Below are 55560 nucleotides of genomic sequence, written 5' to 3'. Positions count from 1 at the left end.
TCCCGGCCTCGCCGAACTGGCGGCGCTGGGTGTGCGCCGGGTCAGCCTCGGCTCGCTGCTGTACCGCCGGGCCCTGGCGGCGGCGGTGGCCGCCGCGACGGCGGTCCGGGACGGCCGGCCGGTGGACGTGGGCGCTCCGTCCTACGCCGAGGTGCAGCGGCTGGCGGTGCCCGGTGCGGCGCCCCGGCACCCGCGGTGACCGGCCGGGCCCGGTCACCGCGCCGGCCCGGCGCCGCTCCGGCCCCCGTCAGCCGCCGCCCGGTCCCGGGGCGGGAGCGGCCGCCGGGTGGCGAGGCACGGCGGGGCGCCCGCCTGGTCCCGCCCCGGGGCCGAACCGCTGCCGGTAGGCCGAGGGGGTGAGCCCGGTCTCCCGCCGCATCAGCGCACGCAGATGGGCCGCCGTCCCGAGGCCGCTGCGCCGCGCGACCACCTCGAAGCGCGTCTCGCCCCGTTCGATCAGCCGGCACGCCAGGGCCAGCCGCTCCCCGGTGAGCCATGCCAGCGGCGTGGTGCCCAGTTGCGCCTGGAAGCGCCGGTGCAGGGTGGCCGGGCTGACCGCGGCACGCGCCGCCAGGTCCGGCACGGTGAGCGGTGCGCCGAGCCGCTCCTGCGCCCAGGCCAGGACCGGCGCCAGGGACTCGTCCGGCACCTCGGGCACCGGCCGTTCGATGAACTGCCGCTGCCCGCCGTCCCGGTGTGCCGCGAAGACCAGGCGCCGGCTGACCGAGTTGGCGACCTCCGCGCCGTGGTCCCGGCGGACGATGTACAGGCCCAGGTCGAGCGCCGCCGCGCTGCCCGCGGCGGTGAGGATGTCGCCGTCGTCCACGAAGAGCACGTCCTCTTCCAGCCGGACCGCGGGGAAGCGGGACCGGAAGGAGTCCGCCCACTGCCAGTGCGCGGTGGCCCGGCGCCCGTCCAGCACCCCGGCCTCGGCCAGGGTGAACGCGCCGCTGCAGAAGCCCACCAGGCGCGCGCCGCGTGCGTGCGCCCGCCGCACCGCGTCCAGCACGGCCGGCCGGCGGGGCACCTCCACGTCGGGCCGGTTGGGCACGATCAGGGTGTCCGCCGCGTCGGCCGCCTCCAGCCCGGCGACCCCGGTGAGGGTGAAGAACCCGTCCCGCATCAGGGTGCGCGACGCGGCGGAGCAGATGCGGAAGTCGTAGAGGCGGCGGCCGATCTCGGGTCTGCGCAGACCGAAGACCTCGGTGGCGCAGCCCAGCTCGAAGGGGTTGGAGTTCTCGTCCACGATCACGACGACCCGGTGCGGGGCGGCCGCACGGCCGCCCTGCGAGGAATCTTGCGGCATATGCGATTCCTAGCACTCACACCGGCCGGGCTCAAGCGGCGAGAGTCTGGCCCATGAGCAACGAACCCATCGCCCTCACCGCAGCCCTGGCCACCTTCGACGCCCTGTGGAGCCCCCGCATCGTCACGCGCGTCAACGACTACGACGTCCGCGTCGCCAAGGTCGGCGGCGAACACGTCTGGCACGTCCACGACGACACCGACGAGTTCTTCCTGGTGCTCGACGGTGAGCTGCGCATCGCCCTGCGGGACGGCGACGGGGAGCGCGTCGTCACCCTCCCCCAGGGGTCGGTCTTCACCGTGCCGCGCGGCGTGGAGCACAGGCCGAGCGCCCCCGGCGGTGCGGCGATCCTCCTCTTCGAACCCACCGGCACCCCGACGGTCGGCGACCGCCACGACGAGGTCCCCGGCCATGTGGACGTGACCACCGGGCATCCGCTGGGCTCCTGACACCGCGGGACCGGCCCCCGGCCGAGCTGGCCTGGTGGCGGATCGCCGCGCTGACCCCCCGTCCGGTGCTGGTGGGCGCCTGCGCGCCGGTGCTGGTCTGCGGCTACCTCCTCGGCCTGCACATGCCGGTGGGGCTCACCAGGGGGCTGGCCATCGGCTTCAGCACCGTCCTGACCCTCGGCATGCTGCGCGACGGCGGCGCCCGGCGTCCGCCCCGCCGCCCCCGGAGTTCGCGGCGGTCGCCCGGCCGCCGGACCGGTGACCGCCTCCCGGGGGCCGGATGCGGCCGACGGGTGTCCGGGCCGTCGCGCCGCGCGGGCTGCTCCGGCGGAGCCATGGTGCGCGGTGGCCGGGGTAGGCGCGGCGTCGTGGCACCAAGCCCGGGGCCCGCAGCGGCGGGTCACCGTACCGACCGAAAGGAATGTGGGCATGTCGCAGGTCGAGGAGTCGATCGAGGTCGCCGTTCCGGTGGGCACCGCCTATGACCAGTGGACCCAGTTCGAGTCGTTCCCCGAGTTCATGGACGGGGTCGAGCGGGTCGAGCAGCGCACCGACGCGCTCACCCACTGGGTGACCTCGATCGGTGGTGTGAAGCGGGAGTTCGAGGCACGGATCACCGAGCAGATCCCGGACGAGCGCGTCGCCTGGACCACCGTGGAGGGCGAGGCCAGGCAGGCCGGCGTGGTCACCTTCCACCGGCTGGACGACACCAGGACCAAGGTGATGCTGCAGATGGACTTCGCTCCGGAGGGCCTGGCCGAGACGGTCGGCGACAAGCTCGGCTTCGTCAAGCGGAAGGTCACCGGCGACCTCGAGCGGTTCAAGCGGTTCATCGAATCCCGCGGGACGGCGACCGGCTCCTGGCGCGGCCAGGTGTGAGCGCCGGCCCGGACGGGGGTGCCCGGGCGAGACCCTCCGCGGCGGAGCGGCCGTCCGCCGCCGGGCGGAGACGGGGGCCGCGGCGGCTCCGGCCGCCGTGGCCCGCCGCGGGTCCGGCCGGCCGGACCCGCGGCGGGCGGGACGGGCCGGTCGTCCGTTCGCCCGCCCGGAGGTGTGCGGAAACCCGCTGGCCAGGTGAGCCGGTCCTCGGTGAGGATCGGCCGTATGGCGCAACGGGAGCAGTGGGTCGAGCAGCACACCATCCTGTCGGTCGTGGTGGGTTCGCGGGCCTTCGGGCTCGCCACCGCGGCCTCGGACGTGGACCGGCGAGGGGTGTACGTCGCACCCACCGAGGACTTCTGGCGCATCGGCAAACCGCCCACCCACCTGGACGGTCCCCTCCCCGAGCAGTTCAGCTGGGAGGTCGAGCGGTTCTGCGCACTCGCCCTGTCCGCCAACCCCAACCTCCTCGAAGTCCTCCACAGCCCCCTGGTGGAACGCGTCACGCCGCTCGGCCGCGAACTGCGGGAGCTCTCCCCCGCCTTCCTCTCCCGCCGCGCCCACCAGACCTACGCGCGCTACGCGCAGTCCCGGTTCGCCAAGGCGCAGGCGCGACGGGCTGACGCGGGCGAGCCCCGCTGGAAACACGTCATGCACCTGCTCCGCCTGCTGATCAGCGGCGCCGAACTGCTGGAGAGCGGCACCGTGCGGACCGACGTGGGGTCCCACCGCGACCGGCTGCTGGCCGTGCGCCGGGGCGAACTGCCGTGGCGGGAGGTCTGCGCCTGGCGCGACCGGCTCACCACCCGCCTGGACGAAGCGCTGGCGCACAGCCCGCTGCCCGCGGAACCGGACACCGCACGGGTGGAGGAGTGGCTGGTCTCGGTCCGCCGCCGGTCGCTGTGCCCGGCCACCGGCTGACCCGCCGCGACCGGTGCCGCGGGACCGGCTGATCCGTGGCCGGCCGCGGGGCACCGCGCGGGGTGGCACCGGCACTCCCGTGTTTACGCCGTGAGCGCCGGGTAACGCTGGGTTCCACCAAGCCTCGCGTGAGGGACCTCTTCCCGGAAGGCGGAAGCATGCCGGTAGTCGTCATCGTCATCCTGGCCGTGGCCGCGGCCATCATCGTGGCGCTCATCCTCGCCCCGCCCGTTCTCCAGAGCAGCGCGAGCGGCCTGCGCAGACGCTTCGGCCCGGAGTACGACCGGGCCGTCCGGGAGCACCGCGGCGACACCCGGGCGGCGCTGCGGGAACTCAGTGAACGGGTCCGCCGGTACGGCGATGTGCAGCCCCGTCCGCTGCCGCCGCAGGAGCGGGAGCAGTACGTCGCCCGGTGGGCCGGGTTGCAGGAGCGTTTCGTGGACGCTCCCGCCGCCACCGTCACGGAGGCCGCCGACCTGCTGGACCGGCTGGCCACCGAGCGCGGCTTCCCGGAAGGCGCGGAGCACCGGGCCGACGCGCTGTCCCTGCACTACGCCCCCCAGGTCGAGGGCTACCGGGAACTGCGCCGGGTGGCCGGGCGCGCCGACGCGGCGGAGACCGGGACGGAGGAGCTGCGGAAGGCCCTGGTGGCGGCCCGCCCCCTGTTCACGGAGCTGGTCGTGGCCCAGCCCGCCGACCGGCCGGCGCAGCGCCGGCTCAGCCGGGTGCCGCGGCAGAGCGGCGGCCGCTACAGCCGACGGCACCGGAACGCCTGACCCACTGCCATGACCGCGCCCCGGAGCGAGGGTTCCGGGGCGCACCGATGTCCGCGGACCCCGCCCGGCCGCGCCGGAGCGGGCGGCGTCCCGGGGCGGGCGGCGGCGTCGCGGCAGGGCGCGGCATCCGGTGACGGGCGCGGGCCGGCCGCTGGCTACAGTCCCGCCATGGACTGGATCGAGCGGGTGCGAGGGCTTCGCCAGTGGTCGCAGAACGGGCGGCGGGCCCCGCACAAACCGCTGCTCCTGCTGTACGCGCTGGCGCGGTTCCAGCGGGACGCCGGCACGGCGCTGCGCTTCACCGACGTCGAGGAGGACCTGCGCCGGCTGCTGGCCGAGTACGGCCCCAACCACCGGACCTCGCCGGCGTACCCCTTCCACCATCTGGTCGGTGACGGGGTGTGGGAGGTGCGCACCACTGCCGGGCCCGGCAGTCCCGGCACCACGCTCACCGCGTTGCGGAACAGCGGCGCGGAGGGACGGCTGGCACCGGGGCTGCGGGAGCAGCTGCGCCGCGACCCGGCACTGCTGGGGCGGCTGGCCCAGCTGCTGCTCGACACGCACTTCCCACCGGGCCTGCACCCGGACATCGCCGAGGCGGTGGGACTGGACCTGGCCGCGGCCGACGGGGCGGTGCGGGCGATACCGGGGCGGGACGCGTCCGGGGAGGCGCGGCGGCGCGGGGCACGGCTGCGCGAGCAGGTGCTGATCGCCTACGAGCACCGGTGCGCCTTCTGCGGGTTCGACGGAGCGCTCGGGCGCGCCCCGGTGGGTCTGGAGGCGGCGCATGTGCGCTGGTGGGCGTACGCCGGCCCGGACGAGCTGGGCAACGGGCTGTGTCTGTGCTCGCTGCATCACAAGCTGTTCGACAAGGGGGTGCTGGGGCTGGACGGCACGCGGCGCATTCTGGTGTCCCGGGAGTTCACCGGGCGCGGCCGGGCCGCCCGCGCCTGGGTGCTGGACCTGGCCGGGCGGCCCCTGCTCGGCCCGCAGCCCGGCAGCGAACAGGTGGCCGCGGAGCACATCGACTGGCACACCCGGCAGGTCTTCCGCGGTGAGCCGCGCGTTCCGGCCCAGGCCGGGGCCGGGGACCGGGCGGGCTGACGGACCACCGGCGCCCGCGGCGCCGCGGATGTCGGACCGCCGGCGCCGCCAGCCCGGCCCGGAGCCGCCGGCCCGCGGCCGCCTTCCGGTGCGCAGAGGGGCGCGGCGGGGCTCCGGGCGCGGCCGGTCAGCGCAGCAGCAACTGGACGATGGCCACCGTGCCGACGGCCACCACCAGCGCCCGCAGCACGGCGGGGCTCACCCGGCGGCCCGCTCTCGCCCCGATCTGGCCGCCGACGGCGGAGCCGGCCGCGAGCAGCGACACGGCCGTCCAGTCGAAGTCGGCGACGGCGAGGAAGAACCCGGCGGCGACCGTGTTGACCACCGCGACGAGGACGTTCTTCACGGCGTTGAGGCGTTGCATGCCGTCGTCCAGCAGCATGCCCATCAAGGCCAGGTAGACGATGCCCTGGGCGGCCGCGAAGTAGCCGCCGTAGACGCTGGCCAGCATCAGCCCGGTGAACAGCAGCGGCCCGCCGTCCGGTGGAGCGACCGATCCGGTCCGCTCGCGGCGGCGCCGCACCCGCTCGCTGATCCGGGGCTGCAGGACGACGAGCACGAGTGCGAGGCCCACCAGCACCGGCACGATCGTCTCGAACGCGGCGGCGGGCAGGACCAGCAGGAGCGTGGCACCCGCCAGGCCGCCGAGCGCGGCACCGGCGCCCAGCTTCACCACGCGCCCGCGCCGGCCGCGGAGCTCCCGCCGGTAGCCGATGGCTCCGCTGATGGAGCCGGGGATCAGTCCGAGCGCGTTGGAGACCGTGGCGGTGACCGGCGGCAGGCCGACCGCGAGCAGCACCGGAAAGGTGATCAGGGTTCCGGAGCCGACGACGGTGTTGATCGCGCCGGCGCCGACTCCCGCTCCGAGGACCGCGAGCATCTCCCACGGGTTCATACGGCGCCCCGCCGCACCCCGTGGGTGCCGGTGCCCGGCACGGCACGACCGGGGAACCGGCGCCGGTCCCGGCCGTCGTCCGCCGGGGTCCCGCCGGGCGGGCCGCCCGGCGCCATCGCCGTGGGAGCGGGGTCCGGATGCGCGGTGGTGTCCATGGTCCCGACCCTATGAACCCGACGGTTCGGCGGGCGCCGAAGTGTCCGGTCACCGTGCCGGGGCCGGTCCGGACGGTACCGGTGGCCGGGTGCCACGGCCCCCGGCCCGGGCGCGGTCCGCGGCGTGCGGCCGTCGCCCGGCCGGGCCTCGGCTACTCGCCGGGCTGGGGCAGATGGGTCCTGGCCTCCTCGTAGCCGGCCGGGCCGGGCGATTCGGCGGGTGCGTAGCGCAGGTTCAGCACCCCGGACCGGAAGGTTTCGGAGGAGATCAGCCGGAGCGGGACCGGAGTCTCGGCCTCCTGGAACAGCCGCTCGCCCTTCCGGACGGCGATCGGGTGCACCATCAGGTGCAGTTCGTCCAGGAGTCCGGCGGCGAGCAGCTGACGGACCACGGAGACCGAGCCGCTCATGGCGATGGGTCCGGAGCCCGGCCCGTTCTTCAGCGCGGTGACCGCCTCGACGAGGTCGCCGTCGAGGCGCTCGGAGTTCCGCCAGCCGAACTCGGGCCGCTGACGCGTCACCACGATCTTGCGGGCGTCGCCGAGGACCTTGGCGAAGGGCGCGTCCTCCCCGCCGGCCGCCTCCCGCTCCGGCCAGGCGCCGGCGAAGCTGTCATAGGTCCTGCGGCCGAGGAGCAGGGTGTCGGCCTTGCCGAGGGTCGCGTCGACGGCCGCGCCCATCTCGTCGTCGAAGTAGGGGAAGTGCCACTGGTCGGGCGCCTCCACGACGCCGTCGAGCGAGATGAACAGCTGGGCCGTGATCTTTCGCATGCTGGTTCTCCACGGTTGAGTCGCCGGTGATTCCCTGTCCACCGAGGTAGACGACGCGGGCCGGCGGAACTCATCGGTGGTGCGCCCCGGAAGTCTGCGCTCGTCGCGTCCGGGTCCGCCACCCCGGTCCGGCGGCCCGGCCGACGGGGTGCGACCAGTGTCACGCGGCACCCTCCGGATCGCGTCGCGGACACGGCCCCGGGCCCCGGTCACCTGCCGGGGACGGCGAACGGACCGCGAACGGACGGTGGCCGGACGGTGGCCGGACGAGGGACGGACAGCGGGGCGGGGGTGGTCCGGGCGGGCGGGCCGCGGGCGCGGCGGTGGTGACCGCCGCGCCCACCGGGGGCGTCCGGGGCCGGTCGTACGGCCCCGGACGGCGCGTCACACCAGGCCCTGCGCCTGCATCGCCTCGGCCACCCGCTCGAAGCCCGCGATGTTGGCTCCGGTCACGTAGTCGCCCGGGCGGCCGTAGCGCTCCGCCGTCTCCCAGGCGGTGTCGTGGATGTCCCGCATGACCTGCGCCAGCTCCCGCTCGACCTGCTCGAACGGCCAGGTGGCACGGCCCGCGTTCTGCCGCATCTCCAGCGCGCTGGTGGCCACCCCGCCCGCGTTGGCGGCCTTTCCGGGGCCGAACGCGACGCCGGCCTCGTGCAGCACCCGGATCGCCTCGGGGGTGGTGGGCATGTTGGCGCCTTCGGCGACGGCCTTCACCCCGTTGCGCACCAGGGCCGTGGCGGCGTCGGCGTCGAGCTCGTTCTGGGTGGCCGAGGGCAGCGCGACGTCGGCGGGGACGTCCCAGACCCGGCCGCCCGCCACGTAGCGGGCGGAGGGGCCGCGCCGCTGCGCGTAGTCGCTGATCCGGCCGCGTTCGACCTCCTTGATCTCCTTGAGCAGGGCGAGATCGATGCCCTTCTCGTCCACGATGTAGCCCTGGGAGTCGGAGACGGTCAGCACGTGCGCGCCGAGCGCCTGGGCCTTCTCCACGGTGTAGATCGCCACGTTGCCGGACCCGCTGACCACCACCTGCTGGCCGTCGAAGTCCTGCCCGCGCTTGCGGAGCATCTCGGCGGTGAACAGCACACTGCCGTAACCGGTGGCCTCCGTGCGGGTGGCGGAGCCGCCCCATCCCAGGCCCTTGCCGGTGAGCACGCCCGCCTCCCAGCGGTTGGTGATCCGCCGGTACTGGCCGAAGAGGTAGCCGATCTCCCGGCCGCCGACGCCGATGTCACCCGCCGGGACGTCGGTGTGCTCGCCGAGGTGGCGGTGGAGCTCCGTCATGAACGACTGGCAGAAGCGCATCACCTCGGCGTCCGAGCGGCCGCGCGGGTCGAAGTCGCTGCCGCCCTTGCCGCCCCCGATGCCGAGGCCGGTCAGCGCGTTCTTGAAGATCTGCTCGAAACCGAGGAACTTGACGATTCCCAGGTTGAGCGAGGGGTGGAAGCGCAGGCCGCCCTTGTAGGGGCCGAGCGCGCTGTTGAACTCCACCCGGAAACCGCGGTTCACCCGGACCGCACCGGAGTCGTCCTGCCACGGGACCCGGAAGATGATCTGCCGTTCCGGCTCGGTGAGCCTCTCGACGAGCCCGGCCTCGGCCAGTTCGGGACGGACGGCCAGGACCGGCGACAAGGAATCCAGTACCTCGCCCACCGCCTGGTGGAACTCCGGCTCCCCGGGGTTGCGGCGCAGTATCTCGTCACGCAAGGACGTCAGCATGGTCAGTTCTCATCCCTTCGCAAGGGGAGCTGTCGCCCCCGTGCACACCACTGTGCCCGAGGCCCTGCCGTTCCGGGAGCGGTCCGCGGGCGCCGCGCGCCGGTGTCACCGCCCTTCCCTGGCGGGTCCGACGGCCGGCGCCCGGGGTCCCGGCACACCGGCGGACGGGCCTCGGAGGCGGCCCCGTCGGGCCGGCGCGGAGCCCGGAGGGGCCGGTTCCACCGGTTCGCCGCGGCGTGCCCGGAGCGCCGCGCTCCACCGGCGGGGAACTCCCCCCGTCAGCGCGTTCCGACGAATCGGTGCATGCCGATCGAGTGCGGTGCGGTGTCGCCGAACCCGAACTTCCGGTAGAGCCGGTGGGCGTCGCCGTCCGCGATCAGGGAGACGTAGGCGTCGGCCGGAGCCCGCCGCTCCAGCCCGTCCATCAAGGCCCGCATGATCCGGTACCCCAGGCCTCGCCCCTGGTGCGACGGCAGCACACAGATGTCCACGACCTGGAACGCGCTCCCGCCGTCGCCGATGATCCGGCCCATGCCGACCGGGGCGCCGGCCCGGGACACCACCACTCCGAACCAGGTTCCGGCCAGCCCGGCGGTCGCGGCCGCCAGGGAGCGGTCGCTGAGACCGGTGGAGGTGCGGAGCATCCGGTAGTCCGCCGCCGACGGCACCCCTTCGGCGAGTTCGTACCCGTCCGCTGCCCGCTCATCGCCCGTGTCGATCATGACAGCACGGTACCCACCGGGCACCGGGCGGCAGTCACGGGGTCCCCGCGGAACACCGGAGCCGGGGCCGCGGCGTCCGGTCCGCCCGGGCGGTCAGGAGAGCAGGTACGTGATCCCCGCCACCAGCGCCGCGAACGCCACCACCACCAGGACGAAGGTGCCCACCAGGGCCCGCTTCACCCGGCCGCGCACACTGCGTGGATCGTCCAGATAGGCCCGCCACGCGGCGTTCCGGGCCGGGCCGCTCAGCACCCGCGCCCACCAGGGGACGCGCAGCAGCCGGAGCGAGGACCGCGCGACCTGCCGCAGTGACCGCCAGGCGGCCGGGTCGGTGTCCCGGACCTTGCGCAGCAGTCCGTTGTCGGTCGGCTCCTTCAACTCCTCCAGGTTGCCCCGCATCCAGTCCACCGCCGAGGGGCTGCCGGCCGGGGCCTCGGCGGCCAGGATCGCCCGGTGCAGCCGGATCTCCCACTGCCGGCGCTCGTCGTCGGACATCGGGAACAGCCGCAGCAGGTGGTGGGCGGCGTCCATGCGCCCCCACGCGAAGTCGGAGCGGCGCCACGGGGAGTGGATGAAGGCGCCGAAGTGCTCGAACCGCAGGCCGTACAGTTTGCGGTCGCCGATGTCGGCGAACCGGTCCTCGTTGAGCAGGGGGCTCATCGCGTCGGGGCCCAGGCGGAGGAAGTGGAAGTCCGGGGTCAGCGGCTCGACGATCTTCGACGGCGGGGCGTAGACCCGGGTCGCGATCTCGACGGCCAGACAGGTCTCGACGACGTCGCGGGGCCGCCACCGCTTCACCCCGGCCCGGCGCAGCGCGGTGGCGTAGGTGCCGGCGGCCTGCTCGACGAGGGACGCGACCCGGGCGGGGACCGCCAGTTCCTCGAAGACCCGCTGCAGCAGGGTGGCGGCGAGGTCGTCGGAGATGCCGCCGCCCACCGGGCGCAGCACCCGCAGTCGGGCGTCGGACGCGTCGAACAGGGCCTGTGCCTTCTCCAGCAGGTCGTGGACGGACACCGCGCCCTCGATCAGGGCGGTGCGCCGCGCCGGGGGCAGTTCGTCGCGGCTGCGGTGCAGCTCGTGCAGGTCGTTGCTGAGGCACTGCAGCACCCGTACGCAGGTCACCAGGCCCCAGCGCCACTCGCCGCGGTGGCAGGCGGTCAGCCTCCTGGCCCGGGCGGGGGGAAGCCAGTTGGGGTCCCGCCCGGCGAGCAGGGCGTCGACCTCGGCGATGCCCGCCTCCGGTGCCGGGACGAGGGCGGTGACCGTCTCGGCCTCCTCCAGGCGCCTGCGCACGTCGAGGAGGACCGCGCGGGCACGGTTGCGGCGGTACTCGGTGAGCAGCCCGAGCGCGGTCCGGTTCAGCCGGCCGGCCAGGGTGCCGGACTCCCGGGCGCGGCTGAAGAGGTCGAGCTGGGTGTCCCGGATGCTGGTGCTCAGCCGGGCGCCGAGCTCCTCGGTGCTGCTCCGGAAGTCGGCCTCGGCCGGATACCGCAGGGCGCTCGCCACCGCGCCGGGCCACGGCTTGTCCTCGCACTCCTGCCGGCCGGCGTCCTCCATCGTGAGCCGCCCGGTGGACGGGACGATGAACACGACCACCCGCCGGCGGACCGGGGCGTCCAGGCGGCGTTTGCTGACGGCCTCCAGGACCGGCATGAAGGGCGCGTTGTTGAGCACACCGCCGTCCATGACACAGCCGGCGCGGTCGTTGTGCACGAGCGCCGGCAGGACCCGGTTGCCCAGCATCGGCTGCTCGCTGACCGGGGCGAAGGCGCCGGGGAAGCTCGCGGTGGCGCGCGCCGCCTCCACCAGGACGGCGGTGTCGGCGGGCTCGAAGTCGTCCGTCTCCCGGTCGGTGAACCGCCAGCCGCCTCCGGTGTACCGGAAGCTCACGGTGTGGCCGCGGCGGAACCGGTAGAGCCGGCGGTGGTCGCGGACGTCGAAGTGGTTCTCGAAGCCGTCGGTGAACGACCGGGCGCGCCCGTCCAGCGCGGTGGCCGTGACGAAGAGGGTGACCGGCTGGGGCGGCCGCAGTCCGGCGCCCTCGGCGCCGATGGCCCGCAGTTCCCGCTGGAGCTTGCCGCGGAACGCGTCGCCGCTGAGCAGGCTGGTGCGCGATACCGGCTCCCGCAGTTCGCTCAGCGCGGCGGACTTGTCCCACAGCTCCCGCAGGTCGGGCAGGGGCGCCCGGCGGGCGAGGGCGGTGGCGAGGACCATGCCGTTGAGTCCTCCGGCGGAGGTGCCGGCCACGATGTCCACCACGACCCGGGTGTCGGCCTCCGCGGCCAGTTCCCGCCAGACGGCGTGGACCTCGGCGTCCCGGTCTCCGGGCGGCAGGTCCTCGGCGCCGTCCTGGAAGGCCCGGCACAGCAGGTCCAGTTCGTGGGTGACCCCGCCCATCCACACCGCGAGGCTCACCCCGCCGTTCATCACCAGGGCGAGGCGGGTCTCGGAGCGCGGCACCGGACGGGTCGCAGCCGGTGGGGGGAACGTCGCCATACCGGCAAAGCTAGGGTGGCCCGGCCGGGTGTACATCTCCGTGCGGGTCGCCGTTGCGCCATCCGGCCCAGCGTCCCGGAACGCCGAGCGCCGGGTGCCCGCCGGACGCCGGGGCGGGGCCCGGAGGCCGGGCCGGATGGTGTGCGGGCCGCCGGACGGCCCGGCGAAATCCCCTCGACCGGACCGTCCGGTGGATGGATCATGACCGGGTGACGGCGGATCACCGGACGACGTGCAGCGGCGGCGGGCGGCACGCCCGGCCCGGCCGCCCCGGCTCCGGGCCGGCCGCACCGACCCGACGTCTGCTGCCCGAGGGGCCCCATGCCGTACGCCACCGCAACCGACGGACACCGGATCGCCTACCAGGTGCGGGGCCGGGGCACTCCCCTGGTCCTGCTCGCCGGGCAGTCCAACGACCATCACTGGTGGGACGCGGTCCGCGGTGACTTCGAGGCGGCGCACCGCACCGTCACCCTCGACTACCGCGGCACCGGGGACAGCGACAAGCCCGACCAGCCCTACAGCACCGAGGGGTTCGCCGGGGACGTCGTCGCCGTACTCGACCACCTCGGCGCCGAGCGCGCCCATGTGTACGGCACCTCGATGGGCGGCCGGGTGGCGCAGTGGGTCGCGGCCCGGCACCCCGACCGCGTCCACCGCCTGGTGCTCGGCTGCACCTCACCCGGCGGCCCGCACGCCGTGGAACGGGACCGGGCCGTCCGGGCGGCCCTGGCCGGGGCGGACCCGGCGGCCGTCCGGGCCGCGCTGCTCGACCTGATGTACACCCCCGAGTGGCTCGCAGCGCATCCCGGACCGCACCGGACCGTCGGCGATCCGGCCATGCCCGCCTACGCCCGGCGGCGGCACCTCCTCGCCAGCAACCGCCACGACGCGTGGGACGCGCTGCCCCGCATCCAGGCGCCCACCCTGGTCGTCCACGGCACCGCCGACCGGTTCAACCCGGTGGCCAACGCGCCGCTGCTGGCGCGCCGTGTCCCGCGGGCCCGGCTGCACCTGCTGGAGGGCGCCCGGCACGCCTACTTCGAGGAGTTCCGCCGGCTGGCGAGCCCCCTGGTACTGGGGTTCCTGGACGGTTCGGCGGGCGTGGCCGGCCCTTCGGCGGGCGGGTGACCGCACGCCCGGCCGCCGGGGTGGCCGGGCGGGGCCGTTCGCGGCCCGGCGGCCTCCCCGGGCAGGAAGGTCACGTGCGGGGCGCCGGTCCGCGGATGCACCGTCACCTCCGCCGCCACCGCGTACACCTCGGACAGCAGCCGCGGGGTGAGCACCTCGACGGGCGGGCCGGAGGCGGTCACCTCGCCGTCGCGCAGTACGTAGAGGCGGTCGCAGTAGTAGGCGGCCAGGTTCAGGTCGTGGAGGGCCACCAGGACGGTGGCGGGCAGGTGCCGCAGGATGCCGAGGACCTCCAGCTGGTGCCGGATGTCGAGGTGGTTGGTCGGTTCGTCGAGCACCAGCAGCGCGGGCTGCTGGGCCAGGGCCCGGGCGATCAGCACCCGCTGCCGCTCGCCGCCGGAGAGGCGGTCGAAGGGCCGGTCCGCCAGCTCCGCGGCGTCCACGGAGGCGAGGGCCGACTCGATCAGCCGGGCGTCCTCCGGGGTGTCGCCCGCGAGGAGCCGCTGGTGCGGGGTGCGGCCCATGGCGACGACCTCCCGGACGGTCAGGTCGAAGTCCGCACCGGATTCCTGCACCACGGCGGAGAGGGTGCGGGCCAGCCGCCGCGCGGGCAGCGACCAGGTGTCGGCCCCGTCCACCCGGACGCGTCCGGTGTCCGGGCGCAGCACCCGGTAGACGGCGCGCAGCAGGCTGGACTTGCCGCTGCCGTTGGGGCCGACCAGTCCGATCACCTCGCCGGGCCGGGCGGCCAGCGAGACGTCCCGCACCAGGTGGCGGGCGCCGGCGGTGAGCGTGACGCCTTCGACGGCGAGTTCGGCCGCGGTCATCCCGGCCCCCGTCGGTCGTCCCGGCGCGCGTCGCGGTACATCAGCCACAGGAAGAACGGCCCGCCGCACAGGGCGGTCAGCACGCCGACGGGTATCTCGGTCGGGGCGGCGACGGTCCGGGCCGCGATGTCCGCCCAGACCAGGAACACCGCTCCGCCGAGCGCGGCGGCCGGCAGCACCCGCCGGTGGTCGCCGCCCACGAACAGGCGCACGATGTGCGGCAGGATGAGGCCGACGAAGCCGATGGGCCCGGCCGCCGCCACCAGGACCCCGGTGACCAGGGAGAGCAGGACGAACATCCGGAGCCGGAACCGGGCCACGTCGAGCCCCATGGTGGCGGCCGACTCCTCACCGGCCAGCAGCAGGTTCAGCGACCTGGCCTGGATCAGCAGCACGCCGATGCCCAGCAGCAGCGCCGCCCCGGGCAGCCAGAGCGTGTCCCAGCGCACTCCGCCGAGACCTCCGAGGGTCCAGGCGAGGACCGCCCGGGCCTCGTTGCCCCGGTCGCTGGTCAGCAGCAGCAGGTCCATCACCGCGGTGAGCACCGCGGCGACCGCCACGCCCGACAGCACCAGCCGTACCGGGGTGATCCGGCCGCCCGCCCGGGCCGTGGTGTACACCACGAGCAGGGTGAGCAGCGCCCCGGCGAACGCGGCGGCCGACAGCGAGGCGGTGCCGAACACACTCAGGCCGTAGACGATCACCGTGACCGCGCCCAGGGACGCGCCGGAGGAGACCCCCAGCAGATAGGGCTCGGCGAGCGGGTTGCGTACCAGCGCCTGCATGGCGGTGCCCACCACCGCGAGCCCGGCCCCGGTCATCGCGCCGAGCAGCACGCGGGGCGCCCGGACCTCCCACACGATCGTCTCGTGCGCCCGGGACCAGGTGGGCTCGGACCAGCCGGCGCCCAGTGCGTGGGTCACGATGCCCCACACCTCGCCCGGCGGCACGTGCACCGATCCGATGGCCATGCCCGCCGTGAGGGAGAGCGGGAGCAGCAGGCCGAGGACCCCGAGGGTCACCGGGTGGCCCCAGCGGCGCGGTCCGGCCGCGCCGGGTGCGGTCCGGGCCCGGGGCACCGTGCGGGGGACGGACTTCGGCGGGGCGGTCACCGGAACCTCCGCGGGTGCAGTCCGCGGGCCAGGTCCTGCACCGCGTGCGGCGGGCGGACGCCGACCAGGGTGGCGGTGAGCGGCAGCACCACGAACCGCTTGTTCTTGATCGCGGGGACGTCGGCGAGTGCGGGCTGGTCGAGCAGGAACTCCTTCTTCCGCTCGGCGCTGCCGGCCCCCGCGTAGTCGTAGACGGCGATGACCTCGGGGTTCCGGGCGACCACCTGCTCCCAGGACACCTCGCCGAAGACCTCGTCCAGGTCGGCGAAGACGTTCCGTCCGCCGGCCAGCCGGATGATCTCCGTGCCGAGGCTCTTGCCACCGGCGGTGAACGCCGCCTTGTCGCCGCTGTCGTAGACGAACACGGGCACCGCGGGCGCGTCCCGGACCGCGTCGGTGGCGGAGCGGACGCGCGCCTGGAGGTCGGTGACCAGCCGGTCGGCCCGCTCCGGGACACCGAAGATCCTGCCGATGGTGCGGATCTCGTCGTAGGTGTCCTTCATGGACACCTGTTTCCGCCCGCAGTACTCGCGGTTGAGGTAGGTGTCGATGCCCACGTCGGCGAACGCGGCGCGGGAGCGGCCCTCGTTCTCGGCGAACGCGCTGCCGTAGCCGCCGTAGACGAAGTCCGGTTCGGCCTCCAGCACGGTCTCGAAGGACGGTTCCCTCTCGGCCAGTTCGGGCACGGCCTCGAAGTCCTCGCGCAGTTCGGGCAGTACGGCGGAGTCCGGGAAGGCGGTGCCCACCATCCGGTCCTTCAGCCCGAGGGCGAGCATCAGTTCCGCCGGGTGCTGGTGGATGGTGACCACCCGGGACGGCGGCTTGTCGTAGGTGGTGCGGGTCCCGCAGTTGTCGATGGTGACCGGGAAGCCCGTCGCGGACGACGCGGCGGGGCGGTCGTCGCGGGTGTCGCCGGAGGTGCCGCAGCCGGCCGACAGGGTCGCGGACAGGGCGAGCGCGAGCGCCGCGGCGCGGGGCGCGCGGCGGCGCCGTGCGGGCGGGGCGGGGGAAGGGGAACGGGTCGTGCCGTCGTACACGTAGAGCCTCCTGGGGAGTCCGCGCTCCTCGGATCGGGCCCGCGACAGGCCAGTGTCCTGACTCCCGGATCGACGTTCCCCCGGGCCTTCCCGCGCCGCGCGCAGTGGCCGTCTCCAAGGGGTGCACTCCCCGGTCACAGTGGCGGGACCGTGCCGGAATCGCACCGGCTTCCTGATCTCCCGTCGCGGTGATGACCGGGTGATATTACGATTCGCCGGACGAACGGCGAAAGAGCGCGCGGTGAAACACCGCGCGCCCCCGGTGGTTTCACTCCCCGCGGGTCGCCCGGAGGATCAGCCGCTCGGCGTCCTGGTCGTAGCGGCGGCCGTCGAACCCGCCGAAGATCTCGATGTTCCGGAACCCCGCCCGCTCGGCCATCTCCCGCAACTCCACGGCGCTGTAGACGAACCACACCAGACTGGCGCGCGTCACGCGGTCCCCCCGCACCAGCACCCAGTCGCTGCGCAGCCGCGCCCAGTCGTCCAGCACCGTGTCGGTCTGCACCAGCAGGTCCGCGCCGCGCCGGACGACCTTGGGGGGCACGACCTTGCGCGCCAGCAGCTCCTTGCCCGCCAGGTCCAGGAGCAGCGTGCCGCCCGGCGCCAGACAGCCGTGCATGGTGCTCAGGACCCGGGCGTTGTCGGCCGGGTCCGCGAAGTAGCCGAAGGACGTGAACATGTTGAGGACCACGTCGAAGGCCCCGGGCTCGCTGTACTCCAGCACGTCGGACCGCACGTACCTGGCCGCCGCGCCGGCGTCGGCGGACAGCTTGCGCGCCCGGTCCAGCATGGCCGGGCTGCGGTCCACGCCGGTCACCTCGAAGCCCCGGCGGGCCAGCGGGACGGTGAACACGCCCGCGCCGCAGCACAGGTCGAGCACCCTCGCCCCGTCCGGGAACGACAGCAGCGGTGAGCTGTCGAGCAGTTCCTCCGCCTGGGTGAAGCGCTGTGCCGGGAAGAGGAAGTCGTAGAACTCGGTCCAGAAGTCGTCGTCCTGGAACCCGCCGGTGTGTGTCATCGAAGGATCGGTGTCCCTTCCGTGTCGTCGTGGTGGACAGCAGGGGCGGCCGCGCCGCGGCGCAGCAGGAGCAGGAGCGGGGGCAGCAGCAGGCACTGCGCGGCGGCCAGCAGCCAGAACCCGCCGGTGTCGCCGGCCCGTTCGGCCAGGTCGTACAGCTGCCCGCCCAGCACACCGCTGGCGCAGGCGCCCAGGCCGGCGGCGAGCCGCTGCTGGCCGAAGACCACGGCGTCCGAGCGCGGGCTGAGCCGCAGGGCCTCCAGGTCGTTCTTGAGGAACAGCACGATGTCGCCCAGGGTGATCAGCGCTCCGCCGGCCAGCAGCGCCGCCCTGCTGCCGCAGCCCAGGACCGCCAGGCCGGCGGCCAGTCCCGCGAACCCGGTCACCAGGGCCGCCGGGTAGCTCATCCGCCGGATCAGGCCGGAGGCCAACGGCTGGACGACGATGACGAGCACGAAGCAGGTCAGCAGCACGACGCTGTAGAACGCGCTGGAGGCCCGCTCCACGGCGTACACCGCCAGGTAGTGCTGGAAGTGGAAGTACAGGTAGAACGCCAGCGCGTTGGCGGCGAACGGCAGCACGGCCACCCCGGTCAGCAGTCCCTGGCCGGTGCCGCTCCCGCGCGGGCGCTCCTCCCCCTGCTCCGGCAGCCGCGCATGGCCCGCCGTGACCACCGCGAACAGCGCCGCGACGGCGAGGAACAGCGGACCGGGCGACGTCAGCACGAACGGTCCGGCGATCAGCGGGCCCACCGCCATGCCCGCGTTGAGCGCCGCGTTGCCCGCCGACAGGAACGCCGGCCGCCGCTCGTCGGCCACGCCGTGGACCAGGTACGCCTTGTTGGCGGGCAGGTACAGCGCCGCGCCGCAGCAGGTCAGGATCAGCGCGCCCACGGCCAGCGGGGGCCACCGCAGCGCCAGCAGGAACGCCACGAACCCCGCGGTGCGCACCACCAGCGCCCAGACCATGGTGCGCCGCAGACCCCACCGGTCGGCGAGCGCACCGCCGACGATCCCGCCCGAGAACTGGACCAGGGACGCCGCGGCCAGCACCACGCCGACCGCGCCCAGTCCCATCCCGAGCCGCTGGTGGAGGAAGACCGACATGAACGGCAGCACCATGAAGCTGCCGAGCGGGATCAGGAAGGAGCTGAGCAGCAGGAAGCGCAGGGGGCCGCTCAGTGTGGACAGCGCGGCCCGCAGTCCCCGGTCCCGTGCCCGGCGGCCGGCGCGCTCAGCCACCGCTGGGCCGGTCGCCGGCCGGTTCCGGGAACGGCTCGGTGAGCACGCGCACCGCGTTGGCGGCGGCGACCGCGCAGTGCGTGGCCAGCTCGGCCGTCTCGCCCTCCGCGTAGACGATGCCCGCGTAGCCGCGGCTGTCGCCCAGGTGCTCCACCGGGTCGCCGACCCGCTTCACCGGGTACCAGGCGGGCGACCCCGGCATGTCCGCCAGCCGCTCCAGGCCGGCGACACCGGTGAACACCCCCGGGTGCCGGGGGTAGCCCAGGACGAAGGCGACGGCCGGCCCGCCGGGCAGCTCGGCGTCCATGAGGGCCGGCCGGCGCCCGAGCGCGGCCTCCACCATCGCCTCGTAGACGTTCACCCCGAGCGCCCGGCACATGCCGTGGCCGACCAGGGCCCCGCCGATCCGCGGGTTGATCTCGACCACTTCCGGACCGGTGGTGGTGAGGGCGAACTCGACATGGGCGAAGCGGTCGGTGTACCCGATCGCCGCCAGGACCCGGTCGAGCCACCGCTCCAGCTCGTCGTGGCGCGTTCCGGGGAACGCCACGGGGAACGCGGTGATCTCCTCGCGGAACCGCGGCTCCGCCGACATCAGCCGGCTGGACACGCCCAGCAGCCGGGTCCGCCCCGCCCAGGTGAGGGTCTCGGCGCTGTACACCGGTCCGGAGAAGTACGGCTCGGCGAACAGCCGGCCGGTCAGCCGCCGGGGGGCGGCCTCGCGCAGCGCGGCGTCCGTCTCCTTCTCGTCCCGGACCAGCCAGACGTTCTGGCTGCCGGTCCCCGCGGTGTCCTTCAGGATCGCCGGCAGGCCCACCTCCTTGACCACCAGCGCGGCGGCGTCGGCGTCCCGGGGGTCGGCCACCACCGCGCGGGCCCGCGTCAGTCCGGCCTCGAACAGCCGGTCGCGGACCGCGGCCTTGTCCCGGGTGAGCCGCAGCACCGCCGCGTCCAGGCCGGGCAGGCCGAAGCGGTCCGTCAGATCGGCGCCGGTCAGCGTCCAGGTGTCGGTGGAGCTGATCAGCCCGCGCAGGTCCGGTGTGCGGCCCAGGCACGCCGCCGCCGTTTCGGGGTCGAGGGTGTCGGCCCGCACCACGTCCAGCGAACCGGCCGGGAGCCGGTCCAGTTCGTGGCCGTACCAGGAGGGGTCGCGGGTCAGCAGGCACAGCCGTTCGCCGGCCCGGTCGGCGGCGCGGACCAGGTGTCCCAGTCCGAAGGTGAGGGATTCCAGGCAGACCAGGGTCACGCCGCCGCTTCCTTCCAGTGCGTCGGGCAGGGGGTGCGGTCCCACGCCATGGTGGACCAGGGCATGGACATGTCCTCGGGGGTGCCGACCTCGACCGGTTTGAGCGCGGCCGGGTCCTGGGCCTCGGCGTGCCGGGCGTGCACCAGGTCGACGTAGCGGTGGCCGGTGTCGGCCCCGATCACCAGGTGGAGCTGCTCGGGTTGGCGGCGCGCCTCGTGCAGGGCGGTGAGGTAGGCGGCGCCGGTGGACAGCCCGGCGAAGACGGCGTGCTCGCGCAGCAGGGCGACGGTGCCGGACATGGCGTGGGTGAAGTCCATCCAGTGCACGGCGTCGTAGAGGTGGTGGCGGACGTTGTCGAAGACGATCGAGGAGCCGATGCCGGCGATGATCGCCTCCGGGTCGTGGTGGTCCTGGCTGCCGAAGGTGACGCTGCCGAACGGCTGGACACCGACCAGCCGGACGGACGGGTCCCGGCGCCTGAGGTGCTCGACGAGCCCGCCCGTCGAGGCGCCGGACCCGACGCCGCCGACCACGGTGAGCGGCCGGTCCGGGACGGTGGCGGCCACCAGGTCGCCGACCTCCTGGTACCCCAGGTAGTGGATGTCGTCGTGGTACTGGCGCATCCAGTGCGTGTCGGGCCGTTCGGCGAGGATCTCCCGCACCCGCCGGACGCGTAACTCCTGGTCCAGTTTGAGGTTTCGGGAGGGCCTCACCTGCTCGACGGTGGCGCCGAGGACCTCCAGCTGGGCGAGGGTGGTGGCGTCCACGGTGGTGGAGGCCACGATGTGGCACCGCATGCCGTACCGGTGGCAGGCCAGGGCCAGCGCGTAGGCGTAGATGCCGCTGGAGCTGTCGATCAGGGTCTGGCCGGGGCGGACCGTGCCCCGGTCCAGCAGGTGGCGGACGGCCGCGAGAGCCGAGTAGATCTTCATCGACTCGAACCGGACCAGGACCATGCGGTCCGTCAGCCGGATCAGGTCGGGAACCTTGAGTGCGTCAGCGATGTGGGTGTGTATCACCCGTAGCCTCCTTGGGCGAAAGAGCACTGGTGGCCGAGCGAGTGGAAGAAGGCGGAGAGTTCGTCCCGGACCGCGGGGGCCGGACGCCGGGAGAAGAGGTAGCCGACCAGCGAGCCGGTGTGGGCGACGAAGACCCCGTCGGCGCCGATGTCCTCACGGTGCGCCAGGACGGCTTCGAACGACCGCTTGGGCAGCACCTCCTGGGACAGCACCGCGCTGGTGGTCGCCGCCCGCGCCACCGCGGCCGGGTCACCGGAGGAGAAGCCCTTGAGCAGGTCGGTCAGGCACCGCTGGTACTCCTCCGCGCGCCGCCGGTAGTGCCGCAGCAGCAGCGGGGTGACGGCGGCCGTGTCCACCGTCCCCGGTTCGGTGACGAAGGCGGTGTGGAAGCCGATGTCGGTGCCCAGGCGCCGTACCACCCGGTGCCGGCCGCTCAGGTAGAGCACGAACTCGTCCAGGAAGACGCTGTCGGCCCGTTCGATCGCGGACAGGACGGCGATCACCACGTCCGGGTCGTACGGCATGGCGAACACCCGGAACAGGCACCGGAGGGTGGCCACGATGTCGGCGGTCGAGCTCGCCATGCCGACCCCGACCCGCAGGTCGGTGTGGGCGCTCCAGCGACCGGGCGGCAGGGTGAGCCCGAAGTGGTCCAGGAACAGGCGCGCCGCCGTGGCGGCCTTCTCCCCGGCGGGCAGCGGATCCGGCGGGCCGTCCCCGGGGGTGAAGTACACCCAGGAGTGGCGGTCCACCGGGAACGACACGAGCGCGATGTCCGGGCGGGCGTCGGGACGCAGCGGCCCCTGGAAGAGTTCGCCGAGGGTGCCGTGGCAGACACCGGCGAAGGTACGGGTCCGCAGGTCCCCGGTGAGCGTCAGCATCGGGCACCCCGCCGGGGCCGCCGTGCGTGCGCGGGTCGGCAGCCGGCCCGGATACGGTGCCCAGTCACCACCACGTCCTCCCTCGTCGTGCGGCCCCAGGGGCCCGCCGGGAGGAGGGGCGGACGCGCCGCGTTCGCGCGCGTCGATCCGCCTGCACCGCCGACCCAGCCCTCGAGGTCACCGTGAACAGCGCGTACGGCACCGCACGCGCGCAGTGGCAGGTCTTCGGACTCGTGGGCACGTCCACCGGATCTCCGGCGGACACCTACCGGCCGTCGCTTCCCGGTCCCCGGTGGAGACCAGTGCTGTTGACGGCGTTCGTTCCCACTCACCGCTGCGGGACAGTCCCGGATTCGCACCGGGTTCCCTCTTACGACGCGCCGCCGTACGGCGGCGCGAACCGACTGCGCACATCAGCGTAGAGGCGTCCGACCGGAAGCGACAGGGGGCCTCCCCTGCGGCCCCGTCGCGCCTGGTGGGCGCGGGCCGGCCCGGGCACGCGGGGGCGCGGGAGACCGCGGCCGCGCCGTCCGGCCCCCGGCGGTGGGACGCGGGAGCCGGTGGAATCGAGGCAGGGCGCGCCGGGGCCGGAGGGGCACACCGGACGCCCGGCTCCGGCGTCCGGGCCCACCGGGGGGACGTGCCCGGGGCGGCGCCGTCCACCGCTCGGTGCCGCCCCGGGCGGGAGGGCGGCCGGCGGGGCGGGAGGGCGGCCGGCGGGCCGGGAGCGCGCCGGCCCTCGCGGGCATACCGCCGGCCGGGCCCCCGCCGAGGCCGCCCACCGCCCCGGCGTTCACCCGTCCGGCCGCCGGCCGGGCGGGCCGCGCCGCCGACCGGGTACCCGTTCCGCCATGAAGGCACTGATCATCAACTGCACGCTCAAGAGGTCCCCGGAACCGTCCAACACGCATGCCCTGGCCCGGGTCGTCGGCGACGAACTGCGCGACCGGGGCGTGGAGGTGGAACACCTCCGGGCGGTGGATCTCGACATCCAGCCCGGCGTCGTCAGCGAGGCGGTGCGCGCCGGTGACGACTGGCCGGCGGTACACGCCAGGCTGCTGGACGCGCGGATCCTCGTCATCGCCTCGCCGACCTGGCTGGGCCGCCCGTCCTCGGTCGCCCAGCGGGTCCTGGAACGGATGGACGCCATGCTCTCCGAAACCGACGACAGCGACCGCCCGGTCGCCTACAACCGGGTCGCGGGCGTCGTGGTCACCGGCAACGAGGACGGGGCGCATCACGTCATCAGCGAGATCAACGGCGCCCTCGGGGACATCGGTTACACCATCCCCGGGCAGTCCTGGACCTACTGGCACCTCGGCCCCGGCCCGGGACCGGACTACCTGGACGAGGAGCGAGGCCACGACTGGTCGCACCGGACGGGGCGGGCCATGGCGGCGAACCTGCACGGGGTGGCCCGCGCCCTGGCCGCCGACCCGCTGGGCGCGCCCCCGGGGTGAGGCCGCCGTCCCGATCCGGTCGGCGTGCACCGCCCGGTCGGCGGAGACGGCGGCCGGGGGCCCGGTGCCGCAGGATGGGGCCATGACGACCATCACTCTCATCCGGGGCGACATCACCGAGCAGCACGTCGACGTCATCGTCAACGCCGCGAACTCCTCCCTGCTCGGCGGAGGCGGGGTGGACGGTGCCATCCACCGCAGGGGTGGACCCGAGATCCTGGACGCCTGCCGGGCGCTGCGCGCCTCCCGGTACGGGAAGGGACTGCCCACCGGGCAGGCGGTGGCCACCGTGGCGGGCCGGCTCGACGCCCGCTGGGTCGTCCACACCGTCGGCCCGGTGTGGTCGGCCGAGGAGGACCGTTCGGCGCTGCTCGCCTCCTGCTACCGCGCGGCGCTGCGGGTCGCGGACGAGCTGGGTGCCACGACGGTCGCATTCCCCGCGATCTCCACGGGCGTCTACGGCTGGCCGCTGGAGGACGGTGCCCGTATCGCGGTGGAGACGGTGCGCGCCACGGACACGGACGTCGGCGAGGTGCGTTTCGTGCTCTTCGACGAACCGGCGTACGCCGCCTTCGCCGGGCAGCGGCACGGCTGAGCGCGGGACGCTCCGGCGCGGGCCGGCCCCCGCCGGGCGGGCCCGTCACTCCTCGCGCAGGACGAGGGCGAGGAGCCCGGGGAAGCGCGCGTCGAACTCCTCGCTCCGCAGCCGGTTGAGGCGTCGGGGGCCGTGGTCGCGCTGTTCGACCAGCCCGGCGCCGCGCAGCACGGTGAAGTGGTGGCTCAGCGCCGCTTTGCCGACCGGTACGTCGAAGCTGCCGCAGCCTCGCGTCCACTCCGGGGACCCGGCCAACTCGCGTACCAGTCGCAGCCGAACGGGGTCGGCGAGGGCGGCGAGGGCCGTCTGGAGCGGGACGTCGTCGGGGTGCGTGTGCACGGGTTCGGCGCGGTGGCCGCTGCGTTCCGCCATGGTGCCCCCTGACCTGATGTTCGATCACGATCATACACTCGCGCCGCCCCACGGCGGCGGTGGCCGGCCGCGGGCAGCGGGCACAGCGGGCACAGCAGGCACAGCAGGCACAGCAGCGATCGAACGCATCCCGGCCCTGCCGGGATCCGGGCCGGCGTCCTCGCTCTCCCGGGACGTCGTCGCCGGGCGGCCCGCCGAGGCCGGGCAGGTCTTCGGTGGCCTCGTCGCGCGGGCCCGCGCCCTGTCCGTCGACACCCCGCGGCCCGACCCGGCCACCCCGCGGCTCCGGGCGCACCGGCCGCCACGCACCCCGGGCGGGCCGACGGCCCGGCGGACCCGGCCCGGCCGCGCCCCCGGCCCCGGGGCGGGCGGCGCGACCGTCAGCGGCCGGGACTATCATCGCCGACCGGACCATGGGGCAGCGATTCTTCGGGGAGTATGTGGTGCGCAGCGACATGCCGGGACCCGCGGGTCCGGCCGGAACCTCGGGGCGGCACGCGGTGAGCGGGCAGGGCCCGTCCGGCCGGCCGCCGGGTCCCCTGGTCGGTACCGACTGGCTCGCGCCCCGGCTGGGAGAGCCGGACCTGGTGGTCCTGGACGCCTCGGTGGGGGCGCACCGCGGGGCCGACCGGCGGATCCCGGGAGCGCGGCCCTTCGACATCGACGGGGCGCTGTCGGACCACACCGCCCCGCTCCCGCACACCATGCCCGGTCCGGACCGGTTCACCGAGGAGATGCGACTCCTCGGCATCGACGACGGCAGCACCGTCGTGGTGTACGACGCGGTGGGGATCTACTCCAGCGCACGCGCCTGGTGGATGCTGCGTGCCATGGGGTTCGACCGGGCCGCGGTGCTCGACGGCGGACTGCCCGCCTGGACCGCGGCGGGGCTGCCGCTGGAGTCCGGGGACCCCGCACCCGCACCGCGGCGCGGTGACTTCACCGCGCGGCCCCGTCCGGGGCTGGTGGTGGGCCGGGCCGATGTCGCGACGGCCCTGGCCGACCCGGACGCGGCCGTCTTCGACGCCCGCTCCCGGCAGCGGTTCTCCGGCACGGCCCCCGAGCCCCGCCCGGGGCTGCGGGGAGGCCATATGCCCGGGGCGGTCAATCTGCCCTTCGGCGAGATCCAGCAGGACGGCAGGATGCTCCCGGCGGCACGGTTGCGTACGGCGTTCTCCGCCCTGGCCGGGGACCGGGAACGATTCGTCTTCAGCTGCGGGTCGGGGGTGACCGCCTGTGTCCTGGCGCTCGGCGCCGAACTGGCCGGCTACCGCGAGCTGTCGGTGTACGACGGCTCGTGGAGCGAGTGGGGACTCCCCTCCGAACTGCCGGTCGTCACCGGGGCGGAGAGCGGCCCGGCCGAGGGGAGCGCCGGCTCCCCGCGGTGACCGGCACCGCCCGCGGGGCGGGCCGGCGGCTCGGGGCGCGCGCCGGCCGCGCGGCCGGTCACAGACCGGCCAGAGCGCTCTCGACGGTCTCGAGCAGCGCCGCCCGGTCGCCGCGGGCCCGGCCGAGCACCCGCAGGCCGTAGTAGGTGCTCTGCACCTGCCGGGCGAGGGTGCGCGGGTCCCCGGTGGAGCGGATCTCGCCCGCGTGCCGCGCGGCGGTCAGCACCGCGCACAACTCGTCCTCCACCCGGTCGAAGTTGCGCCGGACCGCGTCCTTGACGTCCGGGTCCGCGGCGGCCGCCTCGACCGCGGCGTTGATGGCGAAGCACCCTCGGCCGTCGGCTTCGTCGAGGTCGGCGTCGATGGCGTGGACCATCATGGCGCGCAGCCGGTCCTTGGCCGGGCCGGGGCGCCGGAGGAGGGCGAGCTGTTCGGCGGTGCTGGTCTCGTCGTACCGCCGGAGGGCCCGCAGGTAGAGCCGTCGCTTGCCCCCGAAGGTGTTGTACAGGCTCGACGGGCCCAGCCCGGTGGCGTCGCACAGGGCCCGGGTGGAGGTGCCCTCGTAGCCGTGCCGCCAGAACGTCTCCATGGCGGCGGTGACGACGCGGTCCTCGTCGAACTCTCGTGGCCTGGCCATGGCCTCACAGTAGGGGTTCTGGAACGGTCAGACAAAACCCGGGCGGACGGCTCCGGTCCGGTCGGTGGCGGGGCCGGGCGCGGGCCGGGGGCGCGGCGGTCAGCGGTGCGCGGGCGTCGCCCGCCGGGTGGCGGCGGGTCGCGGGGCCGGGGCGGCGTCCGGGTCGGACCAGCCGCCCTGGAGACGGGCGGCCCACAGGACCCCGGCGCAGCCCAGCGCGGCGAGCCCGGCGCCGACCCAGGCGACGGAGGCGTAGCCGTACCCGGCGTCGATGGCCAGCCCGCCCAGCATCGGGGCGAGGGTGTTGCCGACGTTGAAGGCGGCGGTGTTGGTGGCGCCGACGAGCGTCGGCGCGTCCGGCGCCAGGGTGAACACCCGGGACTGCAGCGCCGGATTGGTGACGTAGCCGGCCAGCCCGAGGAGGAGGACCAGGACGAGCACGGGGACGACGGCGTGGGCCACCACGGCCAGCAGCGCGGAGGCGACGGCGAGCCCGCCGAGGCCCCAGCCGAGGGTGGCCAGGGCGTGCTCCCGGGCGGTGCGTCCGCCGAGCAGCAGGCCGGCCATGCCGCCCACGCCGAACAGGGCGAGGACCGCGGGCACCCACCCCTCCGCCAGACCGGTCACCTCGGTGAGCAGGGAGGCCAGATAGCTGAAGGTGACGATGACGGCGCCGAAGGCGAACGCGGTGATGGCGTAGGACAGCCACAGCCGGGGCCGCGCCATGCCGCGCAGTTCGGCACGGACCGACCGGACCGGCTCGGCCGCGTCCCTCCCTCCGGGGACGGCGATCAGGGTGCAGACCAGGCTGACCGTGGTGGCGGCCGCGACCGCCCAGAACGCCGCGCGCCAACCGGAGAACTGGCTCAGTACGGTGCCGGCCGGGACCCCGACGATGGTGGCCAGCGTCAGTCCGCCCGCGACGAGGGCGACCGCCCGGCTCTTGGCGGCCGCCGGGACGGCGGCCACCGCGGTGGCCACGGCCACCCCCCAGAACCCGGCGTAGGCCAGGGCGCTCACCACGCGGGTGGCGAAGAGGACCGGATAGCCCGGGGCGAGGGCGCCGACGACATGGCCCGCGACGAAGACCGCCTGCAGTGCGACCAGTGCGGTCCGGCGGGGCCAGCGCAGGGTGGCGATCGCCAGCAGGGGCGCGCCCACGACCATCCCGATCGCGAAGGCCGAGATGAGCAGACCGGCGTCGGGAATCGACACGTCGAGGTCCGCGGCGATGCCCGGCAGCAGTCCGGAGAGCATGAATTCGGAGGTGCCCTGGGTGAAGATGCCCAGCGCCAACACGTACACCGCGAGCGGCATAGGAGGATCCTTCGGTCGGTCGTGCCAAGGTTTTGAAGCGAACGCTTCACAATGAGCGCGGCATCCGCACCGCCCCCGCAGCGGGACCATAGCAGGTTTTGTAGCGACCGCTCCAAAAAGGTGCGGCCGACCCGCCCGGCCGCACCGGCGTCCTTGTGACCGGGCCGCCGCCCGGGGATGCTGAACGGCCGGCGTCCACCCGCCGCCGTCCGGCGCGGCCCCAGCGTGAGGAGCCAGCCGTGGTCCGGCCAGCCCAGGAACCGCCGCCGGAGGACCGGGAGTTGTCGCCGTACACCGGGTACACCAGGGAGCACTGGCTGGCGGTGGCCGACCGGCTGCTGGTGGCCGCGCACCGGTTCGCCTCCCCGTCCGGAGCCCGTGTCGTCCTGCCGGGCCGGCCCTCCTGTTCGGGGCCGGCGTCCGATCAGCTGGAGGGGTTCGCCCGGACCTTCCTGCTGCTCGCCTACCGGGTGGCGGGGACCGGTGGGGCGGCCCCGGAGGGCTTGCTCGCCGCGTACGCGGACGGGATCGCGGCCGGCACCGACCCGCGCCATCCGGAGGCGTGGCCGGGCATCGGCGAGGGGTGCCGGCAGGCCCTGGTCGAGGCCTGCTCGGTCGCGATCGGCCTGCACCTCACCCGGCCGTGGCTGTGGGACCGGCTGGAGCACCCGGTCCGGGAGCGGGTGCTGGACTGGTTCCAGGGCGTGTGGGGGCTGCCGGTGTGGGACAACAACTGGCATCTGTTCCGGGTGGTCGTCGGGGAGTTCCTGGCCGGCGCCGGGGCCCCGCACGACCGGGCCGCGATCGACGCCGGCCTCGCCCGGATCGAGGACTTCCACGTGGCCGACGGGTGGTACCGGGACGGCGGCGACGCGCGCAGCGGCGACAACTTCGACCACTACGGCGGCTGGGCGCTGCACCACTACCCGGTGATGTGGGCCCGGATGGCCGGTGACCGGGGGGCCGCGGCGCTGCCGGTCCTGCGGCGGCGCCTGCGGCGGTTCCTGGCCGACTTCGCCCTGTTCTTCGGCGCGGACGGGGCGCCGGTGCACCAGGGGCGCTCCCTGATCTACCGGTTCGCCGCGGCGGCGGCTCCGTGGACCGGGGCGCTGGCCGGGGCCACCCCGCTGGCGCCGGGGCAGACCCGACGGCTCGCCAGCGGCGCGCTGAAGCACTTCATGGACCGCGGCTTCCTGGACGCGCACGGCATCCCCACCCCGGGCTGGTACGCGCCCTTCCCGCCGATGGTGCAGGACTACTCCGGCCCCGCCTCCCCCTACTGGCTGTCCAAGGCGTTCGCCGGACTGCTGCTGCCGCCCGGCCATCCGTGCTGGACGGAGGTGGAACGGCCGCTGCCCGTCGAGGGCCCGGACCAGGTCCGGGCGCTGCCCGCACCGGGGTTCGTGGTCTCCACCACCCGCGCCGACGGCATCGTGCGGCTGGTCAACCACGGCAGCGACCACCACGTCCCCGGCCGTACCGTGGCCGACCCGCACTACGCCCGCTTCGCCTACTCCACCGCCACCGGCCCCTGCCTGCCGGCCTCGGTGACCGACCGTCCGCCCGACAACCACGTGGCGTTGGCGCATCCGGTGCTGGGGCTGTCCGGCCGCACCCGGATCCACCGGCTGCGGGTCGTGGACCGGCACGCCGCCTCCTGGCACCGACCGGTGTGGCCGGGCCACGAGGACGCCGGGTACCGGATCGACACGGCGAGCGTGGTGTGGGGCCCGTGGGAGCTGCGCGCCCATCTGGTCGACGCGCCGGCCGGGCTGCCGTTGTACGCCGGCGGCTGGCAGGTCTCGGGAGACCGCCCGCCGCGCCGCCGGCGCGGCCCGGGGTGGGCCGCGGCCACCACCGAAGCCGGCCTCACCAGTACCTTCGTCTCGCTGCACGGCCATGACGCGGTGACCGTCGCCCCGACCGAGGGGACCAGCGCCTTCGGCCACTGGTCCGCCGTCCCCGGCGCGACCGCCGAGCGCACGGCGGAGCGGACCGTGCATGTCGCGCTGATCGGCCTCGAAGGCGGCGGGACGGCTCCGCCCCGTCCCGCGGTGCGGTGCGCGGTCGACGGCCACACCGTCACCGCCCGCTTCCCCGACGGCACCTGGGTACTGGTGGCCCTGGGCGAGGAGGCCGCCCGGGGCGCCCTGCCGGACGGCCGGCGGCCCGCCGGGCCGGTCCGCTACGCCCGGCTGTCCCCCGGCGAGGCGCCGGTGTTCGTCTCCGGTCCGGCCGGCTGAACCGGGGGCCGGACCCGCGGCGGGCCCGTCCGCGGGCGCGGGACCGCGTCCCGGCGCCCCGGGTTCCGTCCGGGGCGCCGGGCCCGGACGGCGCGGAACGCGCCGCAGACGGCGGCCAGCGCCACCGGGAGCAGCAGCAGCGGGCCGCAGAAGACCAGCAGCACGACGATCAGCCCGCTGCCGGCGATCGCACCGCGCCGCAGCAGACCGCGCCGGGGCAGCAGGACGACGGCGGCGAGCAGTCCGGCCAGGGTGACGGCGGCCAGACAGGCCGACGTGGCCTGCAGCAGCGTGTCCAGTTCCACCGCGCCCACCGCGGCGGCCAGGGTGACGGCCGTACAGGCGGCGGTGAGGAGGGCGAGGCTGCGCCGTGCGCCCGCGCCACCGCGGGGATCGGCCAGCCGGCGGGGCAGCAGCTCGTCGCGGCCGAGCGCCGCCCCCAGCCGGGCACCTCCGGCGAGGTAGGCGTTGACCGCGCCGAAGGTGAGCAGCAGCGCGGCGGTGGCGGCCACGGCGTGCGCGGGGGCGCCGACACCCCGTTCCAGGACATCGGTGAGCGGTGTGGACGTCGTCCCGGCCCGCCGGCCGAGCACCCCCAGCGTGACGACGGCCAGCCCCAGGTAGAGCAGGGCCACGACGGCCCACGCCAGCAGGGTGACGCGGGGCAGGTCGCGCCGGGGCGCGGCGAAGTCCGAGGACAGGTGGCTGACCGCCTCCCAGCCGGCGAACGCGAAGAACAGCACGCTCGCGGCGCTGCCGACCGAAGCCCAGCCGTGCGGTGCGAAGGGGGCGAAGCCGGCCGCCCTGACGTGCGTCCCGGCCACCGCGATGGTGACGAGCAGCAGCGTCACCAGCAGTGCCACGAGCAGCAGTTGCACGCGCCCGGACAGGTGCAGGCCGACGGCGTTGGCGCCGGCGGCGGCCGCGATGACCAGCAGCGCGATCACCGGCGCGGCGCGGCCGCCCCACCCGGCCGCGGCGGCCACGTACTCGCCGCCGATCAGGGCCGCGGCGGGCACGCCGAGCGGGACGGCCCAGTAGAACCACCAGCCGACCGGTGCCGCGGCGGCCGGCCCGAAGGCCCGGCGGACGAACATGGCCACCCCCTGGCCGTCCGGGTACCGGGCGCCGAGCGCGGCGAACGCCATGGCCACCGGGAGGCTGAGCGCCACCAGGCCGAGCCACGCCAGGATCGACGCCGGCCCGGCCGCCGCCGCGGCGGCCGCGGGCAGGGCCAGCACACCGGGCCCGAGAACCGCCCCCAGGCACAGGGCCGTTCCGGCGGCGGCGCCGAGCCGTCCGCCGGGCGCGCGGCTCGGCGCCCGGGCCGGGGCGGACATGGCCCCCGGTTCGGATTCCGGCGCCCGGGCCGGGGGCGGCGGGGCCGCCCCGGGAGAGGGAGTCGCCATGGCCTTCTCCGTTCTTCGTTCGGTCGACTCCGAGGAACGTAGGGCAGAGAACGGCTCATCAGCGCAGCAGACGAATTGAGTTCGGCAGGTGCGACAGAATGGCGGTCATGGACGAACTTGATTCGGCGATCGTGGAGCATCTGCAGCGCGATGCGCGGCAGACCAACCGGGAGCTGGCCCGCATCCTGGGCATCGCGCCTTCCACCTGCCTGGAGCGAGTGCGGGCGCTGCGGCAGCGCGGGGTGATCACGGGCTACCACGCCGCGGTCGATCTGCGGGCGCTCAACCGCGGCCTGCAGGCCCTGCTCTCGGTCCAGGTGCGCCCGCTCAGCCGGGAGGTGATCGAGGGCTTCAAGAGCTATGTCACCGAGCTGCCCGAGGTCCTGTCGGTGTTCGTGGTGGCGGGCAGCGACGACTTCCTGGTGCACGTGGCCGTGCAGGACGTGGACCAGCTGCACGCCTTCCTCATGGACCGGTTCAGCAAGCGGCGGGAGATCGTCAACTTCCGCAGCTCGGTGATCTACCAGCACGTCAGCAGTCCGGTGGCCCGCCCGCTTCCCCCGGCCTGAGGCGGCACACCGGAGCCGGCCGGGCGCCGGGGGCTACTCGCCCCCGTCGGGCGGGGTCCGCTCCCGCCCGACGGTGAACCGGAAGTCCCGTACCGCGCCGGCGAGCAGCGGACGGCGGCGGCCGAGGAAGGCGAGCGGGCCGGCCGGGTCGGCGAGCAGCCGGGCGCGCCCCATCGAGACGGCCCCGGTCAACCGCAGCGGGACCTCGCGCGGCGTCCCGTCCGGCCGCCGCTGGACGAGCAGGGAACGCACCGGCCACCGGCCGGGCAGGCGCACCAGGTCCTGGTACCGGCCCTCGGCCGCGCCGGGCCCGCCGGCGAGCAGGCGGGTGCGCACCGCGGCGCGCCGCGAGCGCCTCCGGCCGGCCGGCGCCGGGGCGCCGAAGGCGAAGGTGCCGAGCCGTTTGGGGATGCCCCACAGCGCCCGCCCGCCGGCCATCGACCGCTCGTCGTCGACCCACGCCGCCACCGCGGTGACGGCGGCGCGGCGGCGGTGCCGGACCGGCAAGGCCACCAGCAGCTCCCGGTAGGCGAGGTCACCGCCCTCCCGGTAGTCGACCCAGAAGGTGACCACCGCGCACCGGCCGCCCACCACCAGCGGCCGGACCCCGGCGGGCAGCCGCCGGCGCGGCAGTTCCCTGACGGGTACGGCCCACACCGCGGCGTACATGTCGCCGCGCAGCCGCCAGGGCTCGGCGGGAAACCGAACGGGACGGGCGGGTTCGGACACGGCACCTCCGATGGGCTCGGGAGGACTCGCGGCGCGCGCGGCGGGGCACCGGCGGTTGCCCTGCCAGGATACGGACCGGAACCGCACATCCCCGGATCCCGCCCCGCCGGGCGGGATCCGGGGTGCCGGGCAGGGCGCGGCGCGGCGGGCGCCGTCAGGCGGGGGTGACGGGCACCGGCCCGGCCGGCCCGTCCGGCCGGGGCCGGTGCCCGCGCCGGTCAGGGCCGGTGGAACCGCAGCTCCGGGTAGTCCGGCAGCGGGCCCTCCAGCAGGGGTTGCGGCAGCTGCCGCAGGTGTCGGTCGAAGTAGGCGGCGACGAGGTCGCGGGTGAGGTCGACCATCCGCGGACCGGGGGCCTGCGCCGCCGGCCGGCCGGCGGCCGCCCGGGGGAAGTACGGGGCGAGCACGGGCTGGTCGGAGAAGCTGTAGTGGTCGGCCCCGGCCACGGTGATCCACCGCTTCCAGCCGTCGAGCCGCTGCCAGGTGGCGTCCCAGGTGGTGTCCCGGCCTCCGGGGCGGTGGATCGCGTCGTCGGCGCCCAGCAGCATGAACGGGCGGCCGCCGAGCCCGCCGGCCGGCACCTGGGCGTGGACGGCGCCGTCCATGTCGAGGCCCGCCCGGATGCGGCCGTCCCTCGCCATCGCCGGGACCGCGCTCGCGCCCCCGAGCGAGTGCCCGGCCATCCCGATCCGCTCCTTGTCGATGAGGTGGGCGTGCCGCCAGCGCGGGTGGTCGCCGGTCAGCTGGTCCAGCACGAACGAGACGTCCTCGCCCCGGCCCTCGGCGGCCGCTCGCATGTCGTCGTCGCTCTGCGCCTTCTCGCAGGCGACGCAGGTGAGCACGCGGCCGCCGGGGAAGGACGTGCCGAAGGACTCGTAGGCGTGGTCCACCGCGGCGACGAGGTAGCCGCGTGCGGCGAGTTCCTCGGCGAGGCTGGTGAGGGAGTAGCGTCCGGCGGCGAAGCCCGGGGACAGCACGATCAGCGGGCGGGTCCCGGCGACCGGCCGGGCCCCGGCGCGGCTGTGGGTGACGGTGCCGCTCAGCGTCCCGGCCGCGGTGTCGTCCGTCGCCCCCCACCCCTTCAGGAGCAGCCGCATCTCGTCGGCGGTGGCGTACCGCGCGGGCTTCCCGGTGTTCCGGTGCGCCGGGTAGTACATCGTCACCATCAGTTCGCGGGCGCCGGCTTCGGGGACCCAGGGGTCGGGACGGGAGTGGTCGACCAGATGCAGCGTGGAGCGGCCGACCGCGAACGGGCCCGTGGTGGGCGGCAGTCGCGGCCGCTCGTCCGGGGCGGTGGCCGGGCCGGCGGCGGACGGAGCCGGCGCGGGCGCCGCCGCGTTGGCGGCCGTGGTGGCCGGAAGGGAGAGGGCGCACACGGACATCAGGACCGCGGCGCCGCGGGAGAGTCTGCTCATGGCCCGACGCTAGGCCGCGCCGCCCTCCGGGCACATCACACTGCGGTCTGGCCCCGGTCCTGGCGGGTACCTCCGCGTGCCTACGCCCCAAGGTGGACACGGACCGGTCGACCGGTGGTGACCTGCGGCTGCTCCGGGCCACTTGCCGAGTGTTCGATCACGATCTTACACTCGCAGTGTTCGCATTTCATTGAACACTTGTCGAAGGGTGGCTGCTGCCATGCGTGCGGTCGAGTTCCAGGAGTACGGCGGTCCCGAGGTGCTGCGCGTCGCGCGGCACGCCACCCCCGAGCCGGGGCCGGGCCAGGTCACCGTCGACGTGGCGTACGCGGGCGTGAACTTCGCGGACCTCAAGTCCCGGGCCGAGGGCTACCGGGTGGACACCCTGCCCTACGTCCCGGGCCTGGAGGTGTCGGGGCGGATCCGCGCCGTCGGCCCCGGCGTCGCGGGGCTGACGCCAGGTCAGGAGGTGGCCGCGTTCACCAGCCGCGGCGGCTACGCGGAGGTGGTGGTCGCCGAGGCCGCCACCGTCTTCCCGCTGCCGGCCGGCACCGACCCGCGGACCGCCGCGGCGCTCCCCACCGTGCTGCCCACCGCCCACGCCCTGCTGCACGAAGTGGGACGGCTGCGCGCCGGGGAGAGCGTGCTGGTACACGGCGCGGCGGGCGGTGTCGGCACGGTGGCCGGGCAGCTGGCCCGGGCGGCCGGCGCCGGTGCGGTGTTCGGTGTCGTCTCCTCCGAGGACAAGGCGCGGTACGCCCTCGCCCACGGCTACCACGAGGTGTTCGTCGGCGACTCGTTCCCCGGCGCGGTCCGGCGTGCCACCGGCGGCCGGGGCGTCGACCTGGTGCTCGACCCGGTGGGCGGCGACACCCTCCGCCGCGGGCTGGAAACGCTGGCCCCCTTCGGCCGTCTGGTCTCCTACGGCAACGCCGGCGGCGCCGGACCGTGGCGGGTGAGTCAGGCCGACCTGGCCACGTCCGCCGGTTCGGTGGCGGGCTTCTCCATCCTCACCCTCGCGCAGACGGCGCCCGAGGTGCTGCGGTCGCTCGCCGAGCGGGCGTTCCGCACCGTCACCGACGGGCTGGTGGAGCTGCCGGTCACCGCCGAGTTCCCGCTGTCGGAGGCCGCCGCCGCGCACACCCTGATGGGCGGGCGCACCTCGACCGGCAAGTTGCTGCTGCGGGTCGCCGGTTGAGCCGGCGCTCCGTCCCGGGCCCGGCCGGAGCCACCGCGGCGCGGCGCCCCGCCGGTCCCCCGGTCCCCCGGTCCGGTGGGCCGGCGGGCGCCGCCGCGGCAGCGGCGCGCGGCCCGCGGACCCCGTGCGAACGCTGGTGGAAGTGCCCGCCCCGGTGCCAGGATGAGAAGCACCGGCGGGGGACGAGGGGGACGTTGTGGTGGGCGGGCTCGGCGGGTGTCACGACCCCTGGGACGCGGAGCCGATCGCCTTCGGCCCGTACCGGGTGATCAGGCGGCTCGGCGCCGGGGGGATGGGCGAGGTGTACCTGGCGCGCTCGCCGGGTGGCCGCCTCGTGGCCGTGAAGACCCTGGCGGTGGACGGACCGGCCGGCGGCGAGGGCCGCCGCCGCTTCGCCCGTGAGGTGGCGCTGGCCCGGCGGATCGGTGCGGCGCACACCGCGGTCGTGATCGACGCCGCGCCGGACGCCGATGTGCCGTGGATGGCCACCCGGTACATCCCCGCCCCCTCGCTGGGCGAACTCGTGCGCTTCTGCGGCCCGTTGCCCGCGGACGCGGTGCGCTGGGTCGCGGCGGGAGCGGCGGAGGCGCTCGCCGCCCTGCATACCGCGGGCATCGTGCACCGGGATCTCAAACCGTCCAACATCCTGCTGCCGACCGACGGCCCACGACTGATCGACTTCGGCATCTCGCACGCGGCCGACATCACCCGCACCACCGTCACCCTGGGCACCGTCGCCTTCGCCGCGCCGGAACAGGCCAGGGGCGAACGCAGCTCCCCCGCCGCGGACGTGTACGCGCTGGGCGCCACGCTCTTCCACCTGGCGGTAGGCCGCCCGCCGTACGCCGAGGGGGACCCGTTCCAGCTGCTCGCCCGGGTCTCCCGGGCGGAACTCGACACCACGGGGCTGCCCGCGGAGCTGACCGGGGTGGTCCTGCCGTGCCTGCGGCCGGACCCCCGGGAGCGGCCCGCGGCCGGGCAGCTGGTGGAGGCGGTGCGCGCGGACCTCGCCGCCCGGCCCCGGGCCGCCGACGCCGGCGACTGGCTGCCGGAGAGCTGGCTGCGCCACATCCGCGGGTACCGGGCGCCGGCCGAGGACGCGACGGACGAGGCCGGTCCGCCGCCGGCGCCCGCGCCGGGGGCGGAAGACGTCACCGCCCGGGTCCCGGCTCCCGCGCCGACCCTGCGGTACGGGTCCCTCGGCCCCGGCCAGGGGCACGGCGTACCCGGTGGCCCCGCCCGGGCAGCGGACCGGACCCCGGAACCGGGGCGCGATCCTGATCCGGACCGGGCCCCGGACGCGGGGCGCGATCCTGATCCTGATCCGGACCGGGAGCCGCGGAGCGGGCCGGGCACCGCGGGCGGCACACCGCCCCGCCGGGTGCGCGCCGCCGCGCTGGCCGCGCTGGGCATGGTCGTCATCGCGGTCCTGGCGCTGGCGTTCACCTCCGGGCTGTGGAACTCCCCGGAGGGCGAGGGCGGCGCCCTGGCGGCGGAATCACCCACCAGCACCTCACCGGCCCCGGACACCACTTCCCCGAGTCCCACCCCCGAGGCCGGGCACGCCGCGGCGGCCGCCTTCATGGACTCGGTGTCGGAGGGCGACTGCCTGAACCTGCGCTACACGGACACCGAGTTCACGCCGGACGGACTGCCGGAGCGGGAGCCCTGCGATTCACCTCGGGCGGCCACCCGGATCACCCGGATCGTCCGGCTGGACCCGCGGACGATGCGGCCCGACCGGAAGTGCCCCGGTGGGGCGGACGCCGCCCGCTGGAGCCCGTACCGGCTCGACCGCGACTTCGACGACCGCGCCCTGTGCGTCAACCGGGTCTTCCGGGTCGGCGACTGCTTCCCGGTGCGCGACTGGGTCGGGGGACGGCGCGACGAGGGCCTGGGGGTCTCGGTGGGGCGCACCCGCACCGGCCACACCTTCGCCAAGTGGGACTGCGACTGGACGGTGTCGAACAACTACGAGCACGTGGCCCGGGTGACCGCGGTGCACCGGGCGGCCGCCGGGCGCGGCGTCTGCGGGGGCCAGGACGCGTGGCTGGTGGACCGGAACACCACCCTGGTCTGCACGAGGGTGATCAGTTCATGATGTCGACGGCCCTGCGGGGGCCCGTGCGGTGCACGGCCTCCACAGGGCCGGTGAGGGGGAACGCGCGTGCCGCGTGACGAACCGGGACAGGTCGGCGGCTTCCGGCCGGGGGACCGCATAGGCCCCTACGAGGTGCTGCGCCGGCTCGGGCGCGGGGGCATGGGCGAGGTGTATCTCGCCCGTTCGCGGGGCGGCCGCCCGGTGGCGGTGAAGACCCTGCTGTCCGACGGTCCGCTCGGGGTGCCGGAGCGGAAGCGCTTCGCCCGCGAGATCGCCCTGGCCCGGCGGGTGAACGGGGCCTTCACCGCCGATGTCATCGATGCCGACCCGGAGGCCGGGCTCCCCTGGATGGCCACGGAGTTCATCAGCGCGCCGTCCCTGGCCGAACTGGTCCGGGAGTGCGGCGTGCTGCCCCCGCCGGCCGTGCTCCGGGTGGGCGCGGGCATCGCGGAGGCGCTGGTCTCGCTGCACGCCACCGGCATCGTGCACCGGGACCTGAAGCCGTCCAACGTGCTGCTGCCCGGTGACGGGCCGCGGGTGATCGACTTCGGCATCTCGCACGCCATGGACGTGACCCGGACCGAAGTCACCCTGGGGACCGTCGCGTTCACTTCGCCCGAGCAGGCCCGGGGGGAGCCGTGCTCGCCCGCCTCGGACGTGTACGCGCTCGGCGCCACGCTCTTCCACCTGGCGGTGGGCCGTGCCCCGTACCCGCAGAGCGAGCCGCTGGAGCTGCTGATCCGGGTGGCGCGGGGCAGGCTGGAGCTGGCCGGCCTCCCCCGCGACCTCGACGCACCGGTGCGCGGCTGCCTGCGGTTCGACCCGGCCGACCGGATCGGCGCCGAGGAACTGCTGCACACGCTGGTCGGGCAGCTCGACGCCCGGCCCGGAACCACGGGGGCGGCGCCGTGGCTGCCCGGGACGTGGCGGCAGCTGATCACCCGGTACGCCGAGCGCGGTGCCGCGCTCGGCGGGCATCGCGAACACGGCGAACACAGCGAACACGACGGGCACGGCGGACCCGGCGGACACGACGGCCGGCCGCACTCCCCGGACGGGCCCGGTGCCCCGGCCCGGCCGCAGGCAGCCGCCGGGAGCACGGCCCCGGAGACACTCCGCGCCGAGACTCTTCCGGCCGGGCCGGCCGCCGGTGCGGGCGGCACCGCGGCGGGCACCGGATCGCGGCCCCCGGCCGGGTACACCGACCAGGCGGTGTACACCCTGGCCCCGGATCCGCACCCCGCGCCGGACCACCGGTCGGCCGGGCGCGGCTCGCGGGCCCGCCTGGCGGTGTTCGGGGCGACGGTCGTCGTGCTCGTCGCGCTGCTGGTCGTCCTGCTCGACCGGGTCCCCGAGGACCGGAACCAGGCCGAGGACCCCAGGACGCCGAGCCCGGTCCCCAGCCGCACCGTCAGCCGCACGCCGGTGCCGGTGGCGCCCGCCGAGGAGGTCGTCACCACCCGGCCCGCCGACCGGTTCGTCGACGTCCGGAAGGGGGACTGCGTGAATCTGGCGGGCACCGACGACCCGAACCTCGCGCTCTGGCAGCCGTGGACCAAGGAGGAGCTGCACGCGGTGCCCTGCACCGCGCGGAACGCCTACATGCGGGTGACGGACGTGCGCTGGGGCCGGGAGAAGTGCACCCGGGAGGGCGGGTCCGGGGAGTTCGCCGCCCTCCACGCCGACGTGAACGGGGAGGAGATCGCGGTCTGCCTGCGCCGGCAGTTCCGGGTCGGCCAGTGCTTCCCGGCGCTGAAGGCGAGGAAGGACGAGGACTGGCGCACCCAGCTCCTCGCCGTGCAGCCGTGCCGCAAGAGCGAACTGTCGCCGCTCAACAACACCATGTTCAGGGTCACCGCGGTGCTGTCGGGGACCTCCCCCGGCACCGAGCGGCGCTGCCCGGGTGCGGGTTACGCGTGGACGCTGAAGGACCAGGACATCGTGGTGTGCGCCGCCGAGCTGTGACGGTACGGGCGCCGGGACCGCCCCGGCGCCGCCCGGCCCGCTCCCCTGCCGGCCCCTCCCCCGCGCCCGTGCGGCCCGCTCCCCCTCCCGGCCCGGGTGCCCGTGCGGCCCGGAACGGGACGCGCCGCCCCGGCCGCGCCCGGCCCGCCCCGGTGGGCCGGCGGGCGGGCGACCGGGGGACGGGACGCGGGGGCGGCCTCGGCCGCGGGGCCGGGGAGGAGCGGGCCGCGGTCGCGTCAGGCGCCGGCGCCCACGTACTCCCGCAGGTGCCGGGCGGTGAGGGTCCCGCCGTCCGCGACCAGTTCCGCGGGGGTGCCGGTGAAGACGATCCGGCCGCCGTCGTGCCCGGCGCCGGGGCCGAGGTCGACTATCCAGTCGGCGTGCGCCATCACGGCCTGGTGATGCTCGATGACGATCACCGTGTTGCCGTCGTCGACGAGCCGGTCGAGCAGGCCGAGCAGCTGGTCCACGTCCGCCATGTGCAGCCCGGTGGTGGGCTCGTCCAGGACGTAGACGGCGGCCTTCTCGGCCATGTGGATGGCGAGCTTCAGTCGCTGCCGCTCGCCTCCGGAGAGGGTGTTCAGCGGCTGGCCGAGCCTCAGGTAGCCCAGCCCCACGTCGGTGAGCCGGCCGAGGATGGCGTGCGCCTGGCCGGAGGGGAAGAAGGTGTGCGCCTCCGCCACCGGCATGGCCAGCACCTCGCTGATGTTCTTGCCGCGCAGCGTGTAGGTGAGCACCTCGGCGGTGAACCGCTTGCCCTCGCACTTCTCGCACACGGACGCCACCCCGGCCATCATCGCCAGGTCGGTGTAGACCAGGCCGAGGCCGTTGCAGTTCGGGCAGGCCCCTTCGGAGTTGGCGCTGAACAGGGCCGGCTTGACGCCGTTGGCCTTGGCGAAGGCGGTGCGTATCGGGTTCAGCAGCCCGGTGTACGTGGCGGGGTTGGAGCGGCGGGAGCCGCGGATCGGCGACTGGTCGGCCACCACCACCCCTTCGCGGTCCGCGACGTACCCGTGGATGAGCGAGCTCTTGCCGGAGCCGGCCACCCCGGTGACGACGGTGAGCACGCCGAGCGGGATGTCCACGGCGACGTCGCGCAGGTTGTGCCGGGTCGCACCGGTCACGGACAGCTGCCCCACCGGGGTGCGGACCGCGTCCCGCAGCCGCGCCCGGTGCTCCAGGTGCCGTCCGGTCAGGGTTCCCGAGGCGCGCAGTCCGGCCACGTCACCGGAGTAGCAGATCCGTCCGCCGTCGGTGCCGGCCCCCGGGCCGAGGTCGACGACGTGGTCGGCGATCGCGATGACCTCGGGCTTGTGCTCGACGACGAGCACCGTGTTGCCCTTGTCCCGCAACCGCAGCAGCAGGTCGTTCATCCGCTGGATGTCGTGCGGGTGCAGGCCGACGGTGGGCTCGTCGAAGACATAGGTGACGTCGGTGAGGCTGGAGCCGAGGTGCCGCACCATCTTCACCCGCTGGGCCTCGCCGCCGGAGAGCGAGGACGAGGTGCGGTCCAGGCTCAGGTAGCCGAGGCCGATCTCGACCAGGGAGTCCAGCAGATGGCGGAGGTTGGCGAGCAGCGGCGCCACCGACGGATCGTCCAGGGTGCGGGTGAACTCGGCCAGGTCACTGATCTGCATGGCCGAGCACTGGGCGATGTTGACGCCGTCGATGGTGGAGGAGAGCGCCGCGGCGCTCAGCCGGGTCCCGCCGCAGTCGGGGCAGTCGGCGAAGACCACCGCGCGGTCGACGAAGGCCCGGATGTGGGGCTGCATCGACTCCGGGTCCTTGGCGAGGAACAGCCGCTGGACCTTGGTGACGAGCCCTTCGTAGGTGGTGTTGAGCTTCCCGCTCTTCACCTTGGTGGCGGGCTTGTGGAGGAAGTCCTCCCACTCCTGCTCGGTGAAGTCCTTCAGCTTCTTGTCCGGGTCGTAGAAACCCGAGTCCGCCATCACCTGCCAGTACCAGGAGTCCACGGCGAAGTTGGGGACGGTGATCGCCCCTTCGCGGAGGGAGAGTTCGCGGTCCACCAGCTGGTCCGTGTCGATCTTCGACACCTGTCCGAGTCCCTCGCAGCGGGGGCACATGCCCTCGGCGCTGTTGAAGGAGAAGGCGCTGGAGGTGCCGATGTGCGGGGTGCCCAGCCGGCTGAAGACGATCCGCAGCATGGTGTACGCGTCGGTCGCGGTGCCCACGGTGGAGCGGGAGTTGGCCCCCATCCGCTCCTGGTCGACCACGATCGCGGCGCTCAGGTTGTGCAGGGCGTCCACGTCCGGCCGGCCCAGGCTCGGCATGAACGACTGGATGAACGCCGTGTACGTCTCGTTGATCAGCCGCTGGGACTCCGCCGCGATGGTCCCGAACACCAGCGAGGACTTACCGGATCCGGACACCCCGGTGAAGACGGTGAGCCGGCGCTTGGGCAGGTCCAGCGACACGTCGGCCAGGTTGTTCTCCCGGGCACCGCGGACCTGGATCACGGTGTGCCGGTCGGCGGCGGACGGCCGGTGCCCGGCCCGGTCCGCGGGTTCCCGCGCGTCGTCGGCGGCGGTGGACGTGCTGTTCATGTGCTTCTCCCCCTGCGGAGTGCATTCTGCATACAGCGTACTCAGTTACGTCCGCAGGATAGCCGGTCACACTGACATTCCCGCCCGGCCGGGCGTCCGGCCGGGCGGCGGACCGGAGGCGGCCACGGCCCCGGGTGCCCCGCGTACGAGATGCGCGGGGCACCCGGGGCCGCGGGGGCTCCCGGCTCAGACGAGCCCGTCCCACCCCCAGCGCGGGGTGGGTCCGGGTTCACCGAGATCGGTACCGGCCGGGTCCGCCGAGACGTCGCGGGCGATCCTGGTGCCCCAGTCGAAGTACTCGACCACGCGCCGCCGCAGCCGGTCGTCGTCCGGCAGCTCCTGCTCCACGGCCGCCGTCATCAGCTCCATCCAGCGCAGCCGCTGCTCCTCCGTGATGGCGAGACCGAGGTGGGAACGGAGCAGGGCCTGATGGCCGCCGAGTTCGGCGGTGTAGCGGGGGTCGCCGCCGAAGACCTCGCCCAGCCAGACCGCGACGTGCTCGATGTGGGTGCGGCTGAAGTCGGCGAAGACCGGGGCCAGCAGCGGGTCGGCCAGGACGCTCTCGTAGAAGGTGTTGCTCAGCCGGCGCAGTGCCTCGATCCCGCCGACGGCGTCCACGAAGGTCTCGCCGGGCTCAGTCATGGTGCGCCTCTCCCCCGCGGTCCGCCCCGGACCGGACGGCCGTCCGGCGGTAGTGCTTCATCTCCTCGATGTCCCCGACGTAGGGACGGACGGCGGCCAGGAACGGCGGGAACTGCGGTCCCTTGCGGAAGCCCTGCTCGTGGTCCTCCACCGAGGTCCACTCGATCCGCAGGATGTAGCGGTCCGGCTCCTCCACCCCGTGCGTGAGTTCATACCCCAGGCACTGCGGGGCGAGCTCCAGTTGTTCGGCGGCCACGGCGTAGGCGCGTTCGAACTCGCCCCGGCGGGCCTCCTCCGCGATGCGATAACGGACGTACTCAACGATCACAGCTGTCACCAGTTCTCTCGTGCGTGGAGCTCAGTATCGGTGCCGTACGGCCGTGCTGCGCCCGCGAGTTGGACCGGTGCCCATCAGATGGACACCCGCCGCCCGCCCGGGCGCGCCGCCCGCCCGCCGGCCGGACCCGGGCCGCCAGGCGGCGGAGAGCGGCGCCCCGGAGCCGGTACCCGGTGGCGGCCTCGCCGTCCTCGTCCCTGCGGGTGACGCGCCTAGCCCAGGGGGCCGAAGCCCCGCTTGCGGGGCGCGCCCGGGGGTTATCCCTGTTGCCGTCGTTCGAAGCGTCATCGCAGCGAGAGGGAGAACCCATGCGTATGAGATCAGCCCTGGCCCTGGCCACGGTGACCGCCGCCGTCCTGCTCGGCGCCGCGGGCACGTCCGCGGCCGACACCCCCACCGGGTCCGGCGGGCGCACCCAGTCCGTCCAGCGCACCGGCGACGGTAACGGGAGCCTCCTCGACGGCATCGGGCTGCGGAACCTGCTGGACCGGACCGGCCTCAACCTGGGCGGGCTCAGCGGCCGCTGACGGGCTGCCACGACGGGCCGCGCCGCCGGGAGCCGGCCGGCGGCGTACACGAGGAGGTGAGCGGGCTGTGGCGGTCAAGCCGGCGGTCGGGGTGTTCATGCCGCCGAGTCCCGACGGGACGCAGCCCGCTCGCCCGGCGGCCTCGCTCGACCTGGGCAAGATCCCACCGGACGCGCACGCGACGCTGCGCCGGCGCCTGGACGGGCTGGCGGACGAGGCGGACGTCGTCCACGACCTGGACCTGCGCCGCTCCTTCATCCTGGACGGCCGGGTCCGCTGCGGCGACCGCTGCGCCAGCGACCTGGACGTCTACGTCTGGTACGCCGAGATGGAACGGGCCCTGGGCGGATACCACCTGGAGGTGCTGAAGACCCTCGGCACGGAGGTGCTCGTCGTCCCCGACCCGTGGCGGTTCGAGCAGGGGCTGGACAAGTTCTGGGCCCACCAGACGCTCGGCCGGGCGGGCGTGCGGGTGCCGGAGACGGTGCTGGTGGACCACCGGAACCTCGATCTCGTCGAGGCGCTGCTCGACGCCTGGGGGCGGGCTGTGCTCAAGCCGCGCTGGGGGTCCTTCGGGCAGGGGGTGCTGCTGGTCGAGGACTTCGCCGGGGCGCGCGACGCGATCGGGTTCCTCGGCCGTACCTCGCCGTGCGCGGTGCGGCAGGCGTTCCTGCTGGAGCGCTTCTACCCCAACGACCCGGCCGACTGGGTGAGCGCCGTGCTGATCAACGGGGAGCTGATGTACGGCTACCGGAAGCGGGCGAGCGCCCGGGTGGCCCTGGGACCGCACGGGGCGTGGAAGGTGTTCGACGCCGACGGCGTCGGCGGCCACGTGGACCTCGCCGAGGTCTCCCCCGCCCACCTGGCGCAGGCCCGGCGGGCGCAGCGCGCCCTGGACGCGCCGGTCGTCGGCTTCGACATGATCCTCCACCAGGGGGTGCCGGTGGTGGTGGACGAGAACACCTTCCCCGGCCTGTACCCGCGGCTCTTCGCGGAGGCGGGCAAGGATCTCGGCGAGGAGCTGTTCCGGATGGTGCTCGGTGCCCTCCGGCGGTACCGGGGGGCCTGATCACGCCCCGCCGGGGCGGTCCGCCTCCTCGGCCAGCAGCACCTCCAGCAGACGGGGCCCGTGCACGCCCTCCACCCGCCGCAGCTCGATGTCGCTGGTCGCCGAGGGCCCCGAGATCCAGGTGAGCGGGCGGGCCGGGTCCAGTCGCCGCAGAGCCTGCGAGACCGAGGAGACCACCTGCTCCGGGACCCGCACCACGCAGATGTGGTGGTCCGGGACGAGGGTGATGCGGCGGCGCCCCTGGTCCGGCGCGGCGTCCAGCACGATGGTGCCGGTCTCCGCGACGGCGACCGCGCAGCCGGTGACCACGGTGTCGACGGTGTCGAGGTCGTGGTGGCCGAGCTCCGGGGAATCCGGTACCCGTGCCACGTCGGGGCCGGTCGCGGACAGCCATTCCGCCGGCAGTCCCAGGGGCACCACCAGGCGCCGGCTCCCGCGGGCGGTCAGCGAGGCCGCGATGCGCGCGGGGACCTCGGCCGTGGTGACGCGGTGCACCACCGCCCGGTAGTCAGCGAGGTTCTCCGCGAGGAGCCGGGCGGCCCGCTCCGGCGCGGGGTCGCCGTGGACCCGGTGGTAGTCCCGCGCGACGGGCACGTCCGCGGGGCGCTCGGCCGCGGGCACGTCGGCCAGCGCCCGGCGGATCCGGCCCAGGATCTGCTCCCGTGCGCTCATCGGCCCGTCCCCTCCCGCCGGTTCCGCCGCCACCAGTCCCGGAACGATTCGGCGGGGACGGCGGGCAGGTCGCGGGTGGCGGTCCAGGCGGCGCCCGGGCCCGGCAGGCGCCGGGGGTGCAGCCGGCGGGTGCGCGCGGCCATCCGCTGGCCGGAGCGGAGTACGGCGGGGTGGTCCAGCACCCAGCCCGCGGCCCGCATCGCGGCGCGCTCCGCGGCGTGTCCCGCGGCCGGCCTGATGGTGGTGCGGGTGCCGCGTACCGTCACCGGGCCGCCCTGCACGACGCGTTCGCGCAGATGGACCAGGACCTCCGGGATGTCGATCGCCACCGGGCAGACGTCGAAGCAGGCCCCGCAGAGCGAGGAGGCGAACGGCAGCGAGGCGTCCAGCGGGGTGCGGGTGCCGCGCAGCTGCGGGGTGAGGATGGCGCCGATGGGGCCGGGATAGGCCGACCCGTAGGCGTGGCCGCCGGCCCGCTCGTAGACCGGGCAGACGTTCAGGCAGGCCGAGCAGCGGATGCAGCGCAGGGCCTGGCGGCCGACGGTGTCGGCGAGGGTGTCGGTGCGGCCGTTGTCCACGAGCACCAGGTGGAAGTCGCGCGGTCCGTCGCCGTCCGTGGTACCGGTCCAGGTGGAGGTGTACGGGTTCATCCGCTCCGCGGTGGAGGAGCGGGGCAGCAGCTGGAGGAAGACCTCCAGGTCCTGCCAGGTGGGCACCACCTTCTCGATGCCCACCACCGAGATGAGGGTGTCGGGCAGGGTGAGGCACATCCGCCCGTTGCCCTCGGACTCCACCACGACCAGCGTTCCGGTCTCCGCGACCATGAAGTTGGCGCCGGAGACCGCCACCTTGGCGCGCAGGAACTTCTCCCGCAGGTGCCGGCGTGCCGCCTCGGCGAGCTCCGCCGGGTCGTCGCCGAGCCCGTCGGGTGCCGGGCGCCCCCAGGCTCCCATCCGTGCCGCGAAGATGTCGCGGATCTCGGCCCGGTTGCGGTGGATGGCCGGGACCAGGATGTGGCTGGGCAGGTCGTCACCGAGCTGCACGATGAGTTCCGCGAGGTCGGTCTCGTAGGCGGCGATACCGGCCTGCTCCAGCGCCGTGTTGAGGCCGATCTCCTGGGTGGCCATCGACTTGACCTTGATGACCTCGTGCTCGCCGGTGGCGCGCACCAGGTCGATGACGATCCGCTGCGCTTCGGCGGCGTCCACGGCCCAGTGCACCCGGCCCCCGGCGGCGGTCACCCGCTCCTCCAGCTGCTCCAGGTAGCCGTCGAGGTGCCGCAGCGTGCGTTCCTTGATCGCCGCGCCGGCCGCTCGCAGCCGGTCCCAGTCGTCGAGTTCCGCCACGGCGCGGTCGCGTTTGGCGCGGATGGTCCGCGTGGCGTGGCTGAGGTTCCGGCGCAGGGTGGCCTGCCGGGTGGCCGCCTCCGCGGCCCGCGGGAAGGCGGGCATGCCCAGGTAGGTGCCGCTCATCACAGGTCTCCGTACGGGTCGTCCTCGGTCGCCGCGAGGATCTCGGCGAGGTGGACCGGGCGGGCGGCGGCCCGCTGCCGGCCGAGGGTGCCGCCGATGTGCATCAGGCAGGAGTTGTCGACCGCGCAGACCACGCTCGCGCCGGTCGCCGCGATGTGACGGGCCTTGTCGTCCCCCATGGCGGAGGAGACGGCGGCGTTCTTGACCGCGAAGGTGCCGCCGAACCCGCAGCACTCCTCGGCTCCGGGCAGCGGTACCAGGTCCAGGCCGCGGACCTCGGCCAGGAGCCGCCGCGGCCGGTCCCCGAGCCCGAGCATGCGCAGGCCGTGGCAGGTGGGGTGGTAGGTGACGGTGTGCGGGAAGTACGCCCCGACGTCGGTCACCCCCAGCACGTCCACCAGGAACTCGGTCAGCTCGTGGGTGCGGGGGACGACCTCGGCGGCCAGGTCCGCGAGCCGTCGGCCGCGCCCCTCGGCCTGTGCCTTCCGGCCGATCCTGGGGTAGTTGTCGCGCACCATGGCGGCGCACGAGCCGGACGGGGTGACGATGTGGTCGTAGCCGGCGAAGGCGCGGCCGTAACGGCTCATCAGGGGTTCCGCCAGGTGCCGGTACCCGGTGTTGAACTGGGGCTGCCCGCAGCACGTCTGCGCGACGGGGAAGTCGACCTCCACGCCGAGGCGGCGCAGCAGCGTCACGACGGCGCGGCCGGTGCGCGGGTAGAGCGTGTCGTTCACACAGGTGACGAACAGTGCTACGCGCACCGGATCCTCCCGGGAGGGACGTGCCGGCTTCGGCGGCCGGGCCGGCTGCGGGCGCGCGCCCGGACGGCCCGCGCCGGGCCCACGGGACCGCGTGGGGTCGGACCACTTTACGGTACGTCAGCCGCCGGCCGGCGGGGCCGGCGGGACGCGGGCGCGCGGGCCCGCGCCGCCGTCCGCGGGCCCGGCGAACCGGGGCGGCCGACCGCCCCGGCAGCCGCGGCGCGCCGGCTACCCCAGCTCCAGGCTGGTCACGCCGTACGTCCGTCCGGCGGCCGGGATCCCGGGGGCGGCGCCGGCGTACATCCGCACCGTGTGCGAGTCGGGTGTCAGGCCGCGGGCCTCGACGAGCGCCAGCGCGGCGCTCTCGGGTTCGGGAACGTCCACGCAGACCTCCTCGTCGGGACCGAGGCCGGCGGTGAGCCCGTCGAAGAGCGCCTCGGCGTCGGCGGCGGAGTCGGCGAAGACCGGACCGACACGCCACCCGGTGCGGGCGGGCCGGATCGCCCCGTAGCCGGTGACGCGCCCGTCGCGCACGCAGACCCGGGCCACCCGGCCGGCGGCCGTCAGCCAGCGGGCGACGAAGGCCCGCCGCTCGGCGGGGAAGCACCCCTGGTCATAGGCGGCGATCGCGTCGAGGTGGGCCGGGGTCACCGGCACCGCCGGCGTCGCCCGGCCGGCCGTGACCCGGCCGGGCCGCCCCACGCAGCGGACGGTCCGGTACGCGGGGACGAACCCGGAGCGCCAGTAGGTGGCTTCCTGCTCGGGGACCGCGTCCAGCCCGATGGTCCTGGTCCCCGCGTGCGGGACGGCCGCCTGCCAGGTGGCCAGTCCCAGCCCGCGGCGGCGGTGGTCGGGGTGGACCAGGTAGTACCCCAGGAAGGCGTACTCCGCCGAGTAGGTGACGACCGAGACCGCCGAGACGGGCCGGCCGCCCAGCCGGCCGAGGAAGAACCCGGCCGGGTCGGTGGGGTGGAAGCAGTCCACGTCCCCGCGGCCGGGGTTCCATCCCTCCTCGGCGGCCCACTCGGCCACCAGGTGCCACTCCTCCCGCGTCGCGGGGGCGACGGTGAGCCCGGCCGCCCCGGGCGCGCCGGCCTCGGGGGAGGTGCCCGCCGCGGGGACGCCGGCCGCGGTGCGGGGCGGCTCGGTCGTGGCCAGGATCGGCGGAGTCTCCCCGGTGGAGAGCTTCGAGGCGTCGTCGAAGGCGTTCATACCTTCTCGGTGTCCTTTCCGGTGGGAGGGATCGGTCCGGCCGCCGCGGGCGGCCGGCCGGTGGGTGGAGACGGGCTGTGGAGGGCCGGGCGGGGTGCGGTGGTGGTCGTCAGATCAGGTCCATGGCGGCGACCTCGTCGGGCCGACCGTAGCTGACCGGGCCCCGGAACCGGCGGCGCGCCGAGGCGAACCACCACACGGTGGCGACCAGCAGGACGATGGTCAGCGCGATGGGCGCGTAGTTGAAGGAGGTCGGCGTGATCGGTGAGACCTGCGGGAGCATGAAGAGCACGCTGCTGAGGGCGATCCAGGTCACCGCGATCGCGGCGACCGGCTTCCCGTAGCGGCCCAGGTTCCACGGGCCGGGCCGGAAGTCGTCCAGCCGCAGCCGCAGGAAGATGGGCACCCCGTAGGAGAGGAAGAGCCCGACCACGTTGATGCTCACCACCGCGGTGAAGACGGTGTGCGACCACCAGCCGGGCACCACCAGCGCCAGCGAGCAGGCGGCGGCCAGCCAGACGGCCTTCACCGGGGTGCGGGTGCGCGGGGAGACCGAGTGCCACCAGCGGGAGCCGGGCATCGCCCCGTCGCGGGAGAACGCGAAGATCTGCCGGGTGTTGCTGGTCATGTTGGCCAGTCCGCAGAAGAGCATGGCGCCGATGACGATGAGCAGCAGCAGCTTGGCCGTCCCCGTGCCGAGCGCGTCGATGAGCACCTGGACCGGCGGCGCCGCGGCACCCGCCTCCTTCGCGTAGTCCCGGATGGCGTACACCAGGGCGAGCATGAGGATGAGCCCGGCGACCGCCGAACAGGCGATGGCCCGCATGATGCCCCGGGGAGCGTTGACCGTCGCGCGCACCGTCTCCTCGGACATGTGGAAGCTGCCGTCGAATCCGGTGAACGTCCAGCTGGTGACGAGCAGACCGAGCAGGGCGGCGTACAAGGCGTTGGAAAAGCCGGTGTTGTTGGCGAAATGGGTCACGAAGGACGCCGGCTGGTGGTGTTCCGGCTTGACCGTCAGCACCGCGACGATCACCACCATGCCGATCAGCAGCCACCACACCGAGATCCGGTTCACCACCGCGACCAGGTGCACGGTGTAGGTGTTGGCGAGCGCCTGCACCAGCAGGATGACGCCGGTGATGAGGACCGTGCGCTGCTCCGTCACCTGGTAGGAGGGCCACTGGAGGGCGAGGAACGCCTGGATGAAGGTGGCGGCGGCGTATCCGGTGGCCGCCGTGCCGCCCACCTGGCCGGCGAAGTTGAGCCAGCCGGTGTACCAGGACCAGGCCCCGCGGTGGCGCTTGGCCAGCTTGCCGGCCGAGAAGTACAGCGCACCGCTGGTCGGATAGGCGGAGGCGATCTCGGCCATCGCCGCGCCCACGAACAGCACCATGACCGAAACGCCGATCCAGCCGAAGACGAGAATCCTCGGCCCGCCGGCGTTCATACCGAATCCGAACGAGGAGAAAATACCGGAGATAATATTGATGATCGTGAAGGAGATCGCGAAATTGTCGAACGCACGGAAACGGCGGGTGAGTTTCCGCGGATAGCCCATGGCATGCAGCGTCGCATCGTCGTCCAAAGCCACGGACGCCGGATCACGGCGATGTCTGACAGGCGTGGCGAGTTCGGAATCGCGCACGATCACACCTTTCTCAGGGGCTCGTTTCACAGGGGCGGTGCGGCGGAGGGCCGGGCCGGCACCGGCCGCCGGTCACGCCGGCGGCCGACCGGTGGACGCGGCGCCGGACCGCGACGCGCCGCTCCGTCGCCGGTCCCGGTGGGTCAGGAGCCGCCGGGCACCGGCAGACCGCACAGCCGCCTGGCCCGGGACAGCTGCTCCCGCGGGTCGCCGAACGTGCTCCAGGGCATGCGGGAGGCGTACGGGCCCATCGCGGTGAGCACCGAGCGCGCCTCGTCCCCGTACTCCGCCATGAACAGCGCGTGTGCCAGGTAGGCCAGGTCCAGCACCGGGGTGAACCGGTACTCGTCCACCCGGGGGAACCAGTGGTGGTAGATGCTCAGGGCGGTGGTTCTCCACTGGGGCTGCTCCCAGGTGCGGTCCGCCAGCAGCGAGGAGGGGTCGTGGTACTCGACCAGCGCCACCAGGGGCAGCAGCCGGAGTGCCGAGGTGGCCGGGGCCCGGTTGCCGAGGAAGGCGGCGACGTCCCATGACGCGTTCGCCGAGCCGCCGTGCCGGGTGAAGAAGAAGGAGAGGAAGCGGTGGTACGCCTCCCGGTTCAGCGGGTCCAGCCGCAGGATGTGGGCGAACAGCAGCCAGGGGCCCGGGGGCGCGGTGAGCAGTCCCTGCGGTGCGGGGTCGAGGGGCCGCAGGATGCGGGCCAGGGCCAGCCGGGCCACCCAGGGGGTGGGGTCCCGCGGCATCAGGTCCGCCGCCCGCTCGCAGGCCGACAGCGCCATCCGCGCCAGGGGCCTGGCCCGCGGGTCCGCAGCGTCCGCCGCGCGTAACGCCCGGAGCACCGCCACACGCGCCCACAGCAGTGCCGACTCCGCGCCGGGTTCCTCCGCCGACCACTGTTCCGCCAGGTCCGATTCCGCCGCCTCCGAGGCCAGGACCAGCGACCGGTGGGCCCGCAGGCCGAAATCACCGCGGGCTTCCTCGAGGACCTCCTGCGCACTCCAGTAGCGCCCCGCCCGCACATCCACACAGGCACGCGCGAGCCCGCGGTCGTCGGCCGCGGGATGCCACACGTACTGGCCCTCGAACGAGTGAGTGGTCATACTCTCCTGCCGGTCGTGTCAACGGCACACGCAGACATCTGGCCATGTCCGCGCGTGCGGCGAGAAGTCTTCCCCGGTTCCCCCCTCGGAGGCATGCCACACCCTACTCATCATCAAGTCGGACCGAAACCAGTCACCGTGGCGAAGTCATTCGAGCGTATTTACCGCGGATGACTTCACAGGCGGATTCGATCGCCTTCACGCTTCCCGCCCGGACGCCGGACTCCGAATACCGTATTGTCATATGCCGCGGGTGGTGTTGGACGCAAGAGCGCTTTTCGCGCCACGGAATCACCGATCGCGCCCGGTCCGGGCCGCGCCCACGGCCCCGGCGCGCCGGACGCCCGGCGCGCCGACGACCCCCCGGTCAGCGGGCGAGGACCACCCGTTCAGCGGGCGAGGACGGCCCGCAGCATCCGCTCGAAGTCCCGTTCCGCGGCGGCTGATCCGGCTTCGGCGCGCCAGGCCACGTAGCCGTCGGGGCGCACCAGCAGGGCGCCCCGGGCACCGATGCCATGGGGGGCGGCCAGCTCCGCGTCCAGGTGGTAGACCTCCACCGGTACCGACAGCAGCCGCGCGGTACGCAGGGCGGCGTCGGCCCACCCGTCGCCGTCCGGGCCGACCAGCACCACCAGGTCCGTCCCGTACAGGTCGAGCGTGGAGACCGCCGCGTCCGCGTCCCTCGACACGAACAGATGGGGCGCACGGGTGCCGGGGGCGCCGCCGGCCGGCACCGGGGCCGTCGGCGGGTCGCCGGCCCGCGCCCCGTGGACCGCCGGGGACCGGTAGCGGGTGCCGTACATCAGGGTGTCGCTGGGCAGGATCGCCTCGTCGGTGCCGGGACCGGGCAGCCGCCAGCGGGTCCGGCCGCGGGCGTACGCCTGGCGCATGTTGCGCTCGGCCACCGGACGCCGTTCGCTCTCGTAGGTCGACAGCAGTCCGGGACCGGCACCGCCGGACAGCACCAGGGCGAGCTTCCACGCCAGGTTGTGCGCGTCCTCGATGCCGGTGAGCCCGCCCAGGGTGCCCGTCGGCGGCATCAGATGGGCGGCGTCCCCGGCGAGGAACACCCGGCCGGCGGTGTAGCGTTCGGCGACCCGCGCCCCGACGGGAAAGGTGAAGACCCGTTCGGCACCGGGGATCTGCTCCAGCAGCTCCACCTCGAGACCGGGCAGCCCGGTCGCCTCCCTGACCCAACGGGCCGGGTCCGGCGGGGCGCTCCCGGGCGGGACGGAGGTGGCGAAGAACCAGTGCCTGCCGGTCGAGTCCAGCGGTCCCAGGGTGGTTCCCGGTGCCGGGCGGTCGAGGTAGGCCATCCCGACGGGCCGCCCGCGCAGCGCGGGGGCCAGGTCGGCACGCAGGTGCATGGTGGCCATGCGGAAGAGCGTGCCGGGGCCGTCCGTGCCGATGCCCAGACGGCGTCGGATCCCGCTGGACGCCCCGTCCGCGGCGATCACGTAGCGGGCCCGGACCGCCTCCTCGGCTCCGTCGGGCCCGCGCAGCCGCGCGGTGACGCCGTCCGGGTCCTGGTCCAGCGAGGTCAGTTCGGTCCCGAAGCTCAGTTCGGTGCCGGCGGCGCGGACGCGCTCGGCGAGCACCGTCTCCAGCTCGTGCTGGCCGATGGGCACGAAGTCGCACGGCGACGGCGGGTCGGCCACCGGGCCGGTGTCGACCCCGGGTTCGCCGAGCAGTTCGTGCGCGTCGGCGAGGGTGCGCGCGTGCACGGAGACCAGTCGCCCGGCCGGACCGCCGGGCGGACACACGGCGGTGATCGCGCCCTCCACCCCGGCCTGCCGGTACAGCTCCACGGCCCGGGGCATCAGCCCGCGCAGCCGGGGGTGGGCGAGCACGTCCGGGCGGCGCTCGACGACGCGCGCGGGCACGCCGTGCATGCCGAGGAACAAGGCCGCCGACAGTCCGGTGAGCGAGCCGCCGACCACCAGCACGGGGACCTGTCGCATGGTTGCCTTCCCTGGCAGGGGTGTGCCGGCCCGTCGCGCGGCGGACCGGCACACCGATCGCTCAGTGCTTCTGCATGTACCACGGGGGCCACAGACGCTGGTCCCGGGAGGGGGCGGCCACCTTCGGCGGGGTGACGTTCTCCGCCTTGGCAAGCCTCTTCTTCAGCTGCTCGGTCATCGGATTCACCTCCTTCTGCGGGGCAGATCCACCCTCCGGCCGGCCGGCCGGAGGAAACCTGGAGGGGGACGGGCGCGCGCCGGGACTCATGGGGGCACGCGGCCGCGCCGGGGCGCGCCGCCGCCCGGAGCGGCGGGGTGCCGGGAATCGGGCCGGGCGGTGCCGGCCGGGGACAGCGCGCGCCGTGGCACGCGCGGTGGTCAGCCCGCGGTCGTGGTGAGGATGCCGCGCTCGACCAGGTCGGCGAGGCAGCCGCGCGCCTGCTCCAGCGCCTCCTGCCGCGGCACCTGCCCGGCGACCGCGTCGGCGTACTCGGCCGCGATCTGCTCCGCACCGGCGTCGTCGCTCAGCTCGTACAGGTACCAGCCGGCCAGGTTCAGCCAGTGCACCTTGGGCTGCCGCGGGGTGAACACGATCAGGGCGCCGGCCGCCTCGACGGGCCGGGTCCGCAGCTCGGGGGTCTTGGAGTACCGGATCTCAGACACCTGCGGGCTCCTTCACCGCGTCGACCGTGTCCAGCAGCCAGGACACGAACTCCCTGCCGTGGGCGGTGAGTTCGTCCCCGCCGCGGGCGAGGATCTCCGAACCGAGGTAGTGGGCCCGCTCGGTGCCGAAGCGGTACAGCGACGGCGGGTCGTCGGCCTCCGGGTCCCCGAAGCGCTCCCTGAGTTCGGGGGTGAGGCGGGTACGCAGGGCCGCCCGGAACAGCACGAGGTGGGCGTAGACGTGGAAGGCGCCCAGCGCGCGGTCCAGCGCCCACTCGTTGGGCGCCACCATGGAGGCCCACTTCAGCCACGGCACCTTGACCTTGGGCCCGTCCGCCAGCCGTTCGGGCGCGGTGAAGATGCTCGCCGAGCGCTGGATGTCGAAGAGCTTCAGGTGCAGGCCCTCGTGGAGGGCGGTCTCGGCGAGCCGCCAGGGGCGGGAGATCCGGTTCGGGGAGAAGAACACCACCGCGGGGATGCGGCCGACGTTGCCCGCGAGGAAGGTCTCGCCCTCGGTGCGGACGTCCACCACGCCCACCCCGACGTAGTGGGCTCCGACGCTCTCCCCCAGTTCCGGCAGGAGCGCGCACAGCGCGGCGAAGCCGTCGTCGAGCCGGCGGGCGTGCTCGGCCGTGGGCTCCAGGAGGTCGCCGGGGACACCCCGCAGGAAGTCGCGTTCGAAGGTGCCGAGGAAGGTGCGGTCCAGGGCGTCGGTGCTGCCCCGGCCCGTCCCGCACAGCCAGGCGTCCCGGCCGGGGGCCACCCGCACCCCGCGGCCGCCCGAGATGCCGGCACCGGTGGGCGCGGCGGTGGCCCCGTGGGTCTCCAGCGCGTCGGTGACCAGTCTGAGCATGGTCACGACCTCGGCCCACGCGGACTCGTCGAGGAACCCCTGTTCCAGCCGGGAGACCGCTTCGTCGAGCGTCACCCGGACCAGTGGGTCCTCGGTGACGGCCAGCGGGATCTGCCCGTCGCCGTCGCGGATGCCCGCGGCGAGCGCGGCCACGGTCGCCGACCGCTCGCTGAGCAGGTCGACCGCGAACCGGTAGAACTCGGATGCCTTCAGGGTGATCGTCGCGGCATCGCTGAACTCGGGGTGTGAAGCAAGCGCACGTTCAACAGGGACGAGGTCATCGTCGAGGACGGACACGGAACCTCCTCGGTGAAAGGCTCGGCCGACGAACACTGATCAAACCCGTGGTGTCCGTGACCCGTCAAGAGGGGTGCGTGGGGCACGTGTGCCGGAGAAGCAGAAATGTTTCTCCAGTGGTCACGCCAGGGGCTCCTGATCACGTGAGGGGTGCCGTCCCGCCGCGGGCTGCCGGTTCACGAGCGGAAGCGCGGGGTACTCGCGCGGGAGCCGGACAGCGGGAAGCCGCACGGGCCGTACCGCGGACGGCCGGCGCGCGAGCCGGACCCCGCGGCCGGAAGCGCCCGGGAACACGCCGGCGCCGGCCCGGGCCATCCGCCCGGCCGGCACGCCGGCGGGCCTGCCCCGGCGAGCGGGCCCCGGCTCACCGGACCGCAGTCGCTTCCGGGCCCGCCGACCCGCGCCCGGAAAGCGACGGGGCGTCAGACGGCACCGGAGCACGCCCGCCCCCGGGCGACCGCGGCACCACCGGGCCCCTGCCCCCGGCCCGGCGGTCCGCACATCGGCCCCCGCCGCGGGAGAAGCGCCTACACCGGCATCTCCCGCGGCGTTCGGGCAATTCTTCCGGAATACCGGGGCGGGGGGGGGGGCGGGGGGCCGGCCCCCCCCCCCGGGGGGGGGGGGGGGGGGGCGCCCCCCCGCCCCCCCCCCCCCCCCCCCCCCCCCCCCCCGCCCCCCCCCCG

General features: G+C 75.0%; 50 protein-coding genes and 2 riboswitches (1 of these 52 only partly in view). Of the genes, 17 read left to right on the top strand and 33 right to left on the bottom strand.

Annotation, left to right across the window (positions count from 1 at the left end):
- Positions 1 to 199, top strand: partial view of an isocitrate lyase/phosphoenolpyruvate mutase family protein gene (locus tag ACH4B3_RS23235; protein WP_398465562.1) — the 3' end only. The gene continues 662 nt to the left of window position 1, outside the view; 199 of the gene's 861 nt are visible here — the last part of the coding sequence; its start codon lies beyond the left edge, outside the window; it ends in the stop codon at positions 197 to 199.
- Positions 200 to 247: 48 nt separating this feature from the next.
- On the opposite strand, the gene ACH4B3_RS23230 is transcribed toward ACH4B3_RS23235, so the two are convergent.
- On the bottom strand, positions 248 to 1306 hold the full coding sequence (locus tag ACH4B3_RS23230; protein WP_398465560.1) for a GlxA family transcriptional regulator: 1059 nt from the start codon (positions 1304 to 1306) through the stop codon (positions 248 to 250).
- 53 nt (positions 1307 to 1359) lie between these two features.
- On the opposite strand from ACH4B3_RS23230, the gene ACH4B3_RS23225 reads away from it, so the two are divergent.
- The 5 genes from ACH4B3_RS23225 (at position 1360) to ACH4B3_RS23205 (ending at position 5435) form a co-directional block, all read left to right on the top strand.
- Positions 1360 to 1755, top strand: a complete 396-nt coding sequence (locus ACH4B3_RS23225) for a cupin domain-containing protein (protein WP_398465558.1) — start codon at positions 1360 to 1362, stop codon at positions 1753 to 1755.
- A 429-nt stretch (positions 1756 to 2184) separates the two neighbouring features.
- Positions 2185 to 2634 carry an SRPBCC family protein gene (locus tag ACH4B3_RS23220; RefSeq protein WP_398465556.1) on the top strand — a complete coding sequence of 150 codons (450 nt, stop codon included), beginning with the start codon at positions 2185 to 2187 and terminating at the stop codon, positions 2632 to 2634.
- A 225-nt stretch (positions 2635 to 2859) separates the two neighbouring features.
- Positions 2860 to 3555: a DNA polymerase beta superfamily protein gene (locus ACH4B3_RS23215; RefSeq protein WP_398465554.1), complete on the top strand. Its 696-nt coding sequence runs from the start codon at positions 2860 to 2862 to the stop codon at positions 3553 to 3555.
- Between the two features lie 158 nt (positions 3556 to 3713).
- Positions 3714 to 4331 (top strand): hypothetical protein, encoded by a 618-nt coding sequence (locus ACH4B3_RS23210; RefSeq protein ID WP_398465552.1) that lies wholly within the window; start codon positions 3714 to 3716, stop codon positions 4329 to 4331.
- Positions 4332 to 4499: 168 nt separating this feature from the next.
- Positions 4500 to 5435: a phosphorothioated DNA-binding restriction endonuclease gene (locus tag ACH4B3_RS23205; RefSeq protein ID WP_398465550.1), complete on the top strand. Its 936-nt coding sequence runs from the start codon at positions 4500 to 4502 to the stop codon at positions 5433 to 5435.
- Between the two features lie 127 nt (positions 5436 to 5562).
- Here ACH4B3_RS23205 and ACH4B3_RS23200 read toward each other — a convergent pair whose 3' ends face one another.
- From ACH4B3_RS23200 to ACH4B3_RS23175, 6 genes are all read right to left on the bottom strand, one after another.
- Complete coding sequence (locus ACH4B3_RS23200; protein ID WP_398465548.1) at positions 5563 to 6330, bottom strand: sulfite exporter TauE/SafE family protein; 768 nt, start codon at positions 6328 to 6330, stop codon at positions 5563 to 5565.
- Positions 6327 to 6485 carry a hypothetical protein gene (locus ACH4B3_RS23195; protein ID WP_398465546.1) on the bottom strand — a complete coding sequence of 53 codons (159 nt, stop codon included), beginning with the start codon at positions 6483 to 6485 and terminating at the stop codon, positions 6327 to 6329. Before ACH4B3_RS23195 ends, ACH4B3_RS23200 begins: the two co-directional genes overlap by 4 nt.
- Before the next feature lie 152 nt (positions 6486 to 6637).
- Positions 6638 to 7255 (bottom strand): dihydrofolate reductase family protein, encoded by a 618-nt coding sequence (locus tag ACH4B3_RS23190; RefSeq protein WP_398465545.1) that lies wholly within the window; start codon positions 7253 to 7255, stop codon positions 6638 to 6640.
- Between the two features lie 384 nt (positions 7256 to 7639).
- Positions 7640 to 8971: an NADP-specific glutamate dehydrogenase gene (gdhA, locus tag ACH4B3_RS23185; protein WP_398465543.1), complete on the bottom strand. Its 1332-nt coding sequence runs from the start codon at positions 8969 to 8971 to the stop codon at positions 7640 to 7642.
- Between the two features lie 278 nt (positions 8972 to 9249).
- Positions 9250 to 9693 carry a GNAT family N-acetyltransferase gene (locus ACH4B3_RS23180; RefSeq protein ID WP_398465541.1) on the bottom strand — a complete coding sequence of 148 codons (444 nt, stop codon included), beginning with the start codon at positions 9691 to 9693 and terminating at the stop codon, positions 9250 to 9252.
- 93 nt (positions 9694 to 9786) lie between these two features.
- A complete protein-coding gene (locus ACH4B3_RS23175) occupies positions 9787 to 12189 on the bottom strand; it encodes a DUF3376 domain-containing protein (RefSeq protein WP_398465539.1) in 2403 nt (800 codons plus the stop codon).
- A 321-nt stretch (positions 12190 to 12510) separates the two neighbouring features.
- Here ACH4B3_RS23175 and ACH4B3_RS23170 point away from each other — a divergent pair, with 321 nt between their 5' ends.
- On the top strand, positions 12511 to 13320 hold the full coding sequence (locus ACH4B3_RS23170) for an alpha/beta fold hydrolase (RefSeq protein WP_398465537.1): 810 nt from the start codon (positions 12511 to 12513) through the stop codon (positions 13318 to 13320).
- On the opposite strand, the gene ACH4B3_RS23165 is transcribed toward ACH4B3_RS23170, so the two are convergent.
- The 8 genes from ACH4B3_RS23165 to ACH4B3_RS23130 all read right to left on the bottom strand — a co-directional run bounded on the left by ACH4B3_RS23165 (position 13227) and on the right by ACH4B3_RS23130 (position 21701).
- The gene (locus tag ACH4B3_RS23165) at positions 13227 to 14147 is read right to left on the bottom strand and encodes an ABC transporter ATP-binding protein (protein ID WP_398465535.1); all 921 of its coding nucleotides are present in this window, start codon (positions 14145 to 14147) and stop codon (positions 13227 to 13229) included. The two genes, ACH4B3_RS23170 and ACH4B3_RS23165, sit on opposite strands and share 94 nt — an antisense overlap.
- Positions 14144 to 15226, bottom strand: coding sequence for a FecCD family ABC transporter permease (locus ACH4B3_RS23160; protein WP_398465782.1), 1083 nt, complete (start codon positions 15224 to 15226; stop codon positions 14144 to 14146). Before ACH4B3_RS23160 ends, ACH4B3_RS23165 begins: the two co-directional genes overlap by 4 nt.
- 29 nt (positions 15227 to 15255) lie before the next feature.
- Positions 15256 to 16296 (bottom strand): ABC transporter substrate-binding protein, encoded by a 1041-nt coding sequence (locus ACH4B3_RS23155; protein ID WP_398465533.1) that lies wholly within the window; start codon positions 16294 to 16296, stop codon positions 15256 to 15258.
- 29 nt (positions 16297 to 16325) lie between these two features.
- Positions 16326 to 16511, bottom strand: a riboswitch (cobalamin riboswitch).
- Positions 16512 to 16564: 53 nt separating this feature from the next.
- On the bottom strand, positions 16565 to 17314 hold the full coding sequence (locus tag ACH4B3_RS23150) for a class I SAM-dependent methyltransferase (protein ID WP_398465531.1): 750 nt from the start codon (positions 17312 to 17314) through the stop codon (positions 16565 to 16567).
- Complete coding sequence (locus ACH4B3_RS23145; RefSeq protein WP_398465529.1) at positions 17311 to 18555, bottom strand: MFS transporter; 1245 nt, start codon at positions 18553 to 18555, stop codon at positions 17311 to 17313. The genes ACH4B3_RS23150 and ACH4B3_RS23145 overlap by 4 nt, the downstream gene beginning before the upstream one ends.
- The gene (locus ACH4B3_RS23140; protein WP_398465527.1) at positions 18548 to 19801 is read right to left on the bottom strand and encodes an ATP-grasp domain-containing protein; all 1254 of its coding nucleotides are present in this window, start codon (positions 19799 to 19801) and stop codon (positions 18548 to 18550) included. The genes ACH4B3_RS23145 and ACH4B3_RS23140 overlap by 8 nt, the downstream gene beginning before the upstream one ends.
- On the bottom strand, positions 19798 to 20820 hold the full coding sequence (locus ACH4B3_RS23135) for a cysteine synthase family protein (protein WP_398465526.1): 1023 nt from the start codon (positions 20818 to 20820) through the stop codon (positions 19798 to 19800). The genes ACH4B3_RS23140 and ACH4B3_RS23135 overlap by 4 nt, the downstream gene beginning before the upstream one ends.
- Positions 20817 to 21701: a hypothetical protein gene (locus tag ACH4B3_RS23130; RefSeq protein WP_398465524.1), complete on the bottom strand. Its 885-nt coding sequence runs from the start codon at positions 21699 to 21701 to the stop codon at positions 20817 to 20819. Before ACH4B3_RS23130 ends, ACH4B3_RS23135 begins: the two co-directional genes overlap by 4 nt.
- 198 nt (positions 21702 to 21899) lie before the next feature.
- A riboswitch (cobalamin riboswitch) is annotated at positions 21900 to 22121 on the bottom strand.
- 431 nt (positions 22122 to 22552) lie between these two features.
- On the opposite strand from ACH4B3_RS23130, the gene ACH4B3_RS23125 reads away from it, so the two are divergent.
- Both ACH4B3_RS23125 and ACH4B3_RS23120 read left to right on the top strand, forming a co-directional pair.
- A complete protein-coding gene (locus ACH4B3_RS23125) occupies positions 22553 to 23161 on the top strand; it encodes a flavodoxin family protein (protein WP_398465522.1) in 609 nt (202 codons plus the stop codon).
- Between the two features lie 82 nt (positions 23162 to 23243).
- Positions 23244 to 23756, top strand: coding sequence for an O-acetyl-ADP-ribose deacetylase (locus tag ACH4B3_RS23120; RefSeq protein ID WP_398465520.1), 513 nt, complete (start codon positions 23244 to 23246; stop codon positions 23754 to 23756).
- A gap of 45 nt (positions 23757 to 23801) precedes the next feature.
- On the opposite strand, the gene ACH4B3_RS23115 is transcribed toward ACH4B3_RS23120, so the two are convergent.
- Positions 23802 to 24128, bottom strand: coding sequence for an ArsR/SmtB family transcription factor (locus tag ACH4B3_RS23115; protein ID WP_398465518.1), 327 nt, complete (start codon positions 24126 to 24128; stop codon positions 23802 to 23804).
- 455 nt (positions 24129 to 24583) lie between these two features.
- Here ACH4B3_RS23115 and ACH4B3_RS23110 point away from each other — a divergent pair, with 455 nt between their 5' ends.
- Positions 24584 to 25516: a sulfurtransferase gene (locus tag ACH4B3_RS23110; protein ID WP_398465780.1), complete on the top strand. Its 933-nt coding sequence runs from the start codon at positions 24584 to 24586 to the stop codon at positions 25514 to 25516.
- Positions 25517 to 25574: 58 nt separating this feature from the next.
- Here the strand turns inward: ACH4B3_RS23110 and ACH4B3_RS23105 are convergent, their stop codons facing one another.
- Positions 25575 to 26153 carry a TetR/AcrR family transcriptional regulator gene (locus ACH4B3_RS23105; protein ID WP_398465516.1) on the bottom strand — a complete coding sequence of 193 codons (579 nt, stop codon included), beginning with the start codon at positions 26151 to 26153 and terminating at the stop codon, positions 25575 to 25577.
- Positions 26154 to 26252: 99 nt separating this feature from the next.
- On the bottom strand, positions 26253 to 27470 hold the full coding sequence (locus ACH4B3_RS23100; protein WP_398465514.1) for a Cmx/CmrA family chloramphenicol efflux MFS transporter: 1218 nt from the start codon (positions 27468 to 27470) through the stop codon (positions 26253 to 26255).
- Between the two features lie 239 nt (positions 27471 to 27709).
- Here ACH4B3_RS23100 and ACH4B3_RS23095 point away from each other — a divergent pair, with 239 nt between their 5' ends.
- Complete coding sequence (locus ACH4B3_RS23095; protein ID WP_398465512.1) at positions 27710 to 29713, top strand: DUF2264 domain-containing protein; 2004 nt, start codon at positions 27710 to 27712, stop codon at positions 29711 to 29713.
- Here the strand turns inward: ACH4B3_RS23095 and ACH4B3_RS23090 are convergent.
- A complete protein-coding gene (locus tag ACH4B3_RS23090) occupies positions 29656 to 31122 on the bottom strand; it encodes an APC family permease (protein WP_398465510.1) in 1467 nt (488 codons plus the stop codon). The genes ACH4B3_RS23095 and ACH4B3_RS23090 overlap by 58 nt on opposite strands.
- Before the next feature lie 107 nt (positions 31123 to 31229).
- On the opposite strand from ACH4B3_RS23090, the gene ACH4B3_RS23085 reads away from it, so the two are divergent.
- The gene (locus ACH4B3_RS23085; RefSeq protein WP_398465508.1) at positions 31230 to 31691 is read left to right on the top strand and encodes an Lrp/AsnC family transcriptional regulator; all 462 of its coding nucleotides are present in this window, start codon (positions 31230 to 31232) and stop codon (positions 31689 to 31691) included.
- Positions 31692 to 31724: 33 nt separating this feature from the next.
- On the opposite strand, the gene ACH4B3_RS23080 is transcribed toward ACH4B3_RS23085, so the two are convergent.
- Both ACH4B3_RS23080 and ACH4B3_RS23075 read right to left on the bottom strand, forming a co-directional pair.
- A complete protein-coding gene (locus ACH4B3_RS23080; RefSeq protein WP_398465506.1) occupies positions 31725 to 32420 on the bottom strand; it encodes an acetoacetate decarboxylase family protein in 696 nt (231 codons plus the stop codon).
- Positions 32421 to 32638: 218 nt separating this feature from the next.
- Positions 32639 to 33835, bottom strand: coding sequence for an alpha/beta hydrolase family protein (locus tag ACH4B3_RS23075; RefSeq protein ID WP_398465504.1), 1197 nt, complete (start codon positions 33833 to 33835; stop codon positions 32639 to 32641).
- Positions 33836 to 34055: 220 nt separating this feature from the next.
- Here ACH4B3_RS23075 and ACH4B3_RS23070 point away from each other — a divergent pair, with 220 nt between their 5' ends.
- The 3 genes from ACH4B3_RS23070 to ACH4B3_RS23060 all read left to right on the top strand — a co-directional run bounded on the left by ACH4B3_RS23070 (position 34056) and on the right by ACH4B3_RS23060 (position 39099).
- Positions 34056 to 35033 (top strand): zinc-binding alcohol dehydrogenase family protein, encoded by a 978-nt coding sequence (locus ACH4B3_RS23070; RefSeq protein ID WP_398465502.1) that lies wholly within the window; start codon positions 34056 to 34058, stop codon positions 35031 to 35033.
- A 196-nt stretch (positions 35034 to 35229) separates the two neighbouring features.
- The gene (locus ACH4B3_RS23065; protein WP_398465500.1) at positions 35230 to 37134 is read left to right on the top strand and encodes a serine/threonine protein kinase; all 1905 of its coding nucleotides are present in this window, start codon (positions 35230 to 35232) and stop codon (positions 37132 to 37134) included.
- A 66-nt stretch (positions 37135 to 37200) separates the two neighbouring features.
- Positions 37201 to 39099 (top strand): serine/threonine protein kinase, encoded by a 1899-nt coding sequence (locus ACH4B3_RS23060; protein WP_398465498.1) that lies wholly within the window; start codon positions 37201 to 37203, stop codon positions 39097 to 39099.
- 236 nt (positions 39100 to 39335) lie between these two features.
- Here ACH4B3_RS23060 and ACH4B3_RS23055 read toward each other — a convergent pair whose 3' ends face one another.
- From ACH4B3_RS23055 to ACH4B3_RS23045, 3 genes are all read right to left on the bottom strand, one after another.
- Positions 39336 to 41576 (bottom strand): ATP-binding cassette domain-containing protein, encoded by a 2241-nt coding sequence (locus tag ACH4B3_RS23055; RefSeq protein ID WP_398465778.1) that lies wholly within the window; start codon positions 41574 to 41576, stop codon positions 39336 to 39338.
- Between the two features lie 273 nt (positions 41577 to 41849).
- Positions 41850 to 42305, bottom strand: a complete 456-nt coding sequence (locus tag ACH4B3_RS23050; protein WP_398465496.1) for a group II truncated hemoglobin — start codon at positions 42303 to 42305, stop codon at positions 41850 to 41852.
- Positions 42298 to 42642 (bottom strand): putative quinol monooxygenase, encoded by a 345-nt coding sequence (locus ACH4B3_RS23045; protein WP_398465494.1) that lies wholly within the window; start codon positions 42640 to 42642, stop codon positions 42298 to 42300. Before ACH4B3_RS23045 ends, ACH4B3_RS23050 begins: the two co-directional genes overlap by 8 nt.
- 308 nt (positions 42643 to 42950) lie before the next feature.
- Here ACH4B3_RS23045 and ACH4B3_RS23040 point away from each other — a divergent pair, with 308 nt between their 5' ends.
- Together ACH4B3_RS23040 and ACH4B3_RS23035 are read left to right on the top strand one after the other, a co-directional pair.
- Positions 42951 to 43169, top strand: a complete 219-nt coding sequence (locus ACH4B3_RS23040; RefSeq protein ID WP_398465493.1) for a hypothetical protein — start codon at positions 42951 to 42953, stop codon at positions 43167 to 43169.
- A gap of 67 nt (positions 43170 to 43236) precedes the next feature.
- The gene (locus ACH4B3_RS23035) at positions 43237 to 44238 is read left to right on the top strand and encodes a RimK family alpha-L-glutamate ligase (protein WP_398465491.1); all 1002 of its coding nucleotides are present in this window, start codon (positions 43237 to 43239) and stop codon (positions 44236 to 44238) included.
- On the opposite strand, the gene ACH4B3_RS23030 is transcribed toward ACH4B3_RS23035, so the two are convergent.
- The 9 genes from ACH4B3_RS23030 to ACH4B3_RS22990 form a co-directional block, all read right to left on the bottom strand.
- Positions 44239 to 44910, bottom strand: coding sequence for a lactate utilization protein C (locus tag ACH4B3_RS23030; RefSeq protein WP_398465489.1), 672 nt, complete (start codon positions 44908 to 44910; stop codon positions 44239 to 44241).
- Positions 44907 to 46382 (bottom strand): lactate utilization protein B, encoded by a 1476-nt coding sequence (locus tag ACH4B3_RS23025; RefSeq protein ID WP_398465487.1) that lies wholly within the window; start codon positions 46380 to 46382, stop codon positions 44907 to 44909. The genes ACH4B3_RS23030 and ACH4B3_RS23025 overlap by 4 nt, the downstream gene beginning before the upstream one ends.
- Positions 46382 to 47143: a (Fe-S)-binding protein gene (locus tag ACH4B3_RS23020; RefSeq protein WP_398465486.1), complete on the bottom strand. Its 762-nt coding sequence runs from the start codon at positions 47141 to 47143 to the stop codon at positions 46382 to 46384. Before ACH4B3_RS23020 ends, ACH4B3_RS23025 begins: the two co-directional genes overlap by 1 nt.
- A gap of 228 nt (positions 47144 to 47371) precedes the next feature.
- Entirely contained in the window at positions 47372 to 48355 is a 984-nt protein-coding gene (locus ACH4B3_RS23015; RefSeq protein ID WP_398465484.1) for a GNAT family N-acetyltransferase, read from the bottom strand.
- A gap of 109 nt (positions 48356 to 48464) precedes the next feature.
- Positions 48465 to 49916, bottom strand: coding sequence for an amino acid permease (locus ACH4B3_RS23010; protein ID WP_398465776.1), 1452 nt, complete (start codon positions 49914 to 49916; stop codon positions 48465 to 48467).
- A 230-nt stretch (positions 49917 to 50146) separates the two neighbouring features.
- Positions 50147 to 51103, bottom strand: coding sequence for a hypothetical protein (locus ACH4B3_RS23005; protein WP_398465482.1), 957 nt, complete (start codon positions 51101 to 51103; stop codon positions 50147 to 50149).
- 389 nt (positions 51104 to 51492) lie between these two features.
- Positions 51493 to 53064, bottom strand: coding sequence for an FAD-dependent monooxygenase (locus tag ACH4B3_RS23000; RefSeq protein ID WP_398465480.1), 1572 nt, complete (start codon positions 53062 to 53064; stop codon positions 51493 to 51495).
- A gap of 378 nt (positions 53065 to 53442) precedes the next feature.
- Positions 53443 to 53727 (bottom strand): hypothetical protein, encoded by a 285-nt coding sequence (locus ACH4B3_RS22995; protein WP_398465478.1) that lies wholly within the window; start codon positions 53725 to 53727, stop codon positions 53443 to 53445.
- Entirely contained in the window at positions 53720 to 54877 is a 1158-nt protein-coding gene (locus ACH4B3_RS22990) for an aKG-HExxH-type peptide beta-hydroxylase (RefSeq protein ID WP_398465476.1), read from the bottom strand. The genes ACH4B3_RS22995 and ACH4B3_RS22990 overlap by 8 nt, the downstream gene beginning before the upstream one ends.
- Between the last annotated feature and the right edge of the window lie 683 nt (positions 54878 to 55560).

Source organism: Streptomyces sp. NPDC018031 (assembly GCF_044327625.1).
In the GTDB taxonomy this organism is placed as follows: domain Bacteria; phylum Actinomycetota; class Actinomycetes; order Streptomycetales; family Streptomycetaceae; genus Streptomyces.
Note: the sequence above shows the minus strand (reverse complement) of the source record. Positions and strands in the feature narration are given on the sequence as shown.

Excerpts from the sequence above, each read along its gene's own strand:
- ACH4B3_RS23230 (WP_398465560.1), bottom strand. The coding sequence starts at position 1,306 with ATGCCGCAAGATTCCTCGCAGGGCGGCCGTGCGGCCGCCCCGCACCGG.
- ACH4B3_RS23225 (WP_398465558.1), top strand. The coding sequence starts at position 1,360 with ATGAGCAACGAACCCATCGCCCTCACCGCAGCCCTGGCCACCTTCGAC.
- ACH4B3_RS23220 (WP_398465556.1), top strand. The coding sequence starts at position 2,185 with ATGTCGCAGGTCGAGGAGTCGATCGAGGTCGCCGTTCCGGTGGGCACC.
- ACH4B3_RS23215 (WP_398465554.1), top strand. The coding sequence starts at position 2,860 with ATGGCGCAACGGGAGCAGTGGGTCGAGCAGCACACCATCCTGTCGGTC.
- ACH4B3_RS23210 (WP_398465552.1), top strand. The coding sequence starts at position 3,714 with ATGCCGGTAGTCGTCATCGTCATCCTGGCCGTGGCCGCGGCCATCATC.
- ACH4B3_RS23205 (WP_398465550.1), top strand. The coding sequence starts at position 4,500 with ATGGACTGGATCGAGCGGGTGCGAGGGCTTCGCCAGTGGTCGCAGAAC.
- ACH4B3_RS23200 (WP_398465548.1), bottom strand. The coding sequence starts at position 6,330 with ATGAACCCGTGGGAGATGCTCGCGGTCCTCGGAGCGGGAGTCGGCGCC.
- ACH4B3_RS23195 (WP_398465546.1), bottom strand. The coding sequence starts at position 6,485 with ATGGACACCACCGCGCATCCGGACCCCGCTCCCACGGCGATGGCGCCG.
- ACH4B3_RS23190 (WP_398465545.1), bottom strand. The coding sequence starts at position 7,255 with ATGCGAAAGATCACGGCCCAGCTGTTCATCTCGCTCGACGGCGTCGTG.
- gdhA (WP_398465543.1), bottom strand. The coding sequence starts at position 8,971 with ATGCTGACGTCCTTGCGTGACGAGATACTGCGCCGCAACCCCGGGGAG.
- ACH4B3_RS23180 (WP_398465541.1), bottom strand. The coding sequence starts at position 9,693 with ATGATCGACACGGGCGATGAGCGGGCAGCGGACGGGTACGAACTCGCC.
- ACH4B3_RS23175 (WP_398465539.1), bottom strand. The coding sequence starts at position 12,189 with ATGGCGACGTTCCCCCCACCGGCTGCGACCCGTCCGGTGCCGCGCTCC.
- ACH4B3_RS23170 (WP_398465537.1), top strand. The coding sequence starts at position 12,511 with ATGCCGTACGCCACCGCAACCGACGGACACCGGATCGCCTACCAGGTG.
- ACH4B3_RS23165 (WP_398465535.1), bottom strand. The coding sequence starts at position 14,147 with ATGACCGCGGCCGAACTCGCCGTCGAAGGCGTCACGCTCACCGCCGGC.
- ACH4B3_RS23150 (WP_398465531.1), bottom strand. The coding sequence starts at position 17,314 with ATGACACACACCGGCGGGTTCCAGGACGACGACTTCTGGACCGAGTTC.
- ACH4B3_RS23130 (WP_398465524.1), bottom strand. The coding sequence starts at position 21,701 with ATGCTGACGCTCACCGGGGACCTGCGGACCCGTACCTTCGCCGGTGTC.
- ACH4B3_RS23125 (WP_398465522.1), top strand. The coding sequence starts at position 22,553 with ATGAAGGCACTGATCATCAACTGCACGCTCAAGAGGTCCCCGGAACCG.
- ACH4B3_RS23120 (WP_398465520.1), top strand. The coding sequence starts at position 23,244 with ATGACGACCATCACTCTCATCCGGGGCGACATCACCGAGCAGCACGTC.
- ACH4B3_RS23115 (WP_398465518.1), bottom strand. The coding sequence starts at position 24,128 with ATGGCGGAACGCAGCGGCCACCGCGCCGAACCCGTGCACACGCACCCC.
- ACH4B3_RS23110 (WP_398465780.1), top strand. The coding sequence starts at position 24,584 with ATGCCGGGACCCGCGGGTCCGGCCGGAACCTCGGGGCGGCACGCGGTG.
- ACH4B3_RS23105 (WP_398465516.1), bottom strand. The coding sequence starts at position 26,153 with ATGGCCAGGCCACGAGAGTTCGACGAGGACCGCGTCGTCACCGCCGCC.
- ACH4B3_RS23100 (WP_398465514.1), bottom strand. The coding sequence starts at position 27,470 with ATGCCGCTCGCGGTGTACGTGTTGGCGCTGGGCATCTTCACCCAGGGC.
- ACH4B3_RS23090 (WP_398465510.1), bottom strand. The coding sequence starts at position 31,122 with ATGGCGACTCCCTCTCCCGGGGCGGCCCCGCCGCCCCCGGCCCGGGCG.
- ACH4B3_RS23085 (WP_398465508.1), top strand. The coding sequence starts at position 31,230 with ATGGACGAACTTGATTCGGCGATCGTGGAGCATCTGCAGCGCGATGCG.
- ACH4B3_RS23075 (WP_398465504.1), bottom strand. The coding sequence starts at position 33,835 with ATGAGCAGACTCTCCCGCGGCGCCGCGGTCCTGATGTCCGTGTGCGCC.
- ACH4B3_RS23070 (WP_398465502.1), top strand. The coding sequence starts at position 34,056 with ATGCGTGCGGTCGAGTTCCAGGAGTACGGCGGTCCCGAGGTGCTGCGC.
- ACH4B3_RS23050 (WP_398465496.1), bottom strand. The coding sequence starts at position 42,305 with ATGACTGAGCCCGGCGAGACCTTCGTGGACGCCGTCGGCGGGATCGAG.
- ACH4B3_RS23040 (WP_398465493.1), top strand. The coding sequence starts at position 42,951 with ATGCGTATGAGATCAGCCCTGGCCCTGGCCACGGTGACCGCCGCCGTC.
- ACH4B3_RS23030 (WP_398465489.1), bottom strand. The coding sequence starts at position 44,910 with ATGAGCGCACGGGAGCAGATCCTGGGCCGGATCCGCCGGGCGCTGGCC.
- ACH4B3_RS23025 (WP_398465487.1), bottom strand. The coding sequence starts at position 46,382 with ATGAGCGGCACCTACCTGGGCATGCCCGCCTTCCCGCGGGCCGCGGAG.
- ACH4B3_RS23015 (WP_398465484.1), bottom strand. The coding sequence starts at position 48,355 with ATGAACGCCTTCGACGACGCCTCGAAGCTCTCCACCGGGGAGACTCCG.
- ACH4B3_RS23010 (WP_398465776.1), bottom strand. The coding sequence starts at position 49,916 with ATGGGCTATCCGCGGAAACTCACCCGCCGTTTCCGTGCGTTCGACAAT.
- ACH4B3_RS23005 (WP_398465482.1), bottom strand. The coding sequence starts at position 51,103 with ATGACCACTCACTCGTTCGAGGGCCAGTACGTGTGGCATCCCGCGGCC.
- ACH4B3_RS23000 (WP_398465480.1), bottom strand. The coding sequence starts at position 53,064 with ATGCGACAGGTCCCCGTGCTGGTGGTCGGCGGCTCGCTCACCGGACTG.